44 protein-coding genes (1 of these 44 cut by a window edge) are annotated in these 47,226 nt (G+C 68.2%); 17 read left to right on the top strand and 27 right to left on the bottom strand.

Annotated features, from left to right (window positions below; all coding sequences use genetic code 11):
• Positions 1-67: 67 nt before the first annotated feature.
• From gltX to folC, 6 genes are all read right to left on the bottom strand, one after another.
• On the bottom strand, positions 68-1,474 hold the full coding sequence (gene gltX / locus ACF8O7_RS25710; RefSeq protein WP_126312109.1) for a glutamate--tRNA ligase: 1,407 nt from the start codon (positions 1,472-1,474) through the stop codon (positions 68-70).
• A complete protein-coding gene (locus tag ACF8O7_RS25705; RefSeq protein WP_016449260.1) occupies positions 1,471-2,685 on the bottom strand; it encodes an O-succinylhomoserine sulfhydrylase in 1,215 nt (404 codons plus the stop codon). The genes gltX and ACF8O7_RS25705 overlap by 4 nt, the downstream gene beginning before the upstream one ends.
• A 195-nt stretch (positions 2,686-2,880) precedes the next feature.
• Entirely contained in the window at positions 2,881-4,389 is a 1,509-nt protein-coding gene (purF, locus tag ACF8O7_RS25700) for an amidophosphoribosyltransferase (protein WP_016449259.1), read from the bottom strand.
• Positions 4,390-4,522: 133 nt separating this feature from the next.
• Positions 4,523-5,014 carry a CvpA family protein gene (locus ACF8O7_RS25695; protein WP_016451425.1) on the bottom strand — a complete coding sequence of 164 codons (492 nt, stop codon included), beginning with the start codon at positions 5,012-5,014 and terminating at the stop codon, positions 4,523-4,525.
• Positions 5,015-5,063: 49 nt separating this feature from the next.
• Entirely contained in the window at positions 5,064-5,996 is a 933-nt protein-coding gene (locus ACF8O7_RS25690) for an SPOR domain-containing protein (protein ID WP_016449257.1), read from the bottom strand.
• A 71-nt stretch (positions 5,997-6,067) separates the two neighbouring features.
• Entirely contained in the window at positions 6,068-7,390 is a 1,323-nt protein-coding gene (gene folC, locus ACF8O7_RS25685) for a bifunctional tetrahydrofolate synthase/dihydrofolate synthase (protein ID WP_126312110.1), read from the bottom strand.
• Positions 7,391-7,469: 79 nt separating this feature from the next.
• Here folC and ACF8O7_RS25680 point away from each other — a divergent pair, with 79 nt between their 5' ends.
• From ACF8O7_RS25680 to argG, 4 genes are all read left to right on the top strand, one after another.
• Positions 7,470-7,847, top strand: a complete 378-nt coding sequence (locus ACF8O7_RS25680) for an ArsC family reductase (protein ID WP_016449255.1) — start codon at positions 7,470-7,472, stop codon at positions 7,845-7,847.
• Positions 7,848-7,974: 127 nt separating this feature from the next.
• Positions 7,975-8,715: a glycine zipper 2TM domain-containing protein gene (locus ACF8O7_RS25675; RefSeq protein WP_016449254.1), complete on the top strand. Its 741-nt coding sequence runs from the start codon at positions 7,975-7,977 to the stop codon at positions 8,713-8,715.
• Positions 8,716-8,842: 127 nt separating this feature from the next.
• Positions 8,843-9,160: a pyrimidine/purine nucleoside phosphorylase gene (locus ACF8O7_RS25670; protein WP_012206574.1), complete on the top strand. Its 318-nt coding sequence runs from the start codon at positions 8,843-8,845 to the stop codon at positions 9,158-9,160.
• A 120-nt stretch (positions 9,161-9,280) separates the two neighbouring features.
• Positions 9,281-10,615, top strand: coding sequence for an argininosuccinate synthase (argG, locus tag ACF8O7_RS25665; protein ID WP_016449252.1), 1,335 nt, complete (start codon positions 9,281-9,283; stop codon positions 10,613-10,615).
• A 230-nt stretch (positions 10,616-10,845) separates the two neighbouring features.
• Here the strand turns inward: argG and ACF8O7_RS25660 are convergent, their stop codons facing one another.
• On the bottom strand, positions 10,846-11,745 hold the full coding sequence (locus tag ACF8O7_RS25660; protein ID WP_016449251.1) for a LysR family transcriptional regulator: 900 nt from the start codon (positions 11,743-11,745) through the stop codon (positions 10,846-10,848).
• A gap of 137 nt (positions 11,746-11,882) precedes the next feature.
• On the opposite strand from ACF8O7_RS25660, the gene ACF8O7_RS25655 reads away from it, so the two are divergent.
• Positions 11,883-12,752: an MBL fold metallo-hydrolase gene (locus tag ACF8O7_RS25655; RefSeq protein ID WP_017407584.1), complete on the top strand. Its 870-nt coding sequence runs from the start codon at positions 11,883-11,885 to the stop codon at positions 12,750-12,752.
• A gap of 98 nt (positions 12,753-12,850) precedes the next feature.
• Complete coding sequence (locus ACF8O7_RS25650) at positions 12,851-13,213, top strand: SPW repeat protein (RefSeq protein WP_016451422.1); 363 nt, start codon at positions 12,851-12,853, stop codon at positions 13,211-13,213.
• A gap of 101 nt (positions 13,214-13,314) precedes the next feature.
• On the opposite strand, the gene murB is transcribed toward ACF8O7_RS25650, so the two are convergent.
• A complete protein-coding gene (gene murB / locus ACF8O7_RS25645) occupies positions 13,315-14,415 on the bottom strand; it encodes a UDP-N-acetylmuramate dehydrogenase (protein ID WP_016449248.1) in 1,101 nt (366 codons plus the stop codon).
• 104 nt (positions 14,416-14,519) lie between these two features.
• On the opposite strand from murB, the gene ACF8O7_RS25640 reads away from it, so the two are divergent.
• Genes ACF8O7_RS25640 through ACF8O7_RS25630 form a run of 3 tightly spaced genes read left to right on the top strand, consistent with a single transcriptional unit; the run spans position 14,520 to position 16,737 of the window.
• On the top strand, positions 14,520-15,005 hold the full coding sequence (locus tag ACF8O7_RS25640) for a YajQ family cyclic di-GMP-binding protein (protein WP_012206580.1): 486 nt from the start codon (positions 14,520-14,522) through the stop codon (positions 15,003-15,005).
• A 36-nt stretch (positions 15,006-15,041) separates the two neighbouring features.
• Positions 15,042-15,707, top strand: coding sequence for a TIGR02281 family clan AA aspartic protease (locus ACF8O7_RS25635; RefSeq protein WP_016449247.1), 666 nt, complete (start codon positions 15,042-15,044; stop codon positions 15,705-15,707).
• A gap of 40 nt (positions 15,708-15,747) precedes the next feature.
• Positions 15,748-16,737, top strand: coding sequence for an HD-GYP domain-containing protein (locus tag ACF8O7_RS25630; protein WP_016451420.1), 990 nt, complete (start codon positions 15,748-15,750; stop codon positions 16,735-16,737).
• 45 nt (positions 16,738-16,782) lie between these two features.
• On the opposite strand, the gene ACF8O7_RS25625 is transcribed toward ACF8O7_RS25630, so the two are convergent.
• From ACF8O7_RS25625 to ybaK, 7 genes are all read right to left on the bottom strand, one after another.
• Positions 16,783-18,543, bottom strand: coding sequence for an FAD-dependent oxidoreductase (locus ACF8O7_RS25625; RefSeq protein WP_392444620.1), 1,761 nt, complete (start codon positions 18,541-18,543; stop codon positions 16,783-16,785).
• The gene (locus tag ACF8O7_RS25620; RefSeq protein ID WP_034363641.1) at positions 18,522-20,066 is read right to left on the bottom strand and encodes a polyamine aminopropyltransferase; all 1,545 of its coding nucleotides are present in this window, start codon (positions 20,064-20,066) and stop codon (positions 18,522-18,524) included. Before ACF8O7_RS25620 ends, ACF8O7_RS25625 begins: the two co-directional genes overlap by 22 nt.
• Positions 20,067-20,153: 87 nt before the next feature.
• The gene (locus ACF8O7_RS25615; protein WP_392444617.1) at positions 20,154-22,298 is read right to left on the bottom strand and encodes a TonB-dependent receptor; all 2,145 of its coding nucleotides are present in this window, start codon (positions 22,296-22,298) and stop codon (positions 20,154-20,156) included.
• Positions 22,299-22,485: 187 nt separating this feature from the next.
• Positions 22,486-22,704, bottom strand: coding sequence for a DUF350 domain-containing protein (locus tag ACF8O7_RS25610; protein WP_016449242.1), 219 nt, complete (start codon positions 22,702-22,704; stop codon positions 22,486-22,488).
• 18 nt (positions 22,705-22,722) lie between these two features.
• The gene (locus tag ACF8O7_RS25605) at positions 22,723-24,255 is read right to left on the bottom strand and encodes a DUF4178 domain-containing protein (RefSeq protein ID WP_016449241.1); all 1,533 of its coding nucleotides are present in this window, start codon (positions 24,253-24,255) and stop codon (positions 22,723-22,725) included.
• 98 nt (positions 24,256-24,353) lie between these two features.
• Positions 24,354-25,034, bottom strand: coding sequence for a glycerol-3-phosphate 1-O-acyltransferase PlsY (plsY, locus tag ACF8O7_RS25600; protein WP_016451416.1), 681 nt, complete (start codon positions 25,032-25,034; stop codon positions 24,354-24,356).
• 168 nt (positions 25,035-25,202) lie between these two features.
• Positions 25,203-25,697: a Cys-tRNA(Pro) deacylase gene (ybaK, locus tag ACF8O7_RS25595; RefSeq protein WP_017404114.1), complete on the bottom strand. Its 495-nt coding sequence runs from the start codon at positions 25,695-25,697 to the stop codon at positions 25,203-25,205.
• 57 nt (positions 25,698-25,754) lie between these two features.
• Between ybaK and ACF8O7_RS25590 the strand changes: the two genes are divergently transcribed.
• The 4 genes from ACF8O7_RS25590 to ACF8O7_RS25575 are packed head-to-tail and all read left to right on the top strand — an operon-like array spanning position 25,755 to position 27,300.
• Positions 25,755-26,303, top strand: coding sequence for a DUF2975 domain-containing protein (locus ACF8O7_RS25590; protein WP_016449239.1), 549 nt, complete (start codon positions 25,755-25,757; stop codon positions 26,301-26,303).
• Positions 26,300-26,458, top strand: a complete 159-nt coding sequence (locus ACF8O7_RS25585; protein ID WP_016449238.1) for a hypothetical protein — start codon at positions 26,300-26,302, stop codon at positions 26,456-26,458. Before ACF8O7_RS25590 ends, ACF8O7_RS25585 begins: the two co-directional genes overlap by 4 nt.
• Before the next feature lie 3 nt (positions 26,459-26,461).
• Positions 26,462-26,677 carry a helix-turn-helix transcriptional regulator gene (locus ACF8O7_RS25580; protein WP_013801570.1) on the top strand — a complete coding sequence of 72 codons (216 nt, stop codon included), beginning with the start codon at positions 26,462-26,464 and terminating at the stop codon, positions 26,675-26,677.
• On the top strand, positions 26,674-27,300 hold the full coding sequence (locus ACF8O7_RS25575) for a hypothetical protein (RefSeq protein ID WP_392444615.1): 627 nt from the start codon (positions 26,674-26,676) through the stop codon (positions 27,298-27,300). The genes ACF8O7_RS25580 and ACF8O7_RS25575 overlap by 4 nt, the downstream gene beginning before the upstream one ends.
• Before the next feature lie 37 nt (positions 27,301-27,337).
• On the opposite strand, the gene ACF8O7_RS25570 is transcribed toward ACF8O7_RS25575, so the two are convergent.
• From ACF8O7_RS25570 to ACF8O7_RS25560, 3 genes are all read right to left on the bottom strand, one after another.
• A complete protein-coding gene (locus tag ACF8O7_RS25570; protein ID WP_026062059.1) occupies positions 27,338-28,399 on the bottom strand; it encodes an aldo/keto reductase in 1,062 nt (353 codons plus the stop codon).
• Between the two features lie 104 nt (positions 28,400-28,503).
• Positions 28,504-29,598, bottom strand: a complete 1,095-nt coding sequence (gene hppD, locus ACF8O7_RS25565; RefSeq protein ID WP_016449235.1) for a 4-hydroxyphenylpyruvate dioxygenase — start codon at positions 29,596-29,598, stop codon at positions 28,504-28,506.
• A 21-nt stretch (positions 29,599-29,619) separates the two neighbouring features.
• Complete coding sequence (locus tag ACF8O7_RS25560) at positions 29,620-31,044, bottom strand: amino acid permease (protein ID WP_151019897.1); 1,425 nt, start codon at positions 31,042-31,044, stop codon at positions 29,620-29,622.
• A 320-nt stretch (positions 31,045-31,364) separates the two neighbouring features.
• On the opposite strand from ACF8O7_RS25560, the gene ACF8O7_RS25555 reads away from it, so the two are divergent.
• On the top strand, positions 31,365-32,012 hold the full coding sequence (locus ACF8O7_RS25555; RefSeq protein WP_016449233.1) for a TetR/AcrR family transcriptional regulator: 648 nt from the start codon (positions 31,365-31,367) through the stop codon (positions 32,010-32,012).
• Here the strand turns inward: ACF8O7_RS25555 and ACF8O7_RS25550 are convergent.
• The 4 genes from ACF8O7_RS25550 to ACF8O7_RS25535 form a co-directional block, all read right to left on the bottom strand.
• Positions 31,985-32,896 carry a LysR family transcriptional regulator gene (locus ACF8O7_RS25550; protein ID WP_016451411.1) on the bottom strand — a complete coding sequence of 304 codons (912 nt, stop codon included), beginning with the start codon at positions 32,894-32,896 and terminating at the stop codon, positions 31,985-31,987. The two genes, ACF8O7_RS25555 and ACF8O7_RS25550, sit on opposite strands and share 28 nt — an antisense overlap.
• An 83-nt stretch (positions 32,897-32,979) precedes the next feature.
• Positions 32,980-34,071: an ABC transporter ATP-binding protein gene (locus tag ACF8O7_RS25545; protein WP_012206598.1), complete on the bottom strand. Its 1,092-nt coding sequence runs from the start codon at positions 34,069-34,071 to the stop codon at positions 32,980-32,982.
• A 6-nt stretch (positions 34,072-34,077) separates the two neighbouring features.
• A complete protein-coding gene (locus ACF8O7_RS25540; RefSeq protein ID WP_392444612.1) occupies positions 34,078-35,817 on the bottom strand; it encodes an ABC transporter permease in 1,740 nt (579 codons plus the stop codon).
• Between the two features lie 77 nt (positions 35,818-35,894).
• Positions 35,895-37,223 carry an ABC transporter substrate-binding protein gene (locus tag ACF8O7_RS25535; protein ID WP_013801562.1) on the bottom strand — a complete coding sequence of 443 codons (1,329 nt, stop codon included), beginning with the start codon at positions 37,221-37,223 and terminating at the stop codon, positions 35,895-35,897.
• Between the two features lie 209 nt (positions 37,224-37,432).
• On the opposite strand from ACF8O7_RS25535, the gene ACF8O7_RS25530 reads away from it, so the two are divergent.
• On the top strand, positions 37,433-38,410 hold the full coding sequence (locus ACF8O7_RS25530) for an alpha/beta fold hydrolase (protein ID WP_392444609.1): 978 nt from the start codon (positions 37,433-37,435) through the stop codon (positions 38,408-38,410).
• A 45-nt stretch (positions 38,411-38,455) separates the two neighbouring features.
• Here the strand turns inward: ACF8O7_RS25530 and ACF8O7_RS25525 are convergent, their stop codons facing one another.
• Positions 38,456-40,990 (bottom strand): penicillin acylase family protein, encoded by a 2,535-nt coding sequence (locus ACF8O7_RS25525; protein WP_244387945.1) that lies wholly within the window; start codon positions 40,988-40,990, stop codon positions 38,456-38,458.
• Positions 40,991-41,175: 185 nt separating this feature from the next.
• On the opposite strand from ACF8O7_RS25525, the gene ACF8O7_RS25520 reads away from it, so the two are divergent.
• Positions 41,176-41,556, top strand: coding sequence for a hypothetical protein (locus ACF8O7_RS25520; RefSeq protein ID WP_016449227.1), 381 nt, complete (start codon positions 41,176-41,178; stop codon positions 41,554-41,556).
• A 148-nt stretch (positions 41,557-41,704) separates the two neighbouring features.
• Here the strand turns inward: ACF8O7_RS25520 and ACF8O7_RS25515 are convergent, their stop codons facing one another.
• The 4 genes from ACF8O7_RS25515 to ACF8O7_RS25500 form a co-directional block, all read right to left on the bottom strand.
• Complete coding sequence (locus tag ACF8O7_RS25515; protein WP_392444606.1) at positions 41,705-42,454, bottom strand: sterol desaturase family protein; 750 nt, start codon at positions 42,452-42,454, stop codon at positions 41,705-41,707.
• A gap of 19 nt (positions 42,455-42,473) precedes the next feature.
• A complete protein-coding gene (locus ACF8O7_RS25510) occupies positions 42,474-43,466 on the bottom strand; it encodes an LD-carboxypeptidase (protein ID WP_392444626.1) in 993 nt (330 codons plus the stop codon).
• Between the two features lie 316 nt (positions 43,467-43,782).
• A complete protein-coding gene (tadA, locus tag ACF8O7_RS25505) occupies positions 43,783-45,210 on the bottom strand; it encodes a tRNA adenosine(34) deaminase TadA (protein WP_392444603.1) in 1,428 nt (475 codons plus the stop codon).
• A complete protein-coding gene (locus ACF8O7_RS25500) occupies positions 45,179-46,438 on the bottom strand; it encodes a branched-chain amino acid ABC transporter substrate-binding protein (RefSeq protein WP_392444600.1) in 1,260 nt (419 codons plus the stop codon). Before ACF8O7_RS25500 ends, tadA begins: the two co-directional genes overlap by 32 nt.
• A gap of 470 nt (positions 46,439-46,908) precedes the next feature.
• Between ACF8O7_RS25500 and ACF8O7_RS25495 the strand changes: the two genes are divergently transcribed.
• Positions 46,909-47,226, top strand: the start of a protein-coding gene (locus tag ACF8O7_RS25495; RefSeq protein WP_016451402.1) for a U32 family peptidase. It continues 1,689 nt past the right edge of the window; only the first 318 of its 2,007 coding nucleotides appear in the window; the start codon lies at positions 46,909-46,911; its stop codon lies off the right edge, out of view.

Below are 47,226 nucleotides of genomic sequence, written 5' to 3'. Positions count from 1 at the left end.
ATGCTGCAATCGCTGCTTCTTGTTAGTTGCTGCGTTTGCATCAGAGACTCGAATTATAGACAGGTTTTCAGCGGTTTTTCAAACGCGCCAGAATTTTTTCACGACCCAGCAGCTGCAGCACCGCGTCCACCGAAGGCGTGTGCGCCGTGCCCAGCGTCAGCACGCGCACCGGCATGGCCAGTTGCGGCATCTTCAGGCCCTGGGCCTTGAGCACTTCCTTGATCAGGGCAGCAATGGCTTCCTTGCTCCACTCCACCGAGGCGATGCCTTCGGCGAAGGCGTCCAGGGCGGGCGCCACGGCGTCGGTCACGTGCTTTGCCAGGTCCTCGGCGTTGCGGTCGAAGGCGTCCACATAGAACAGGCGCACCCAGCCGGCCAGATCGACCAGGGTTTCGCAGCGGTCCTTGAACAGGGCGCAGATGCGCGGCAGGCGGTCGTCTGCGTCGAGCAGGGCCTGGTCCAGGCCGGTCTTGAGCACGAAGGGGCGCACCAGCTCTGCCAGGGCCGCGTCGTCCAGCGCCTTCAGGTGCTGGGCGTTGACCCAGCGCAGCTTGGCCTCGTCGAACTGGCCAGCGCTGCGGCCCAGGTGGTCCAGGTTGAACCACTCCAGGAACTGGGCGCGGCTGAAGATTTCGTCGTCGCCGTGGCTCCAGCCCAGGCGGGCCAGGTAGTTGACCATGGCGTCGGGCAGGTAGCCTTCGTCGCGGTACTGGGTGACGGCCTTGGCGCCGTTGCGCTTGCTCATCTTCTCGCCCTGCTCGTTGAGCACGGTGGGCAGATGGGCGAACACGGGCACGCTGGCGCCCAGGGCCTCGAAGATGTGGATCTGGCGCGGCGTGTTGTTGACGTGGTCATCGCCACGGATGACATGGGTGATGGCCATGTCCATGTCGTCCACGCAGACGCAGAAGTTATAGGTGGGCGTGCCATCGGGGCGCGCGATCACCAGGTCGTCCAGTTCGCTGTTCTGGAACTCGATGCGGCCCTTGCATTTGTCTTCCCAGGCCACGACGCCGCCCTTCGGCGTCTTGAAGCGCAGCACGGGACGCACGCCTTCGGGCACGGGCGGCAGCACCTTGCCTTCCTCAGGGCGCCAGGTGCCGTCGTAGCGCGGCTTTTCCTTGTTGGCCATCTGGCGCTCGCGCAGGGCGTCGAGTTCTTCCACGCTCATGTAGCAGGGGTAGACATGGCCCGAAGCCTGCAGGCCGGCCAGCACCTCCTTGTAGCGGTCCATGCGCTGCATTTGATAGAACGGACCTTCGTCATGGTCCAGCTGCAGCCAGGCCATGCCTTCGATGATCACGTCCACCGAGGCCTGGGTGGAGCGCTCCACGTCGGTGTCCTCGATGCGCAGGATGAAATCGCCGCCCGTGGCGCGCGCAAAGGCCCAGGGATACAGGGCCGAGCGGATGTTGCCCAGGTGGATGAAGCCCGTGGGAGACGGGGCAAAACGGGTACGTACTTTTTGTGTCATTGCAGGGTATCCAGTCCGCGGGAGAGATCGTTCTTGAGGTCGCCCAGGTATTCCAGTCCGACGGAGATGCGCAGCAGGCCCTGGCCGATGCCGGCGGCACGGCGCTGCTCTTCGCTCAGGCGGCCATGCGAGGTGCTGGCCGGATGGGTGATGGTGGTTTTGACGTCGCCCAGGTTGGCCGTGATCGAGCACACCCGGGTGCTGTCGGCCACATGGAAGGCGTTGGCGCGCAGCTGTTCGGCGCCCTCGCCCACCACGTCGAAGGACAGCACGCCGCCGCCCATGCCGTTTTGCTGGCGCATGGCCAGCTCGTGCTGCGGGTGGCTGGCCAGGCCCGGGTAGTAGACGCGGGCGACCTTGGGATGGGCTTCCAGCCAGGTGGCCAGCTCCAGCGCGGAGGCGCTTTGCGCCTTCACGCGCAGGGACAGCGTCTCCAGCCCCTTGAGCACCACCCAGGCGTTGAACGGCGCCAGGTTCAGGCCGCCGCTGCGCAGGAAGGTGCCCATGACCTTGTCCACCAGTGCCGTCGTGCCGCAGACGGCGCCCGACATGACGCGGCCCTGGCCGTCCAGCAGCTTGGTGCCGGAGTGCACGACCAGGTCGGCGCCGAACTTGGCAGGCTGCTGCAGCACGGGCGAGGCAAAGCTGTTGTCCACGGCCAGCAGCGCGCCATGGGCGTGCGCCAGCTCGGCCAGCGCGGCGATGTCGCACAGGTCGGTCAGCGGGTTGGTCGGCGTCTCGGCGAACAGAAGGCGCGTGTTGGGACGGATGGCCGCCTTCCAGGCCTGCACATCGGTCTGCGAGACAAAGCTGGTCTCCACGCCGAAGCGCGCCATCTCGCCGCCCAGCAGCTTGATGGTGGAGCCGAACATGGACTGCGAGCAGATCACATGGTCGCCGGCCTTGAGCGTGGTCAGCGCCACCAGCAAGATGGCCGACATGCCCGTGGACGTGGCCACCGCGCATTCCGTGCCCTCCATGGCGGCCAGGCGCTGCTCGAAGCTGGTGACCGTGGGGTTGGAGGTGCGGCTGTAGGTGTAGCCGGGCTCTTCATTGGCGAAGCGGCGCGCAGCCGTTGCACAGTCGGGCTGCACGAAGCTGCTGGTCATGTACAGGGCTTCGCTGTGCTCACCCCACTGGCTTCGCTCCACGCCCACGCGCAGGGCCAGCGTATCGGGATGCAGGCCTTCGGGAAGTGTCTTGTTGGTCACGTTGATGGTCCTTGGGGATCGGGCGCAGCCCGCCAGCGGTGGCGGTGCCCGGAAAAAAGGAGCTAGAAGCACTTGTCACCTGGCGGCTTCCAGGGCCTTGCGGCCCTGGACGCTCCAGCACCAGCGCTTTTAGCTCATTTGTCAAAAAAGGCGGGCCACAGGCCCGCCCGACATTGTCACTGAATGCCCTGGCGCTCAGGCTTCCTGGGCATTGGGCAGGGACAGGCGCGACGCATCGCTGGCCTCTTCCTCCCCGCCCCGGTTACGCCCCTCGTTGAGCGCCGTGACCTCGTCCTCGGAGATGTCGCCCGTGATGTAGACGCCGTCGAAGCACGAGGCCTCGAAGCCCTGCACCTGCGGGTTGATCTTGCCCACGGTCTGCTTCATGGCGGCCACGTCCTGGTAGATCAGCGCGTCGGCGCCGATGACCTGGCGGATTTCCTCGACCGTGCGGCCATGCGCCACCAGTTCGGCGCGCGTGGGCATGTCGATGCCGTAGACGTTGGGATGGCGCACCGGAGGAGCGGCCGAGGCCAGGTAGACCTTGACGGCGCCGGCGTCACGCGCCATCTGCACGATTTCCTTGGAGGTGGTGCCGCGCACGATGGAGTCGTCCACCAGCAGCACCTTGCGGCCCTTGAACTCGCTGCCGATGGCGTTGAGCTTCTGGCGCACGGATTTCTTGCGCGAGGCCTGGCCCGGCATGATGAAGGTGCGGCCCACGTAGCGATTCTTGACGAAGCCTTCGCGGTAGGGGATGCCCAGCAGCTGGGCCAGTTGCATGGCGCTGGGCCGGCTGGATTCCGGAATCGGGATGATGGCGTCGATCTCGTTGGGCGGCACGGTGGAGACCACGCGCTTGGCCAGCGTCTCGCCCATGTTCAGGCGCGCCTGGTAGACGGAGATGCCGTCGAGCACCGAGTCCGGACGGGCCAGGTACACGTACTCGAACACGCAGGGGTGCAGCTCGCTCTTTTCGGCGCACTGGCGGGTTTCGACCTGGCCGTCGCTGTGCACGAACACGGCTTCACCCGGAGCGACATCGCGCTCGAGCTGGTGCAGCGTGCCTTCCAGGGCCACGGATTCGCTGGCCAGCATCACCGTGCCGTCGGCGCTGCGGCCCATGCACAGGGGACGGATGCCGAAGGGGTCGCGGAAGGCCAGCAGGCCGTAGCCCGCAATCAGCGCGATCACGGCGTACGAGCCCTTGATGCGCTTGTGCACGGCGCTGACGGCCTGGAAGACGTCTTCGCTCTTGAGCGGTGCGCCGCTGCTGGCGCGGGCCAGCTCGTGGGCCAGCACGTTGAGCAGGACTTCGGAGTCGCTCTCGGTGTTGGTGTGGCGGTGGTCGGTGTCCGACAGTTCCTCGCGCAGCTGCTTGGCGTTGGTGAGGTTGCCGTTGTGCACCATGACGATGCCGAAGGGCGCGTTCACGTAGAAGGGCTGGGCCTCTTCCTCGCTGGTCGCGTTGCCGGCCGTCGGGTAGCGCACCTGGCCCAGGCCCACCGTGCCCGGCAGGGCGCGCATGTTGCGGGTGCGGAACACGTCGCGCACCATGCCCTTGGCCTTGTGCATGAAGAACTTGCGCTCCTGCTGGGTCACGATGCCGGCGGCATCCTGGCCACGGTGCTGCAGCAGCAGCAGGGCGTCATAGATCAGTTGATTCACGGGCGCGGTGCTGACTACACCAACGATTCCACACATAGTTGCGTTCCATCCGTTTGCGAAGGTCGCCCTTCGCTGTCTGGGCCGTAGCAGCCACCCATTGGCCACGCCTGCGCCCGATTTCTCTATCCAAACTGTTTCTGCCAGCCGACTCCTGCGCTGCAGCGCCTTGTCATGCAGCCGGCAGATAGCGTCCCCATTCCTGCGGCAGCTGCGGCAAAACCGCAGCCAGCGCCTGCATCAGCCACGGCGCCAGGGCTGAATCCTGCCACCACTGTCCCTGGTGCAGCGGCGTGTAGCTGATCACCATCGTTGCCACCAGGGCCAGCAGCGCCCCGCGCAGCACGCCGAACAGCGCGCCCAGCGTGCGGTCCACGGGCCTCAGGCCCACCGCCTCGATCAGCCGGCGCGACAGCCAGGACACCAGGCCCCAGCCGAACAGCGCCAGCACGAACAACAGCACAAAGCCTGCGGCATAGCGCAGCTGCATGTCCCAGTCCTGCATGGGCAGCCACAGCGCCACGTCGGCCGCCCAGATGCGGGCCACGACAAAGGCCACCAGCCAGCCGAGCAGCGACAGCACCTCATACACCAGCCCGCGCCAGGCGCCTAGCAGCATCGATGCCAGCACGCAGGCCAGCAAAACCCAGTCCACCGTGGACATACGCTATCTCTGTGCGCCTGTGCTGCTTTGCAAGATGTACGTCACCGCCTCAGAGCTTGAGCACCGACGCCGGCAGGCCCTGGCCCTTGACGCGCGCCGCCGCCTTGTCGGCTTCGGCACGGCCGTTGAACGGGCCCACACGCACACGCGTGCGCTTGCCGTCCTTGGTGTCCACCACCTGCGTGAAAGTCTTCAGGCCCGCCAGCTCCAGCTTGGCGCGGATTTCCTGGGCCTTGCCGGCATCGGAGAAGGCGCCGACCTGCACGATGAAGCGCTCGTCCGTCGCCGCAGCAGCCGCCGGCGCCGCCGGCGCGCTGCGACCTTCCAGCAGGGCCCGGGCACGCGCGGCGTCGTCGCTCCTGGACGGCTCGGGCTTGGGTTCGGGCTTTGGCTTCGGCTCGGGTTTGGGTTCGGGCTTGGGCTCCGGCTTGTGTTCGGGTTTGGCCGGCTCGGGCTTGGGCCTGGGTTCCGGCTTGGGCTCGGGTTTGGTCTCAGGCTTGGCGGCGGGCTTGGGCTCAGGCTTTGCCTCGGGCCGGGTTTCGGGCTTTGCTTCCGGCTTGACCGGAGCCACCTGCGAGACGGCCGGCGCCACGGGCACGGAAGGCCTGCCCATGGGAACCTCTTCCTCGTCGGCGCCCAGCGAGGCCTGGGCCGGCACGCGGCCTGCCGGGGAAGCGGCGCCCTGGTGCGGATGGGCGTCCACGGCATTGGCGCCGGGCACTACCAGAGGAGCGACCTTGTCGCGGTCGGGAATCTCGATGGGGATGTCCACGGGAATCGGACGCGGCTGCGTGTCGAACAGCAGGGGGAATCCCACCACGCCTGCCAGGACCAGCACGGCAGCGCCGATGAGGCGGTGGCGCGCCCGGCGGCGCATGACATCGACGCTTTCCGCCTGTCCCAGCCGTGTGGGCCGCCTCGATGCGGACGACGAATCACCGTCGTCTTTTTTGCCGGGCCAACGAAAATTGAAAAATGCCATGGAGTGCGGACTCGTTCAGATCGGCCACCACAGGCAGCCACGATGGCCGTTTGCGGTGCGGATCACTGGATTCAGGTGCCCAGATGCTTGGCGTTCAGCCGGGGCGGGCCGTCCTGCAGCACGCCGCCCACCGTGAAGAACGAGCCAAAGACCACGATTCTATCAGTGGGACCTGCTGCAAGAACCGCGGCATCCAGCGCCAGCTGCGGGTTTGCGAAGGCGGCCAGCGAGATCTCGCGCGGCACGCCCGGCGCGGGCGGCAGGGCTTCGATCTTCTGGCGCAGCACCTCGGCGCTCTCGGCGCGCGGCGTGGGCAGGTCGGTGAGATACCAGCGGTCGATCAGCGGGGCAATCCTGGCCAGCATGGGGGCCAGGTCCTTGTCGTGCATGGCGCCGAAGACCGCATGCGTGCAGGGGAAGTAGCCCATGGCATCGAGGTTGGCCGTCAGCGCCGCCACCGAATGCGGGTTGTGCGCAACATCCAGCACCAGCGTGGGCTGGCCCGGAATGATCTGGAAACGGCCCGGCAGCTCGACCATGGCCAGCCCCGTGCGCACGGCCTGGGCCGTGACCGGAAGGCGGCTGCGGATGGCCTCGAGCGCGGCCAGCGCACCCGATGCATTGACCAGCTGGTTGGCGCCGCGCAGCGCCGGATAGGCCAGGCCCGCATAGCGCCGCCCGCGTCCGGCCCAGCCCCACTGCTGCTTGTCGCCCGAGAAGTTGAAGTCCTGGCCCAGGCGCCAGAGATCGGCACCAATGGCCTGGGCATGGTCCAGCACGCTTTGCGGCGGCATGGGATCGCTGACCACCACAGGCCGGCCGGCGCGCATGATGCCGGCCTTCTCGCGGCCGATGCTCTCGCGGTCCGGGCCCAGGAACTCCACATGGTCGATATCGATGCTGGTGATGACGGCGCAATCGGCGTCGATCACGTTCGTGGCATCCAGCCTCCCGCCCAGGCCCACCTCGAGAATCGCCACATCCAGCCTGGACTGGCTCATCAGCCGCAGGATGGCCAGCGTGGTGAATTCGAAATAGGTGAGCGCCACTTCCGTGCCCTGCACGCGCGCCTGCTCCACGGCCTCGAACTGCGGCAGCAGCTCGGCGGCCTTCACGATCTCGCCGCCCACGCGGCAGCGTTCCTCGAAATGCACCAGATGCGGCGATGTGTAGACGCCGGGGCGAAAGCCCGATTGCAGCGCCACGGCCTCCAGCATGGCGCAGGTCGAGCCTTTGCCGTTGGTGCCCGCCACCGTGATCACGGGGCAGTCGAAACGCAGGTCCAGGCGCTGGGCAACTTCGCGCACGCGATCCAGGCCCAGCGCAATATTCTTGGGGTGCAGGCGCTCGCAATAGGCGAGCCATGCATCCAATGTGGGAAATGAGGTGTGCATACTGCGCGCTATTGTTACCCAGGGACAGTGTCCTTATGGGGTCCTCGCCATCCATTGACTGCGGCAACTGCAACCAATCATGACCACTGCAAACACTGTGACGCTCTACGGCATTCCCAACTGCGACACCGTCAAGAAGGCCCGCGCCTGGCTCACCGACCAGGGCATCGCCTACGAATTCCACGACTTCAAGAAACAGGGTGTTCCCGCCGAGCAGTTGCCCGCCTGGATGCAGGCTGTCGGCTGGGAAAAGCTGCTCAACCGCCAGGGCACGACGTGGCGCAAGCTCGATGCCGACACCCAGGCCGCCGCCCAGGATGCGGCCGGTGCCGCAGCCCTCATGCAGCAGCAGCCCAGCGTCATCAAGCGCCCGGTCGTCCAATGGCCGCAGGGACGCATCACCGTGGGTTTTGCGCCCGACGCCTGGGCAGAGATGGCCCACGGGGGCAAGCGCTGACTCTGCCATCAGGCCTGGAACAGCTTATTACGTGGATTTACGCGACCGCAAACTGCTTTCCAGGCCCGAGGAATACACTTGCATGGAGCCTGGCAGGAAATACCGCCAGCGCAACAGGAGTGCAATCATGAAATCCCTGGTTCTTTTGACGCTGGCGGCCACGACCGCCACCGTGGCCCTGGCCCAGGAGCAAGGCCGGGTGCTGTCGGTGACCCCGGTGACCCAGCAGGTGGCCGTGCCCCAGCAGGTCTGCCGCGATGAAAACGTCTATACCGGCCAGCGCACCTCGGGCGCGGGCGCCGTTCTGGGTGCCCTGGCGGGCGGCGTGGTCGGCAACGCCATCGGCCATGGCGGCGGACGCGCGGCCGCCACGGCGGCCGGCGTGATCGGCGGCGCCATGCTGGGCAACCAGGCCGAGGCCACGGGCCAGCCCCAGTACCAGACGGTGCGCAACTGCACCACCCAGACCTACTACCAGAACCGCGCCGTGGCCTATGACGTGGTCTACGAGTACGCAGGCCGCAACTACACGACGCGCACCACCACGCCGCCCGGGGACTGGATCGCGCTGAGCGTGCAGCCCGCCGCCAACAGCGCGGCCTATGGCAGCAACGGCTACTACGGCACCAACCAGCCGCCCCAGGCCGCGTACTCCACCGCACCCGTGCCGCCGCCCGTGGTCTACCAGAACAACTACTACGACGGCGGTGGCTACTACGCCCCCCAGCCTGTGCAGCCCGTGTATTCGGCCGGTGACTATGTGGCCCCCGTGGTGATTGGAGCAGCCCTTGCTGCCGGCGTGTACTACGCCTCGCGCCCCAGCTATCACGGCTGGCGCGGCGGCTACCGCCACGGCTGGCGCCGCTGAGGCCGCCATGCGCTCGCCCCGCAAGCCCCGACAAGGGGCTTTTTGCATGGCGGCGGCCAGCACGTACGGGCAGCGGCCGGGTGCTGGCCTAAAATGGGCGGTTTAGTCCACCCTCTGCCCAGCTTCCATGACCACCGAAACCATCTCTGGCATCACCCTGACCACCAAGGCCAATGTCTATTTCGACGGCAAATGCATCAGCCACGGCTTCACGCTGGCCGATGGCACGAAGAAGTCTGCCGGCGTGGTGCTGCCCAGCCAGCTGACCTTCGGCACGGCCGCCGCCGAGATCATGGAATGCGTGGCCGGTTCCTGCGAGTACAAGCTCGACGGCTCGGACCAGTGGCTGACCTCCAAGGCCGGCGAGTCCTTCCAGGTGCCTGCGAACTCCAAGTTCGACATCCGCGTGACCGAGGCCTACCACTACATCTGCCACTACGCCTAAGAGCGCCTGAGCGCCTGGGCAGACCGACGCATTCGACCTGACGGCGCCCAGACGCCTTCCGTGTTTTCCGGCAGCCGCGTCCCGCACGCCAGCCGCCATCGTTATTGAGAGAAGCATCGTATGGAAACCATCCTGCAAAACGTCCCCGTCGGCCAGAAGGTCGGCATCGCCTTCTCGGGCGGCCTGGACACCAGCGCCGCCCTGCGCTGGATGAAGAACAAGGGCGCCCTGCCCTACGCCTACACGGCCAACCTGGGCCAGCCCGACGAGGCCGACTACGACGAAATCCCCCGCAAGGCCATGGAGTACGGCGCCGAGCAGGCCCGCCTGATCGACTGCCGCGCGCAGCTGGCCGGCGAAGGCATTGCCGCCATCCAGGCCGGCGCCTTCCACATCTCCACGGGCGGCATCACCTATTTCAACACCACGCCCCTGGGCCGTGCCGTGACCGGCACCATGCTGGTGGCCGCCATGAAGGAAGACGACGTCAACATCTGGGGTGACGGCTCGACCTTCAAGGGCAACGACATCGAGCGCTTCTACCGCTACGGCCTGCTGACCAACCCCGCGCTGAAGATCTACAAGCCCTGGCTGGATCAGACCTTCATCGACGAGCTGGGCGGCCGCGCCGAGATGTCGGCCTTCATGACCAAGGAAGGCTTCGGCTACAAGATGAGCGCCGAGAAGGCCTACTCGACCGACAGCAACATGCTGGGCGCCACGCACGAGGCCAAGGACCTGGAGTTCCTGAACAGCGGCATCCGCATCGTCAACCCCATCATGGGCGTGGCGTTCTGGAAGCCCGAGGTCGAGGTCAAGGCTGAGGAAGTGTCGGTGACCTTCGAAGAAGGCCGCCCCGTGGCCCTCAATGGCAAGGAAATCGCCGATCCCGTGGAGCTGTTCCTGGAAGCCAACCGCATCGGTGGCCGCCACGGCCTGGGCATGAGCGACCAGATCGAGAACCGCATCATCGAAGCCAAGAGCCGCGGCATCTACGAGGCCCCCGGCATGGCCCTGCTGCACATCGCCTACGAGCGCCTGGTGACCGGCATCCACAACGAGGACACCATCGAGCAGTACCGCATCAACGGCCTGCGCCTGGGCCGCCTGCTGTACCAGGGCCGCTGGTTCGACCCGCAGGCCATCATGCTGCGCGAAACCGCCCAGCGCTGGGTGGCCCGCGCCGTGACCGGCACCGTGACGCTGGAGCTGCGCCGCGGCAATGACTACTCCATCCTGAACACCGAATCGCCCAACCTGACCTACGCGCCCGAGCGCCTGTCGATGGAAAAGGTCGAGGACGCGCCCTTCAGCCCCGCCGACCGCATCGGCCAGCTGACCATGCGCAACCTGGACCTGATGGACACCCGCGACAAGCTGGCCATCTACGCCAAGGCCGGCCTGCTGTCCCTGGGCACCAGCACCGCCCTGCCCCAATTGGGCGGCAAGGAATGACCTACACCCCCTGAGCGGCTGACGCCGCTTCCCCCCGTTGCACGGCGCCTCTCTACTCGCTTCGCGAGGGAGGGGGACGACGCCCTCGCTGCGGGGCGGCGCGGCCGGCGTAGGCCCTTGCTCGGCGTCCCTGGCATGGGACGCGCCCGCCAAGCACGCGACGCCATGGGCCAGAAAATCGCACACTTGCATCCCACAAGCCGCCGCAAGGCGGCTTTTTTACGCCCCGGCTACCAGTGCGCGCCCTCGAAACGCTGCACGAGAAAATCCAGCAGCGCACGCACGGCCACCGGCAGATGGCGGCGCGAGCTGTACAGCGCATGCACGGTCAGCGGCTGCGGGCGCCAGTCGGGCAGCACCAGCTCCAGCTGGCCGTTTTGCAGCATGGGCTGGACCAGGTAGGTTGGCTGCAAGGCAATGCCGGCGCCTTCGACGGCAGCGGCGGCCAGCACGGTGGCTTCGTTGGCATTGAACCAGGTGGTGACGGCGATCTGCTGCTCATCGCTTTCATCGTCACGGCGAGTCAATTGCCAGACATTGCGCCCCACGCGCATGTGTCCCAGGCAGCGGTGCGCCTGCAGCTGGGCCGGTGCCTGCGGCCGGCCAGCCGCATCCAGATAGGCGGTCGAGGCCACCAGCACCGATTCGCAGACGGCCAGCGGCCGGCCGATGAGTGCGGCGCCCGGATCGGCGCTGATGCGTATGGCCAGGTCGATGCGCTGCTGCACCAGGTCCAGCGCGCCGTCGTCCACCAGCAGGTCGATCTTGAGGTGCGGGTGCAGCCGCATGAACTGCGCAATGGCCGGCGCCATCTGCGCATGGCCGAAGGACATGCTGCAGGTCACGCGCAGCAGGCCGCGCAACTGGCTGTCGCCGGCGCGCATCTCGCCTTGCACCTCATCGGCCAGGGCCAGCATCTGCTGGCTGTAGCGCAGGCACTGCGCACCGGCATCGGTGAGCGAGACACGGCGCGTGGTGCGGTGCAGCAGGCGCGCGCCCAGCCACTGCTCCAGCGACTCCACATGGCGCGTGGCCATGGCGCGCGACAGGTCCAGCCGCTCGGCCGCCGCCGTGAAGCTGCCGCATTCGGCCACCGTGGCAAACACCTGCATCGCCAGCAATCGGTCCATGGATATGCTCGATTTCTGCAACAAACAAGCGCATATTCTGCCGTTTATCTGCTCTATTTCAAAAACTAAAGTACCACCCATGGCAGCACGGCGCTGCCACCCGTTTCTGTCTTGTGCTTTTTTCAAAGGAAATCGACATGCTTCGCACCACCTTGCTTTCGCTCACCCTGGCCCTGTCGGCCGGCCTGTCCCACGCCCAGGCGCCCGCCCCGCTGCAGATGAAGGTCTACCAGGCCGACGAACACAGCTTTGCCGTGACCTCCACCCTGATCACCGGCGCCAAGGAGGCCGTGGTCGTGGACAGCGGCTTCACCCGCGCCGACGGCCTGCGCATTGCCGCCAATGTGCTGGACAGCGGCAAGCAGCTGACCACCATCCTCATCAGCAATGCCGACCCCGACTACTACTTCGGCGCCGAGGTGCTCAAGAGCCTGTTCCCGCAGGCCAAGGTGGTGGCCACGCCGGCCGTGCGCGAGAAGATCGAGTCCAAGCTGCAGGGCAAGCTGGCCTTCTGGGGCCCCAAGATGGGCGCCAACGCCCCCAGCCATCCCGTGCTGCCCGAGGCCCTGCAAGGCAATACGGTGATGGTGGACGGCCAGGCGCTGGAGCTGCGCGGCACCACCGGCCCGCTGGCCCACCGCCCCTATGTCTGGGTGCCTGCGCTGCAGGCCATCGTCGGCAACGTGGGCGTGTTCGGCAACCTGCATGTCTGGACGGCGGACACGCAAAAGAGCGCCGAGCGCAAGGCCTGGCTGGCGCAGCTGGACGAGATGCAGGCCCTCAAGCCCGCTGTCGTCGTGCCCGGCCACATGCAGGCCGGCACGGCCATGGACGCCAGCGCCATCGCCTATACACGCGACTATCTCCAGCGTTTCGAGGCCGCCGCCGCCAAGGCGGGCAACAGCGCCGAGCTGATCGGTGCCATGAAGCAGGCCTACCCGCAGGCCGGCATGGCGCTGTCGCTGGACATCGGCGCCAAGGTGAACAAGGGCGAGATGCCATGGTAAGCATGCACTTTCGCAAAAATCCTCATGGAACCTGCATGCTGCGCCCTTGATCCAACCAGCTGCCGCCCTCATTCGTCGTGGCGGCAGGAGGTGCAGCCATGAAATACATGAAGCATTGGCAGGACCCGCTCAACGTCCTGCTGGGAGTCTGGTTGGCAGTCTCGCCCTGGGTGCTGGGGTTCCAGGACCAGATGGCGCCCACGGCCAACGGCGTGGTCATCGGACTGGCGCTGATTGCCGCTGCGCTGGGAGCCATCTTCATGCCCCGCGCGTGGGAGGAATGGACCGAAGGCCTGCTGGGACTGTGGATGGTGATCTCGCCCTGGGTGCTGGGCTTTGCCGGCCAGATGGACGCCATGCGCAATGCCGTGGTGTCGGGCATCGTGGTGCTGGTGCTCGCGCTGTGGGTGCTGATGACCGACAAGGACTATATGGACTGGCGCAGTCACTCCGCCCACTGAGGCGCTGATGCGCAGCGGCCCGCAGGCGGCAATGCCCTGCGGGCCGCTGTTTTTTTGCCGCCGTGCCCCTCAAGAACCGCCCAAGGACCGCCCAAGGCCGCTCAGACCACGACGGGCTCGGGCTCCAGGCGGATGCCGAATCGCTCGTAGACGCTGGTCTGTATCGCTCCGGCCAGCGTCATGACCTCGCCGCCCGTGACGCTGCTGTCCACGCTGTGCCGGTCGCCCCGGTTGACCAGCACCAGGGCCTGCTTGTCATACACCCCGGCGCGGCCCATGGACTTGCCCTTCCAGCCGCAGGCATCGATCAGCCAGCCGGCGGCCAGCTTGATGGAGCCGTCGTCCATGGGGTAGTGCACGATGCGGGGCTCGCGCGCAATGATGTCGGCGCACTGCTCGGGCGTCACCGTCGGGTTCTTGAAGAAGCTGCCCGCGTTGCCGATGTGCTCCGGATCGGGCAGCTTGGCGCGGCGGATCTCGCACACCCAGTCGAAGATCTGGCGGGCCGTGGGCTCGGCCACGCCCGCCTCGGCCTGGCGGCGCTGCAGGTCCAGGTAGCCCAGGCCGGGCTTCCAGTCCTTGGGCAGGGCCAGGCGCACGCGCGTGATCACGGCGCGGCCCTTGAGGCCCATGCCGCGCGGCGGCACGCCGCTCATGCGCGCACGCGCCACGGGCGTGGGCTCGGCCGGCGCATGCTTGAACACCGAGTCGCGGTAGCCGAAGGCGCATTGCGCGGCATCCAGCGTGAAGGACTCCCCCGTGGCCAGGTCGATGGCATCCAGCGACTCGAACCGGTCCTGCAGCTCCAATCCGTAGGCGCCGATGTTCTGCACCGGCGACGCGCCCACGGTGCCGGGAATCAGCGCCATGTTCTCCAGGCCGCCGTAGCCCTGCGACAGGGTCCAGGCCACCAGGTCGTGCCAGCGCTCGCCGGCACCGGCCTCGACGATCCAGTGGCGATCGGTCTCGCGCAGCAGGCGCATGCCCGCTATCTCCATCTTGAGGACCACGGGATCGACGTCGCCCGTGATCACCACATTGCTGCCGCCGCCCAGCACGAACACGGGCTGGCGGCCCCACAGCGGATCGGCCAGGAAATGGCGCACGTCCTCGTCGCTGCGCACGCGCACCAGGGTGTGGGCACGGGCGGCGATGCCGAAGCTGTTGCAATGCTGCAGCGGAACATTTTTCTCGACTAACATCGACCGGATTGTCGCACCGCCTCCCTGCGCCGCCGGCCCCGCGCCCGCATCGCCCGGCCGCGCGCTGCGGTACTTTTTCAGAACATTTACAGGAAATATTTGCCATGCCTTCTTTTGACACCGTGTGCGAAGCCGACTTCGTCGAAGTGAAGAACGCCGTGGAGAACACCGCCAAGGAAATCGGCACACGCTTCGACTTCAAGGGCACCTCGGCCGCCATCGAGCTCAAGGACAAGGAAATCACGCTGTTCGGCGATGCCGACTTCCAGCTGCAGCAGGTCGAGGACATCCTGCGCAACAAGCTGACCAAGCGCAGCGTGGACGTGCGCTTCCTGGACATCCAGAAGGCCCAGAAGATCGGCGGCGACAAGCTCAAGCAGACCATCAAGGTCAAGAACGGCATCGAGGCCGAGCTGGGCAAGAAGCTGCAAAAGCTGATCAAGGACAGCAAGCTCAAGGTGCAGGCCGCCATCCAGGGCGACGCCGTGCGCGTCACCGGCGCCAAGCGCGACGACCTGCAGGCCGCCATGGCCCTGATCCGCAAGGACCTGGCCGACCATCCCCTGTCCTTCAACAACTTCCGCGACTGATCGCCTGGCACCCGCCTCTGCGCCACAAGCCACCCCATGCGCCACCTACGTGCCGTACTTCTGAGCCTGGCCGCAGCGGCCGCGCTGGCTCCACCATCGGCGACGGCGCAGTCCGTGGCGCTCAGCGGCGTGCTGGGCAGCAAGGCCTTGCTGGTCATAGACGGCGGCACGCCGCGCGCGCTGGCGGCGGGCGACAGCCTGCAGGACGTACGCGTGCTGCAGGTATCGGGCGACACGGCCGAGGTGGAAATCAAGGGCCGCCGCCAGACATTGCGCCTGGGCGAGGCGCCCATCAGCCTGGGCGGCCGGGGCGCGGCGGCGGGCGATCCCGCGCTCGGCCGGCGCGTGGTGCTCAAGGCCGACAACCGGGGGCACTTCATCGAACGCGGCCAGATCAATGGCAAGACCATGGTCTACATGGTGGACACGGGCGCCAGCTCGGTCGCCATCGGCCGGTCCGACGCCGAACGCATGGGCCTGCCCTTTCTCAAGGGCCAGCCGGTGATGATGCGCACCGCCAACGGCGATGCCCAGGGCTGGCGCCTGCGGCTGGATTCGGTGCGCGTGGGCGATGTCGAGGTCTTCGGTGTGGACGCCGTGGTCGCCCCTCTTCCCATGCCCTATGTGCTGCTGGGCAACAGCTTTCTTGCCCACGTCCAGATGACCCGCCAGGGCAGCGAGATGGTGCTGGAGCGGCGCTGATGCGGCCTGCATGCGCCCCGCTTCCCGCACCCCGCCAACGATGAGCCGACGCCCCGACGATTCCTACGAAGACCTGCTGGGCCTGTGGTCCGACCTGGAGGCCGCACTGTCCGTGCTGCTGTCCGCGCCGCTGCAGGTGCAGGGCTTCCTGGTCAAGCTGCAGCAGATCGACCTGTGGCTGCAGGAGCTGATCGCCCACGACAGCGATGCCGCGCTGTACCTGATGTTCCAGCGCGCCTGCTCGTCCACCGTGGGCTACAGCGCCTCCCATGCCCTGGTCTGCGCCTGCCTGTGCCATGTGCTGGCGCGCGAGCTGCGCCTGGACGAGTCCGAACACCGCACCCTGGTGTATGGCGCACTGACCATGAACATCGGCATGAACGCGCTGCAGGACGAACTGGCGCTGCAGCGCGAGCCGCTGACCCCCGCCCAGCAGCAGGCCGTACAGCGCCACCCGCTGCACAGCCAGGCCCTGCTGGCGCGGCTGTTCGTCAACGATGCGCTGTGGCTGGAGCTGGTGGGCCACCACCACGAGGCCGTGCCGCAGCAGCCGCTGTCCACGCTGGCGCCCGTGCAGCGGCTGGTCCGCATCCTGGGCACGGTGGACCGCTACGCCGCCCTGATCAGCCCGCGCAAGTCACGCGAAGGCCGCAGCGCCGCCGAGTCGCTGCGCGCGCTCACCCAGCAGCAGCGCTACTCCGACGAGGTGGGCTTCGCGCTGGTGCGCGCCGTGGGCCTGTGCCCGCCGGGCACCTATGTGCGGCTGGACAACGGTGACATCGCCGTGGTGCTGCGCCGTGGCGAGCCGCCGCAGCCGCCGCTGGTGGCCAGCGTGATCGGCGCCGACGGCGCGAGCCTGTATCCGCCCGTCATCCATGAAGGCGAGGACGGCCCCCGCATCCGCTCGGCACTGGCGCGCGCCGCCATCACGCTGGAGCTGGACCCGCGCACGCTGGCCCAGCTGGGCGTGCTGGCCGCACGCGGCAGCCAGTCGCTGTACCGCATGGTGCAGATGCCCGGGCCTGTCTGACCGATCTGGCGCCTGAAGCGCGCGACACCGGCGCCGCGGCCCGTGTCAGGTCCGCGCGCCAGCCCACAGGCCCGCATGGTGGCCACGCGTGAAGGCCTCCTCCAGTACCGAGTAGCCGGCCCAGTCGGAATGCGCGAACCACAGGCGGCGCGTGCCCGGCGTGGGCAGCAGGGCCACGCGCTCGCCGGCGCACAGCGCGCTGCGCCCCCGGTGCAGCGACTGCAGCGCCACCTGGCTGAGCAGCTGCTGGTCACCGGGCCGGGGTATGGCCATGGCGTGGCCGTAGCGCGTGATCTCCATGCGCGTGGCCTTGTGCAGCAGGTCGGGATGGGGGACGAGCAGGCTGCCGACGATGCGGTCCCGCCAGAAGCCGAAGGGCTGGCCCAGCAGTTGCGTACGCCCGTCAGGCCAGTCGCCCAGCGCCTGGTAGTAGCTGAGCACCGTGGGCCGGGGCGTGAGCCGGTCCAGGCCCTGGTGGCCCGCGTCCACATAGCCCAGGCCGCCCGCATTCGGATCGGCAAACAGCACGTTGTCCCAGGCCGGATCGGCGCCGGGCCGGTCGGCCAGCGGCCGCTGCAGATGGATGTTGGCCACCAGCCAGGGCGCCCAGTCCAGCCGGCCCGCCACCGCGCGCAGGAAGTCCGGCGCATCGCGCACCACGCGTGCCGCGATGAAGCTGGGCAGGGCCACGACGCAGCGCGCGGCCAGCCAGCGCTCGTGCTGCTGGCGACCGTGGTGGTAGACGTCGATCTCCACACCGTCGGCACCTTCGGCAATGGATAGCACGCTGCAATCGGTCTGCAGGTCGGTGGAGCCCAGCCCGGCCACCAGTTGCTGCGACAGCCAGCCATTGCCCTGGGGCCAGGTCAGCACGGCATCACCCGCGTCTTCGGGCGTGCGCTCATCCTGGCGGCGCGGGGCCGAGAAGCCGTGGCGGCTGGCGAAATAGTGAATGCCTGCCCAGGCCGACACCCGCGCCAGGCCCGCGCCGAAATCGTCGCGGCAGCAGTACTCCAGATACCAGATCAGCTGCGCATCATCGATGCCCTGGCTGGCCAGCCAGGCCTGCATGGTCTGGCCGTCCAGCGCGGCATGGGCGGCGGGCAGCCGGCCCTGGCGCTGCCAGACACGGATGGACGGCATGGCAAAGGGCGCCCTGTCCATCTCCTGGGCCACGCTGCGCGCAAAGAGTTCGGACTGCTCCAGCGTGCGCGGCGCCACGCCATCGACGGGCAGCAGGCCCTCATGCCAGGCGCCCTGCCAGAACAGGCGCTCCTGCGGGCTGTGGCACAGATGGCGCTCGTCGTACTGCCAGCGGCCTGCGCGGCGCTGGCGCAGGCCCAGGGCCTCCAGCCAGTCCTGCACCTCGGCCGCATCGTCGCCGGGCAGGGGCAGATAGTGGGCACCCAGCGGACAGGGCAGGCCCGCAATGCTGCCGCCCTGGCTGTTGCCGCCCATGGCCTGCTGCGTGTCCAGCAGGGCCACGCCCTGCAATCCCGCCAGCTCCAGTGCGCGCGCGGCGGCCAGGCCTGCCATGCCGCCACCGGCAATCACCACGTTGGCGCGGTGCACCACGGCCGGCGCCGGCAGCGCCAGGCCCTGGCCCAATCGCTGCCAGAACGCGCGCAAGGCATGGCCGCGCTCCAGCGCCACGCCGATGAAGCCACCAGGCAGGTCTTCCAGACGAGGCGGCGTTGGCGTGCAGCCGACCAGGCCTGCGGCCGCACCGCCGGCCAGGCCCTGCAGCCATTGGCGCCGGCTCCACAAAGACGGGCGGTCGGGGCTCAACGCTCCACCCTGCCCCATTCGCGTTCGTAGGTATTGACCAGCACCTGGTTGGACAGGCGGTTGACCTCGGCCGGCACACGCGCCATGTCCAGCGGAAAGTCGAACATCAGCGCCATGGTCTGCGCGCTCAGAAAACGCAGGCCCGCAGGCAGTGCATCGGGCTCGCGCCAGGGCCGGTGGCTGGCGATGACGAAGCCCCACTCGCCAAAGCTGGGCACATGGGCGTGGTAGGGCGTGGCCTGCAGGCCGATGGATTCGATGGTCTGCACCACGGTCCAGTAGCTCTTGCGCGCGATCAGGGGCGACGTGGTCTGCACCACGGCGTAGCCGCTGGCGGCCAGGCGCTTGTCCAGCAAGGCATAGAAGCTGTTGGTGAACAGCTTGCCGATGGCGAAATTGGTCGGGTCGGGGAAATCGACGATGACCACGTCGAAGGTGTCTCCGCCCTGCTGCAGCCAGTGGAAGGCATCGGTGTTGACGATGCGCACGCGCGCATCGCTGAGCGCATCGCCGTTGAGCCGGCGCAGCATGGCGTTGTCCTTGAACAGGTCGGTCATGGCCGGGTCCAGCTCCACCAGGGTGACCGACTCCACCGAGGGGTACTTGAGCACCTCGCGCACGGCCATGCCGTCGCCGCCGCCCAGCACGGCCACGCGCTTGGGCGCGCCATGCGCGGCCATCACGGGGTGGACCAGGGCCTCGTGGTAGCGGTACTCGTCGCCTTGCGCGAACTGCAGGTTGCCATTGAGGTACAGCCGCGCGCCCTGGCGTCCCTGCGTCACCACGATGCGCTGGTAGGGCGAGCTGCTGGAGAGCACGATGCGGTCCTGGTAGAAATGGTCGTCGGCCAGGCGCGTCAGATGGTCGGCGCCCCAGATGCCCGTGCCCAGCAGGGCCAGCACGGCCGCGCAGGCCAGGGCATGGGCGCGCGGGCGCCGCAGTTCATGGCGAAACAGCAGCAGTGCCCAGACCGCCACCGCCGCGTTCATGAAGCCGAACAGCAGCCCCGTGCGCACCAGGCCCAGCTTGGGCACCAGCAGCAGCGGAAATGCCAGCGACACGGCCAGCGCCCCCAGGTAGTCGAAGGTCAGCACCTGGGACACCAGGTCCTTGAGCGTCACATTGCGCTTGAGGATGCGCATCACCAGCGGAATCTCCAGCCCCACCAGCGTGCCCACCACCAGCACCATGCCGTACAGCAGGAACCGGAACGCGCCGGGCGCGTAGGCATTGGCAATGAACAGCGTGGCCGGCAACGCACCGCCGATCAGGGCCACCATCAGCTCGATGCGCAGAAAGTGCGCAGGCAGGTGGTCCTCGAAATAGCGCGACAGCCAGGAGCCTATGCCCATGGCGAACAGGTAGCTGCCGATGATGGTGGAGAACTGCAGGACGGAATCGCCCAGCAGATAGGAAGCCAGCGCGCCCGCAGCCAACTCATAGAGCAGGCCGCAGGCCGCGATCACGAAGACGCTGACCAGCAGGGCGATGTCGATGGGGCGCGCCGGCTGCGCGCCGGCAAGAGAGGCTGAGGTTTGCACGGCCGGTATTGTGCGCGATGCGCCCCCCGTGTGCGCGAGAGGCGCCGTGCAACGGGAGAAGGCGCCGCGCGCCTCCTGGGGGTTCCGTCAGAACTGGTAGTTGGCGCTGACCAGCACGCTGCGCGGTGCGCCCGGCATGGAGCTGGAGCGCCAGTACTGCTTGTCGAACAGGTTGGACAGGGCCACGGTCACGGTCCAGGCGTCCTGGCGCCAGCCCACCAGCGCATCCCAGCGCGAGTAGCCGGGCAGGAGGGCCGTGTTGGCGGCGTTGGTGAAGCGGCTGCCCGTGTAGGTCACGCCGACTTCGCCATACCAGGGTCCCTTGGGCGCATAGCGCAGGAACAGGTTGCCGTTGCGCTTGGCCGTGTCACGCAGGTACAGGCCCACGTTGGCGGGATTTTGCGCGTCTTCAGCCACCTTGGCCTGCATGAAGGCCACGCCGCCGCGCACATACCAGGAACCGGCCACACGGCCGGCCGCGCTGAACTCGATGCCGCGCGAACGGTCCTTGCCCCGGATGGCCCAGGTGTAGGGATCATTCTCGGGATCGGGGCGATAGCGGATGTTGTACTTCTCCAGCTGGTAGACGGAGACCTGGGTGGACAGCGCACCGCCCAGCCAGTCGCTCTTGACGCCGACCTCGGACTGGCGCGAGTACTGGGGCTCGTCGTCCGGCACCGCGCCCACGGCGGTTTCCACGGTCAGGATGCCGCGCCCGCCATAGGGCGAATAGCTCTTGTTCCAGGACGCATAGAAGCTGTGCTCGCGCACCGGCTGCCACACCACGCCCACGCGCGGGCTGAAGCCGTTGCCGTCGGTCTTGCGCGTGAGGTTGGCGATCTTGTTGGTGCTCTGGAAGTCATAGCTGTCGTAGCGCAGGCCCAGCAGCAGCTTCCACTGCTCGGTCAGGCTGACCAGGTCCTGCATGTACAGCGCCTGGCCCTTGCCCTTGTGATAGTTGTCCTGGGTCGGCTTGCCCTGCGCCGGACGGCTGGGCCAGACGATGGGCTGCAACGGGTCATAGGCGAAGGTGCTGCCGGGCTGGCCGACGCGCGGCGCGCGCTCTTCCTCGCTGGCCTCCAGGCCCACCAGCAGGTCGTGCTTGATGCTGCCCGTGCTGAACTTGCCCGTCAGGTCCAGCGTGTTGGACAGCGTGGTGTTGCGGGTCTGCTGCCAGGCGTAGTTGGGCGTGATCTTGCCGGTGGCGGCACGATAGGTGCCGGCGAAGTAGTGGTCGAAATCCTGGCTGGCCTCGCGCTTGCTGGCCACCCAGCGCAGACTCCAGCGGTTGTTGAAGTCGTAGGACAGGTCGGAGCGCAGCACGCGCAGGCGGTCTTCCACATAGTCGCCCGGCGCCGCAAAGCCCTTGCGGATGGAGACACCGGCCGGCAGCTGGTCGTAGACCGGGCCGCGATCGGGCACGCGCCAGACGTTGTCATAGGTGTACTGGCCGGTCCAGCGCCAGCCCGTGCGCGAGTCCACCAGGATGCTGGGCGAGACCATCTCGTTGCGGTTGCGTATGCCTTCGCGGAAGCTGTGGGCCTGCTCGCGGTCGGCCGTCAGTCGCACGGCCACGTTCTCGTTGAGCACGCGGTTGATGTCGATGGTGCCGCCCACGTTGTCCCAGGAGCCGCCGCGCAGCGTGATGCTGCTCTTGGCGTCGAAGCGCGCCTGCTTGCTCACCATGTTGACCACGCCGCCGCCCGCGCTGCGGCCATAGAGCACCGAGGCCGGGCCCTTGAGGATCTCGATGCGCTCCACATTGGCGGTGCTGCGGCGTACCTGGCCGCTCTCGCGCACGCCGTCGCGGTAGATGTCGCTCTCGTCGGCCTTGAAGCCTCGGATGTACACGCCTTCGCCGCGCATGTCATAGCTGGTGTTCACGCCGGGAACGCCGTCCAGCATGGTGGCCAGGTCGTTGATGCCGTAGCTCTTGTACTTGTTGACCTCCAGCGTGTCGATGGTCTGCGGGATGTCCTTGGGCGCCAGGTAGGTCTTGGTCGCCGTGGTCACGCCTTCGGGCCGCACGTCGTCAGGGTCGTACTGGGAGGCGTTGACCTGCAGCGTGGGCAGGGTGTGGGCCTGTTGAGGATGCGTCTGCGTCTGTGCCAGGGCCGGATCGGCTGGAGCGGCCTCCTGGGCATGGACCCCGCCCGCCAGCGCGGTGGTGATGATGCCAGCGGTCACACCCACTGAAAGCCTTGCCATGCGGGCAGCTTGATGGTCTGTCATGGAAACCCTCTCTTCGAATGAAGGGGGCGATTTTATTTAGAATGCAAACGAATATCATTTGCAAACTCACTATCAACAAGGAATTTGTTGCAACGCAGCAACGCCGCCATGCGCAGCGCAGCCGCACCTTTTCAGGCGGGCTGCGTGTCGGCAGGAGATGGGGAATGCGGGGGCCAGGCGGCCCCGTTCAGTGGATGGCGGCAGCGACGATGATGCTGATGCCCAGGCACATGGCGGCCACCACCATGGCCAGCGCCTTGTTGTGCTTCTCGACGATCTCGGCCCACATGTCCACGGGTGTGATCTTGTCGATGATGAAGAAGCACAGCCAGAACACCACCACGCCCACCAGCGCATAGAGGATCGAGCCGAAGAAGGCGGCGGGGTTGAGCCAGTCGAAGTTCATGATCAGTTTCTCCGTTGTTTACTTGTGGCTGCCGCCCGAGGTGTAGCCACCCCAGGAGCCGCCGCTGCTGCGGGTGTAGCTGTTGCAGTTGGCGTCGGTATTGGGGTCGCAGTTGGGGCGCGATGCGCAGCCGCGCAAGGTGACGAACACCAGCCAGAGGATGAGCAGCCCGATGATGATGGTCCACAGCCCGAAGCGGCTGCCCGACATCACACCGACCTGCGAGCGGTCACGCAACTGCTTGAGGCCGAAGGCCATTGCCAGCGTGGTGGCCGAGACGGCGCTGCCATGCGACCAGGTGGTCTCGCCGCTCTCGGTCTCGCTGGCCAGGAAGGCCTTGTTCTGCGCGCCTGCGCTCACATAGTCCACATTGCGCGTGGTCTGGCCGCGCTGCACGGGCCAGTAGAACTCGCCCAGGGCGTAGGTGGTCTCGGCCGTGTAGCGCGATTCAAGCTGGTACTGCCGGCCCATGTACTTGGCCGTGCTGCGGTTCTTGGAGAGCTTGGGCACGCCCGTGGTCACGCGGGCCATGCTCCAGCCATCGGAGGAATCGACCAGGAATGCGAAGCCGGCCTTCTGGTTGAACAGCAGGTACTCCTCCCAGCCAAAGCTCTCGTCGTCGCCAGGCTCCTGGCCCATGCGGTGCTGAAAGCCCACCACCTGCCATTGCTGGCCTTCCAGCACACCCTTGCTGCCCAGCGGGATGGCCGGGCGCACGGGCTCGTTCTGTTCCGCATAGGCCAATTCCTTGCCAATGCCCTGGCTCAGGTCCACCAGCGACCCGCAGCTGGGGCAGCTCAGGCTCTTGGTGGTGGAAAAGCGCACGGGCACCACAGCGCCGCACTTGGGGCAGTTGAAGTGCCGGCCCTGCTCACCCTTGAGCGAGGCGCCGTCGCGCAGCCCCTGCATCCTGAGGTCGTCCAGCACCACGCGCTCGCCCAGGCTCAGCGCGGGCGGCTGGACGGAGAAGTCCACGGACAGCACCTGGCCCTGCTCGCTGCGCAGCTCCACCAGCCGGTACGGTGTGCCGGGCTCGGGCAGCTGCGCCAGCTCGCCCTGGGCCGATACCAGCCGCGCGTTCTGCACGCTGCTGACCGTGAAGCTCTTGCCGCCCAGCACACGCTGCGAACCCAGCAGCCAGTCGGAGGCCTTGAACGGCCCGTTGCGCAGGGCCTCGGCCTCCCAGGGCCAGGACCAGACGAACTGGCCGTTGTCCTCGCTCAGGAAGCCCAGCGCGCCATCGCTGAACGCGGCCACCCATTCGCTCCAGGCGCCCGCCTCGCTCTTGAGCTGCAGCCGCCCGACCAGGGTGAAGTGCTCGGGCTTGCCGTTGCGCAGCATCTGGCCCGTGGCGCCGATGCGCAGGGGGCTGTAGTCCTCGAAGACCTCGGCCATGGAGCCACGGCGCTGCAGCACATCGCCCTGGCGCACCACGGTGCTGCGGCAGAACTCGCAGACGGCATAGCTGGCCTGGGCGCTGGCAAATTCCACGGGCGCGCCGCAGCCGGGGCATGGTGCGCGGTACACGCGCTGCGATGGACTGGATGCCATGTGAGAGAGTCGTCAGTGAAGAGAGGGCCTGGAGCGTGACCGGCCGGCCACGCCCCGCACGCAAGCTGCGCCCGTGGTGCGCAGCGCGGCGGCGACGGTCAATGCGGCTTGCCTTTGGCCGTGCCGGGCTTGGCCGCGGCGGCTGCCGGGTCGGCCTTCTTGCTGCCCAGCCTGGATTCCTTGCCGGCCATCAGGCGCTGGATGTTCTCGCGGTGGCGCCAGATCAGCAGGGCCGCCATGGCGACGATGGCGGCGGCAATCGGTGTCTCGGCATACCAGACCACGCCACTGCACAGCAGGTAGTAGACGGGGGCGAACACGGAGGCCACCAGGGCCGCCAGCGAGGAATAGCGGAAGAACACGGCAATGATCAGCCAGGTCAGCGCCACCGCCAGGCCCAGCCAGACGCTGATGCCCAGCAGCACGCCCAGGGCAGTGGCCACGCCCTTGCCGCCCTTGAAGCGGAAGAACACCGGGTACAGGTGGCCCAGGAAGGCAGCCAGCGCCACCATGGCCACCGTGCCGTCGCCCATGCCGAAGCGGCTGCCGAACCATTGCACCAGGGCCACGGGCAGCCAGCCCTTGGCGGCGTCCAGCAGCAGGGTGACGGCCGCTGCCGCCTTGCTGCCGGAGCGCAGCACATTGGTGGCGCCGGGGTTGCCGCTGCCATAGGTACGCGGATCATTCAGGCCCATGGCCCGGCTGACGATGACGGCGAACGACAGCGAGCCGATCAGGTAGGCCGCCACGGTGGCGAGAAGGGGGTAGAGCGCGTTCAATTGAAGTCCTTGGCCGGTCTGTGGAGCGCCGGCGCGCGATCCGGCCGGCCCTGATGGCCCGCCCTCCCTGATCGCCGACACATGTTTTTCATCAGGACCTGCGCGAACCCGGTGGAGGCGGCGGCCGCCTTCCCGTGTGCGCAAGTCGTGTTCATTTCTTCAGGGCATCTATTCTGCCAGCGCGCAGTGCACGGGCCGTGCATCCAGCAGCCGCACGCAGACCTGCGGGTCCAGCTGCACCAGAAAGCCCCGGCGCCCGCCGTTGATGGCGATGCGCGGCAGCGCCAGGATGCTCTCTTCGATATAGACCGGCATGTCGCGGCGCGTGCCGAAGGGCGAGGTGCCGCCGACCAGGTAGCCGCTGTGGCGGTTGGCGACTTCGGGCTTGCAGGGCTCCACGCTCTTGGCCCCGATCTGCCGCGCCAGGTTCTTGGTGGAGACCTTGCAGTCGCCATGCATGAGCACGATCAGCGGCCTGGCGTCCTGGTCCTGCATCACCAGGGTCTTGACCACCATGTGCTCGTCCAGGCCCAGGCTGGCCGCGCTGTGCTCGGTGCCGCCGTGTTCCAGGTACTCATAGGGATGCTCGGTGAACTCCACCTTGTGGGCGCGCAGCAGCTGCGTGGCCGGTGTCTCGCTGACATGAGAGTTTTTCTTGGACATGAATTTTTTATCGTTTTACAATAATTTTTTATCGATTCATCAATACAAGGCTGTGCCATGAACTATACGCCCCACGCCGCGGGCAACGCCCTCAGGCGCCACTCCCAGGCGGCGCGCATCCTGATTGCCCTCGGTGCCGTCGCGCTGCTGGCCCTGCCGGCAGCCGCCCTGCTGTCGCCGCAAGATCTTTCGGGCCAGGCGCAAGGCCTGCTGGGCATGCCGCCCGGCCAGCCGCTGGACATGGCTGCGCGCTGGCGCACCGCACTGGTCAGCCTGCTGCCCGTGGGCTGCGGGCTGTATGCGCTGCGCCAGCTGTGGACACTGTTCGGCGAGTACCTGCAGGGCCGTGTCTTCGGCCAGCAGGCGCAGCACGCCCTGATGCGCTTTGCCTGGACGGTGCTGGCGGGCGCGCTGGCCCTGCCCTTCACGCGCGCGCTGATGTCGGTGGCGGCCAGCATGGGCAATCCGCCAGGGCAGCGCTTCGTCACGCTGGGCCTGTACTGGCACGATGGCCTGCTGGTCCTGCTCGGCGTGGTGCTGGTCTCCATCGCCCATGTGATGCTGCAGGCGCGGCGCATCGCCGACGAGAACGCGGGATTCGTATGAGCGGCGTTCCCATCACGATCCACCTCATGGTGCTCCCCGGCCAGCGCCCGCTCTCGCTGCACCTGTACGAGGCCGCATTGGTGCTGCTGGGCCTATTCCTGCTGACCCTGGTGATCTTCCTTCGCGACGCCAACCGATTCCGGGATGGCGACTGAACCATGCCCATCATCGTCCACCTCGATGTGATGCTGGCGCGCCGCAAGATGCGCTCGCGCGAACTGGCCGAGATGGTCGGCATCACCGAACAGAATATTTCCCTGCTCAAGAGCGGCAAGGTGCGCGGCGTGCGCTTCGACACGCTGGAGCGCATCTGCGAGGCACTGCAGTGCCAGCCCGGCGACCTGCTGGAATGGGTGGCAGGGCCCGAGGCTTGAGCAGCGGACGGCTGCGGCTGATCGCGGGCCTGCTGCTGTCGCTGCTGCTTCATGGGGCGCTGCTGTGGCAGGGTCTGGCCCCGGACAATGCGCGGCCCGGCAGCGGGCAGGCCGAGGCGCACCGCCTTCAGGTGGTCTGGGTCGAGACGCCGACGCCGATGCCGATGCCGACGCCCACGCCGGCCCCCTCTCCTGCTCCTGCTCCAGTGGCTGCCCGGCCCGGACCGGCGCCCGCGCCTACGCGACGGCCGGACACCGCCGCCGTCGCACCGCCATCAAGGCAAAGCGCAGGGGCTGCAAAGGCCACGGAGCAGGCCGCGACAGCCGCCGCGCAAGCGCCTGTGCTCGCCGACACCGAGGCCGCTCCGGACGCCGCGCGCAGCGCCAGGGCCATGGGCCGCCTGCTGGACTCGGCCGCAGGCCGCGAGGCCGTGCAGTCGGCGGCCCGGCAGGGCCTGGTCAGGCCCCAGATCCCTGCGCAGCGCGAGGACCCGCTGGCCAGCGGCATGCGCGAGGCCGCCCAGGGCGACTGCATGAAGGGCGAGTTCAAGGGCGGCGGCATGGGCCTGCTGAGCCTGCCCATGCTGGCGGCCGCTGCGCTCAAGGGCGAGTGCAGCCGCTGAAGGCGCAGAGCCTAGGCCTATTGCGCAGGGCCGAGGCCTATTGCGCAGGGTCGCGCACTTCCCAGCGGATGGCGTCGATGGCCGACAGCAGTTCGGGCGACAGTTGCGTGCCCCAGGCGTTCAGGTCCTCATCGAGCTGGGCCACCGAGGTCACGCCGATGATGGTGCTGGCCACCTGCCACTTGGTGTAGCAAAACGCCAGCGCCAGCTGCGTGGGCGTCATGCCGTGCTCGCGCGCCAGCGCGTTGTAGCGGCGCGCGGCGGCCAGGGCTTCGGGCCGGCCCCAGCGCTGCTTGCGCACGGACTCGTAGCGCGCAATGCGTGCGGCCTGCGGCGCAGCGGGATCGGTGGGCGCATGCACGTCGAACTTGCCCGTGAGCAGGCCGAAGGCCAGCGGCGAATAGGCCAGCAGCGAGACACCCAGGCGGTGGCAGCTTTCGTCCATGCCATTTTCCCAGCTGCGGTTGAGCAGGCAGTAGGCGTTCTGCACCGAGGCCACGCGCGGCAGGCCGTGCTGCTCGGCCAGGCGCACGAATTCGTGCACGCCCCAGGGCGTTTCGTTGGACAGGCCGATGTGGCGCACCTTGCCTTCACGGACCAGGCGGCCCAGCGCCTCGAGCTGCTCATGGATGCCGGTCTGCGAGCTTTCCTTGGACGGGTCGTAGTACAGCTGGCCGAAGGCCGGCACATTGCGCTCGGGCCAGTGGATCTGGTAGAGGTCGATCACGTCCGTGCCCAGGCGGCGCAGGCTGCCTTCGCAGGAGGCGGCGATGTCGGCCGCCGTCATGCCCTTGCCCTCGCGCACCCAGGGCATGCCCCGCGAAGGACCGGCCACCTTGGTGGCCAGCACGACCTTGGCGCGCGCGCCAGGGCGCTGGGCGAACCAGCGGCCGATGATGGTTTCGGTGGCGCCGCAGGTTTCGGCGCGTGCGGGCACGGCATACATCTCGGCCGTGTCGAAGAAGTCCACGCCGCGTTCCAGCGCGCGGTCCATGATGGCAAAGGCCTCGGCCTCGCCGACCTGCTCGCCGAACGTCATGGTGCCCAGGCAGATGGGGCTGACTTGCAATGCGCTTTGACCGAGCGCCACCGGTTGCATCGAGGGGGAATTCATGGGCACCGAGTGTAGGGCCGCCCGTGTTTACCCTGACGACAGCGCGCCCACCCGGCCAGGGCCGGGCGGGCGCGCTGCGTCCGTCGGTATCAGGCGCCCTGCGGTGCCTCGGCCTGCAGCACGCCGCGGTTGATCTGGTCGCGCTCCATGGACTCGAACAGGGCCTTGAAATTGCCTTCGCCGAAGCCCTCGCGGTAGTTGCCCTTGCGCTCGATGAACTCGAAGAACACGGGCCCCAGCATGGGCTGGGAGAAGATCTGCAGCAGCAGGCGCGGCTGGCCGCCCTCGGTCGTGCCGTCCAGCAGGATGCCGCGTGCCTGCAGCTCGCCCACGGGCTGGCCGTGGCCGGGCAGGCGGCCTTCCAGGTTCTGGTAGTAGATGTCGTTGGGCGCGGTCAGCAGCGGAATGCCGGCCATCTGCAGCTGGTCGATGGAGTCCAGCAGGTTGTCCGTCAGCAGCGCGATGTGCTGGATGCCCTCGCCGTTGAACTGCATGAGGAACTCCTCGATCTGGCCGCCGCCCTGGCGCGATTCCTCGTTCAGCGGGATGCGGATCAGGCCGTCGGGCGCCGTCATGGCCTTGGAGGCCAGGCCGGTGTACTCGCCCGAGATGTCGAAGTAGCGGATCTCACGGAAATTGAACAGCTTGCTGTAGAAGTCCGCCCAGTAGGTCATGCGGCCGCGGTAGACGTTGTGCGTCAGGTGGTCCACCACCTGGAAGCCGTGGCCCTTGGGGTTGCGGTCCACGCCGGGCAGGAACTCGAAGTCGATGTCATAGATGGACTTGCCTTCGTCGAAGCGGTCGATCAGGTACAGCGGCGCGCCGCCGATGCCCTTGATGGCCGGCAGGCGCAGCTCCATGGGACCCGTGGGGATCTCCACCGGCTGCGCGCCCAGCTCCAGCGCGCGCTTGTAGGCCTGGTGCGCATCCTTGACGCGGAAGGCCAGGCCGCAGGCCGAGGCGCCGTGCTCGGCAGCGAAATAGGCGGCCTGCCCCGGCTCATTGTTGATGATGAAGTTGATGCCTCCCTGGCGGTACAGCAGCACGTTCTTGGAACGGTGCCTGGCCACCAGCGTGAAGCCCAGCTTCTCGAACAGCGGCTCCAGCACGCCGGGCGTGGGCGATGCGAATTCCACGAATTCGAAGCCCATCAGGCCCATCGGGTTGTCGAACAGGTCTGCCATGGTTGGTTCTCCTTGAAGGTTTCAACGGGGGATGTGCGCGGGTTCCAGTACGGATTCCAGCACAGGCGTGGGACGTTGGCGGAACACGAGGCGATAGGCCCCGTAGACCACCAGGACCCAGATCGGAATGGCCAGCGCGGAGGACCGCACCGACGGTGTCAGCAGCATCACGCCCACCACCAGGGCCATGGCGGCCAGGCAGATGGCATTGGTCAGCGGCGCGGCCGGTGCGGGAAAGCCCAGCACGGTCCCGCGTGCCGCATGGGCCCGGCGAAAGCGCCAGTGCGCCACGATGATGATGGTCCAGGTAATCACCAGCGCCGCCACGATCAGCGACATCAGCAACTCCAGCACGCCGGCCGGCGCCACATAGTTCAGCACGATGGCCAGCGCCGTGAAGATGGCCGGATAGACGATGGCCCGCACCGGCACGCCGCGGCGGTTGACCTGCATCAGCGAACGCGGCGCATTGCCTTCGTTGGCCATGCCGTACAGCAGGCGGCTGTTGCTGTAGACCATGCTGTTGTAGACCGACAGCGTGGCCGTGAGGATCACGAAGTTCAGCAGGTGGGCGGCCACGTTCTCGCCCAGGCCCGAGAACACCAGCACGAAGGGACTGCTGCTGTAGGTGTCGCCGCCGGCCTTGAGCTGGCCCAGCAGGTCGGTCCAGGGCATCAGCGACATCAGCACGGCCATGGAGCCGATGTAGAACACCAGCACGCGGTAGATCAGCTGGTTCACGGCCTTGGGGATGACGGTGCGCGGCTGGTCGGTCTCGGCCGCCGCGAAGCCCAGCATCTCCACGCCACCGAAGGCGAACATGATGAAGGCGAAGGCCATCACCAGGCCTGAGAAGCCGTTGGGAAAGAAGCCGCCGTGCGTCCACAGGTTGCGCACGGTCTGCTCGGGCCGGTCGGCGCTGAACAGCAAATACAGGCCTGCGCCGATCATGGCCATCACGGCCACGATCTTGATCAGCGCGAACCAGAACTCGAACTCGCCATAGGCCTTGACGTTGATGAAGTTCACGCCGTTGATCAGCACGAAGAACACCGCCGCCGTCACCCAGGTGGGTATGCCGGGCCACCAGAACTGGATGAACTTGCCTGCGGCCGTCAGCTCCAGCATGCCCACCAGCACATACAGCGCCACACAGTTCCAGCCCGCCAGAAAGCCCGCGAAGCGGCCCAGGTAGCGGTTGGCGAAATAGCTGAACGAGCCCGCGTTGGGCTCCTCGACCAGCATCTCGCCCAGGAAACGCATGATGAAAAAGATGATCAGCCCGCCAATGGCGTAGCCGAGCAGCACGGACGGGCCGGCCAGCTCGATGATGCCGGCCGAGCCCAGGAACAGGCCCGTGCCGATGGTGCCGCCCAGCGCGATGAGCTGGATATGGCGGTTCTTGAGCCTGCGCTCCAGATGGCCCTGCGAAGAAGAACTGTGCATCAAGGGGGTGCTCCGGCTCTCAGCAAGGCGCGCGGCGGCGCAGGGGTTGGAACACTTCGGTGGTCTTCACGGCAATGTCTCCTCGTGGGGTGCCTGTTGGAATGCGGGGCCTTGTGCGCCCCTTGTTGATGGGTATCAACTATAAAAAACAATAAATTATTATTTCTTGTAATTTATCCCTATGGACAAGCCCAAAAAGAAGGAGTAGCGAAGGCGATCGACGCATTGCCGCCCGCCATGCCGCACTCCGGCAACGGTTGAACGCCCGCAACAAACAAAAACAATCTACTATTATTTTTTTGCCCTCTGGAGCCCAGAACATGACGACGTCCGCCACGCAGCGGCGCGCACGCACGCCGCAGACCGAGCGTGTGGAGACAACGCAACGCAAGATCATCGACTCCGCCCTGGCGCTGCTGCGCGAGGGCGGCTTCAAGAGCGCCACGCTGCAGGCCATCGCGCGCGGCGCCGATGTGTCGCTGGGCGCGCTGCAGCACCACTTCGAGAGCCGCGATGCGCTGATGGAGCGGCTGGTCATCGAGGTCATGGAGCCGCTGAGCGACCAGGGCACGGTCTGGCCCGACAAGGCCCTGCCCCTGCGCGAGCGTGCCGAGGCCTTCGTCACCCTGGCCTGGGACAACATCTTCGGCGCGGCCAACTACCAGGCGGCCTGGAGCATGTTCTTCGGCTGCAAGGCCTCCCCCTCGCTGTTCGACCGCGTGGACGCGCGCCGGGTACATGTGGACAGCGTGTTCTACACCCGCTTCCTGGACGTCTTCCCCGAGATCGCGGCCCACCATCCCCGCCCCCAGGGCTTTGCGGCCATGGCCTTCGCCATCCTGCGCGGCACCGGCGTGCTGGAGCTGTTCGAGGTGGGCGAGCAGGAACGCCAGGGCAGCCTCGATGCGCTGGTCGAGGCCATCGTCCAGGCAGGCACCCCTCAGGCCGGCGGCGGCGCCGCCGCCTGAACCTCGGTCAGCCCCCAGACCCTGCGCAGCTGCGACAGCGTGGCCACCAGGGCCGGGTCGTGCTCGGCCTCGCGCGGGTGGATGAAGCCCAGCTGCGCCGACACGCGCGCATGCGGCCAGATGGCCACGCAGCCATGCTCGGCCGCGGCCAGGGCGCGGTCCTCGCGCAGCAGCGCCAGGCCCAGGCCGGCGCGCACCAGGCTCTCGGGCGCGGCGGCGGCATCGCTTTCCACGATCTGATTGGGGCTCAGCCCCTGGCGGGCGAACAGCGCCAGCAGCAGGGCCTGCTCATGGTGCTGCGCGGGCGCACCGATCCAGGGCAGTTGCGCCAGGTCCTTCCAGCCCGATTGCAGGACGCGCTCGCGCAGCGCGGGCGGCGCCGCCACGCGGTAGTGCAGTGTCTGCAGCACCAGCGCGCCCAGGTCGCGCGGCATGTGGGCGCCGATGTAGAACGCGCCCTGCAGGCCGCCGGCCGCGACCTGCGCGCGCAGCTCCTCGGCCCAGCCCTGGCGTGTCTTGATGTCCAGCAGCGGCAGCGCCTCCACCAGGCCATGCAGCAGCGAGCCCAGGCGCAGCGCCTCGGGGTCGGCCACCGTGCCCAGCAGCAGCTGGCCGGTGACCTCGCCCTGCAGCTCGCGGGCCTGGCCCTGCAGCCGTCCTGCCGCATCCAGCACCTGCCGGGCGGGCTCCATCAGGGCCTCGCCGGCCCGCGTGAGGCTGATGCGGCCCGGGCGCCGGTCGAACAGCGCCACGCCCAGCTCTTCCTCCAGCGCCTTGATCTGGGCCGTGATGGCGGGCTGGGTCAGGTGCAGGGCCTCGGCCGTGCGCGTGACGCTGCCCAGCGTGGCCGCCGTGACGTAGGCGCGCAGCTGATACATCTCCATGGGCGGCCAGCCTAGCGCAGGCGCCAGGGCCTGCGGCCCGGGCAGGCCCGGGTTTCAGGGAACATCCCTAGCCGTCTCATCGTTCACTCATCGAGGTAGCGCAGCTGCGTGGGCTCGATGCCCAGGCGCACCGGCATGCCCATGGGGAACATGGCAATGCCCGCGTAGTGCGCCTGGTCGGCGACCACGGCCACCTCGCCCACGCGCACGCGGTAGCGCGAGAACTCGCCCAGGAATTCGGCGCTCTCGATCTGCCCTTCCACCCACACACGCGAGGCATCGCCCGCATCGTCGCGCACCGCAATCTGCACCTGGTGCGGCCGGAAGGCCAGCGCCGCACGCCCCGGCACGGGCGGCTGGGCCGGGCGCGGCAGGGTCAGCGTGCCCAGGCCCGGCACCTTGAAGACCAGCGACTCGCCTATCGTCGGCAGCACCTCGCCCTCCAGCACATTGGCCGTGCCGACAAAGCCCGCCACGAAGCGGTTGGCCGGATAGTCGTACAGCCCCGCCGCCGAGCCTACCTGCTGCAGCACGCCCTTGTCGAGCACGGCCATGCGGTCGGCCGTGGTCATGGCCTCTTCCTGGTCGTGGGTGACGAAGATGGTGGTCAGGCCCAGCTTGCGCTGCAGGCTGCGCAGTTCCTCGCGCATCTGCACGCGCAGCTGCTTGTCGAGGTTGGACAGCGGCTCGTCCAGCAGCAGCAGCTTGGGCGCGATCACCACGGTGCGCGCCAGCGCCACGCGCTGCTGCTGCCCGCCCGACAGCTGGCCCGGGCGGCGCTGCGCGTACTGCGACAGGCCCACCAGCTCCAGCACTTCGCCCACCTTGCGGCGGATGGTGTCGCGGCTTTCGCGGCGCTCGACCAGGCCGAAGGCCACGTTGTCGTACACCGTCATGTGCGGCCACAGCGCGTAGTTCTGGAACACCATGCCGATGTTGCGCGCATGCGGCGGCACGCCCGTGATGTCCTGCCCGCCCACCAGCAGCTCGCCGCGCTGGTGCCGGTTGAAGCCCGCGATCAGCCGCAGCAGCGTGGACTTGCCCGAGCCCGAAGGCCCCAGCAGCGCGAAGAACTCACCGGGCTCGATCTTGAGGTTGACGTCGCGCAGCACTTCGTTGCTGCCGTAGCTCAGGCTGATGTGCCTGCATTCGAGGGAGACAGGGTCCAGGTGCATGGCGGTTCACTCCGAAGTCGATTGCACGGTGGCGCGCGAGCGCTCCACGAAGCGGTGCGAGAAATACGTGCCCAGGCCGACCACGACCACGGCCAGCACGCCCAATGCCGCACCGGGCCCGCGCCCCGAGATGCTTTGCATGTACAGGTAGATGCCGTAGCTCATGGGCGCCTGGCTCTGGGCCGAGGCCAGCATGATGGTGGCCGACAGCTCCACCGCCGCCGTGATGAAGCTGGTGACGAAGCCGGCCAGGATGCCGCCGGCCATCAGCGGCACCATCACGCGCCGTATCACGCTGGTGCGGCCCGCGCCCAGGCTTTGCGCGGCCTCCTCCAGCGAGATGTGCACCTGCTGCAGCGCCGCCATGCACGAGCGCAGCGCATACGGCAGCCGCCGCACCGCATAGGCCAGCATGATCAGCACCCAGGTGGTGACGATGGGTGTGTCGGTGAAGGGCAGGTTCACGCCCTTGAACAGCCGCAGGTAGCCGATGGCCAGCACCAGCCCCGGAATCGCCAGCGCCACCGAGGCCAGGTAGTCCAGCCACTGCCGGGCAGGCAGCCGGGTGCGCAGGATCAGGTAGGCGATGGCGGTGCCGATCACCACGTCGATGCCCGCTGCCATCAGGCAGTACAGCAGCGTGTTGCCGATCATGTAGCCCGAGTCGGTGAACACCGTGGCGTAGTGCTCCAGCGTATAGCTGTCGGGCAGCACCGAGAAGCTCCAGACCTTGGAGAAGGACATCAGCAAGATGCCGATGTGCGGCGCCAGCACCACCAGCAGCACCAGGGCGATCCAGCCATAGGCCAGCAGCGCCTCCCAGGCCGACAGCCGGCGCTTTTGCAGCGCGCTGCCGCCCTTTTGCAGCGTGGCGTAGTCCTTGCCCTTCATCACCCGCGCGGCCAGCCACAGGGCAACGATGGAGAACGCGATCATGATCACGCTGATCACATAGCCCAGCGGATCATCGAGCCCCACCGAGGTGATGCGCAGATAGGCCTGGGGCGCCAGCATATTGGTCACGCCCATCACCAGCGGCGTGCCCAGGTCGTCGAACACCTTGACGAACACCAGGGCCGCGCCCGCCAGGTAGCCGGGCATGGCCAGCGGAAAGATCACGCGCCGGAACAGCCGGAATCCACGCGAGCCCAGGTTCAGCGCCGACTCCTCCATGGCCCCGTCGATATTGCGCATGGCCGCCACGAGGTTGAGCAGGATGAACGGGAAGTAGTGGATGCTCTCCACGAAGATCACGCCCGTCAGCCCCTCCATGATGGGCACGGTGAAGCCGAACCAGTCGTCCAGCAGCAGGTTGACCGAGCCGCTGCGCCCGAAGATCAGCTGCAGCGCCACCGCCCCCACGAAGGGCGGCATGATCAGCGGCAGCACGCCCAGCGTCTGTATCAGCAGCGCGCCCCGGAACTCGAAGCGCACCGTCAGGTAGGCCAGCGGCACGGCGATCAGGCTGGAGAAGAACACGCTGGCCAGGGACACGCCCAGGCTGTTGAAGAACGACTCGCGGAAGACGGTCTGGCCGAAGAAATTGCCGAAGTGCCCCAGCGTGAGCCCGCCGCCTTCATTGACGAAGGCGGTGTAGACCACCATGCCCACGGGCACGATGAGAAAGGCCAGCAAAAAGGCCAGGATCAGCGCGAAGGCCAGCCACGGCCCCCAGCCCGACGGAATGCGCCGTGCGCGCGCAGCAAGGGGGGCGGCGCCGGGCGCCGCCATGGAATCGATGCTCATGCGAATGCTCCGCAGCGAAAGAGACTGCCAAGGGGAGTGCATGCAGGCGCCCGGTGCCGGGCCCCTGCGCCCGCCACTTACCGGGCCAGGCCGCGCGCCTCGGCGGCCAGCTTGCCTGCGCGCTCGTAGTTGGCACGCGCCTTGTCGGCCCACATCTGCTCCAGGCCCGTCAGCTCCTTGGACACGGCCACATCGCGCCGGCTCTTGCGGAACAGCTCCAGGAACTGCTCGTCCTTCACATTGGCTTCGCCCACCAGCGGCGAGTAGGCGATATCGCGCGCCTGGGCCAGCAGCTCCTGCCCCTTGGCATTGGGCTTGGCCTGCAGGGCCTTGTGCGCCTCCTGGATGGCGCGCGTGGCCGCCTGCAGCTCCTTGAGGCGGAAGGTCACCATCTGGTCGAACAGGCTGATCACCACGGCATAGCGCGACTCGGACAGATTGGCATCGAACTGCACCTTGGCGCGCTGCGCCACCTCCTGCGGCACGGGGTAGCCGGCCGGCGCCTTGAGCTGGCTGTAGGGCAGGATGGGCAGGCGGCTGATCTTGGGGTCGAACAGCAGCTGCTGGCCCGGCACCGACATGGTGAAGGCCATGAACTTGCGCGCCTCATCGGCATTCTTGGCGCCCGCGATCAGCGCGATGTTGGCCGGCACCACAGCCGTCATCGCCGGGTAGGCGAAGTCCACCGGGAAGCCCGAATACTTGCCCGCCAGCCCGAAGAAATCGATCACGATGCCTATGCCGTACTGGCCGTTGTTCACGCCATCGGGCACGGCAAAGCTGCGGTCGGTCACGGCGGCGGCGTTGCCCATCATGGACAGCAGCTGGCGCCAGCCCTTGTCCCAGCCCTCGCCCTGCAGGATGGTCTCCACCGTCAGCTGCGTGGTGCCCGAGCGCGAGGGCGAGGAGATGGCGATGTGGCCGAAGTACTCGGGCCGCGTCAGGTCGCTCCACTCCTTGGGCGCCGCCAGCTTGTGCGCCTTCAGGTAGCGCGTGTTCCACATGATTCCGTAGCCGGCCAGCGCCTGGCCGTAGTACAGGCCCTGCGGGTCGTTGAGTGGGTAGTTGCCGATCTTGGCGGGCGCGGCCGGATTGCGCGTCTCGGGCGCGGCGGTCAGCAGCTTGTTGCGCGCCAGCACCTCGAAGGCATCAGGGGCGCTGGCCCACATGATGTCGGGCCGCTGGCCCTCGGGCAGCTCGCGCACATAGGCCACGGCGGCCGTGGTGTTCTTGTTCAGGATCTCGATCTTGATCCCCGGATTGGCCGCCTCGAAGGCCTTCTGGTAGGCCGTGGTCAGCTCCTTGGGAAACGAGGTCAGCACCGTCACCGTGCCGGCCTGCGCCGCCATGGCGGCGCCCCACAATCCTGCGGCCATGGCGGCCGTCAGCCATCTGCGTTGCTGCATTGCTGTCTCCTTCGGGTTGTTGTGCGGTCGATCTGCAACCCACTGTAGGCAGCGCCGGCCCGGCCGGCCAATCATTGTTTCTGATGCCGTGCATCAGCGGCGGCGGCGCTCGGGTTACTACCTGCGGGTCTGCCGCCACAGGGAAATCCCGCGCAACCGCTGTCCCGCCCCTGACTGCTGCACAGCAGCAAACCGGAATAATCGGCGGGATGCTGCAAGCCCCCTCTTCCCTCCCCGCCACGGCCGCTGAAGAAGCGCCCATCTACGCTCCCACACGCCCCTGGCGCTCGCGCATGGTGCCGGTGCGCACCATGGAGTACCACGTGCGCGAGTGGGGGCCCGTGGATGGCGATCCCGCGCTGGCGCCGCTGGTGCTGGTGCACGGCTGGATGGATGTGGCGGCCTCCTACCAGTTCGTGGTCGATGCCTTTGGCGAGGCCTTCATGGCGGGGCGCCGCATCATCGCGCCGGACTGGCGCGGCTTCGGCCTGAGCCGGCCGGCATGGCCTGCCGACCGGCATGACTTTGCCGACTACCTGGGCGACCTGGACCATCTGCTGGACACCCTGGTGGGCGATATGCCCGTGGACCTGGTGGGCCACAGCATGGGCGGCAACGTGTCCATGATGTATGCGGGCGCGCGGCCTGCGCGCATACGCCGGCTGGTCAACCTCGAAGGCTTCGGCATGCCGGCCACCCGGCCAGACCAGGCGCCTGCGCGCTATGCGCAGTGGATGGACGAGCTGCGCCAGCTGCGCAGCGGCGGCATGGAACTCAAGAGCTATGACAGCGTGCAGGACGTGGCGCGCCGGCTGATGAAGACCAACCGCCGCCTGCCCGAGGACAAGGCGCTGTGGCTGGCCCACCACTGGGCGGCGCCCGATGCGCAGGGCCGCTGGGAAATCCTGGGCGACACGGCGCACAAGCTCATCAGCGCGCAGCTGTTCCGCGTGGAAGAAATCCTGGCCCTGTACCGTGCCATCACCGCACCCGTTCTGGCCATCGAGGCCAGCGACGACAGCCTGGGCATGTGGTGGAAGGACCGCTACACGCTGGCCGAGTACCACGAGCGCATCGGGCAGATTGCCGACTGCCGCACGGCCGTGGTCCAGGACGCCGGCCACATGCTGCACCACGACCAGCCGGCGGCCGTGGCCGGGCTGATCGAGCAATTCCTCGGCACCTGAGGCCTGCGCGCGCCGCTACTGCAGCCTAATGCAACCTACTGCAACCTACTGCGGCCGCAGCATCATGGAATGGCGCCAGCGCGCGGGCGCCATCTGCAGCGGCCGGTAGCGGCCGTCGGCCCATTCGGCAGACATGTCCGCATAGCGGCTGGACAGGGCCACGCCGCTTTGGCCGGTCTGGTAGATGAACAGCGAGCGCTCGGGCTCGGCCAGGTCGTAGATGGCGCGCAGCGATGCCGCATGGCGGTTGGCGAACGGCGCCCTGGCATCGCCGGGCAGGTACTGGCCCACGTTGACGGTGTAGCTGTCACCGCCCGAAGGCACGCTGACATTGAAGATGCCCGCCAGCAGCCCCACGCTGCCCAGCGGCCGGTGGCTGCTCAGGGCCGCATGCACCGCGCCCCAGCGCCAGCGGCCCAGGTCGCTGCCCTGCGTGGCCTGCAGGCGCGCCAGCGCCCGGTCCAGCGCCTGGCTGACCTGGGCGCTGCAGCCCGCCGCTGCGCACCACCAGCCATCGCGGCGCTCCAGCATGCCTTCGATGCCCGCGCGGTAATCGCGCTTGCCATAGGTGGCCGCAAAGGTCTGGGCGCCAATGCGCGGGATCACCAGGCCGCGCGTGAGTTCGTCCACCCAGGCGGCAAAGATCAGGGGCGCGGCCTGCGCGGCATCCATGCGGCCGTCGAACTGCGCCATCACCCGGCGCGCCTGCCCGGCCAGCGGATGTGTGGCCGGCGCTTCGTCCAGGGCCTTGAGCATTTGCGGCAGCAGGGCGCGGGCGGCCAGCGAGGTCTGGTCGTTCTGGATGGAGGCCATGCTGACCACGTCGTGCCTGTCCTTCGCATCGATGAGTTCGGTGATGCGCTGGTGCCGGTACGGCAGGCTCCAGTCCTGGGTGAGGAAGTGGGCATAGCCCTCGCGCGTGATGCGCTGGTTGGCGGTGGCCAGATAGCCCTGCGCCGTTCCATCGTCCTGCGGGGCCTGGTCGTAGGGCAGCCAGCCCTGCCAGTCGTAGCGTGCCTCCCAGCCCGGCGCGGGCGCCACGCCGCGCAGGTCGTTGTCGGCCGCGCGCAGCGGCACCCGGCCTGCGGCCTTGAAGCCGATGTCGCCATGGACATCGGCCGCGACGATGCTCTGCATGGGCGAGTGGTAGTCGGCAAAGGCCTCGAACAGCTGGGCCACGCTGCGCGCCTCGTTGGCGCGCAGGCCGGCCTGCACGGTGAGGTTGTCGGTGTCCAGCGCGGCCCAGCGCAGGGCCACGGCGTAGCGGCGCTTGTCGAGCACGGCCTCGTACTGGGGCTGCACATCGCTGATCACGGGGCCGTGGCGCGTGCTGCGCAGCGTGAGCTGCACATCGGCCCGGCCCTTGACCCTGATGCGCTCGCTGCGCTCGGTGAAAGGCGCCCAGCCGTCGGGCGTGCGGTAGCGGCCCGGGTTGCCTGGATCGATCTGCTCCAGGTACAGATCCTGCACATCGGGATTGGTGTTGGTAAAGCCCCAGGCCACCTCGCGCGTGCGCCCCAGCACCACGAAGGGCAGGCCCGGCAGGGTGGCCCCCACCACATCGATGGGCGCCAGCGGCGTGCCGTCCTGCGCATGGCCGGCGGGCGACTGCAGGCGCGCGTAGTACCAGATGGCGGGCGCGCTCAGGCCCAGATGGGGATCGTTGGCCAGCAGGGGCTTGCCGCTGACCGTGCGGCTGCCCGAGAGCACCCAGTTGTTGCTGCCCTTGCCGTCGTTGGTGCCCGCATCGCGCACCATGTCGCGGGACCAGCGGGCCCAGGCATCGCTCGCCTCGCCGGCGGCAGCCACCTTGGGCGCAGACGCCGCCTGTGCCTCCTGGCGGTACACGCCCAGGCCCCGGTAGAGGGCCGCAAGGTCGGTGGCGGTGGCCGGCGCCTCGCCCGGATAGGGCGGCATCAGCTGCCACAGCTGCTGTGTGTCCAGTTGCGAGAGCGCGGCCAGCCGCGCGAACTCGTTGCCCCAGTTGCCGCCCAGGTCCAGCGCCATCATCAGCGCCCAGCCCACGCTGTCCTCGGGCGCCCAGGCCGAGCTGTCGCCTCCGCCCGGCGTGGTGCCCAGCAGCATGAATTCGGGCACCTGCGGATGCTGGCGCATGGGCAGGGCCGCATAGAAGGCCGCGATGCCCTCGCTGTAGGCCTGCAGCGCCTCGCGCGCGTTGGCGGGCAGGGATGCGTACTGGCGCCGCGCCGCGCCGCGTATGTCCAGCGCACGCATGAGCTTGTCGGTATCCAGCGTGGCCGGCCCGAGGATCTCGGACAGCGTGCCGTGCATCAGGCGGCGGTTGAACTCCAGCTGCCAGCCGCGCTCCTGCGCATGCACATGGCCCAGCGCGCGCCACAGGTCCTGCGGCGTGAAGGCGCTGATGTGGGTGATGTCGGCCTCGTCGCGCCGCACACGCACGGGCTGCTCCAGGCCGGCCAGCGTGAGCTGTCCGTCGAGCACCGGCTGCACGCGCACGGCATAGATGGCCACCGCGCTACCGGCCAGCAAGGCCGAGCCGACCAACGCCACGGCGCCCACGCTCCACCATCGCGAGTTCAGGATTCGCATGATTCCCATTCTTCTCCCTTCCCCCTGCCTTTTTTCATATCGTAGTGTTGCAGTTTGTAGCATATGAACTGGTCCATTGCTCACATTGCTCACGACGAATCGTCAGCAAGTCTGGCCCCGCCTTCAGGCGACAATCAGCGCCCGCCCTGCGCAAATGGATGCAGGGCGCCAGACAGAAACAGGAAGTACCAGGAATGTGGCCTTTCAGCCTCTTGAAGAAGCTCAGCCAGGACCCGCCCGTGGGCCAGCCCCGTGGTGACTACATAGGCTGCTACCTGCTGGGAACCGAGGCGCCGGGCCAGGCCGGCGTCAGCTACGTCTCGCTGGCCACCACGCGCGAGCAGCTGCAGGCCGATGCCCGCGCCTACCTTGAAGGCTTCGTGCGCGACCACCCCGAAGCGGCCGACACCGACCTGTCCGCCATCCGCTCCCTGCTGGAGAACCTGCCCCAGCGCCTGGACGCCCACCTGTGCGGCGACACGCGCGCGCCGCTGGCCGAGCAAGGCGGCACCGTGCTCTTCCTGCGCACCGGCATGCGCGCCCGCCGCAAGGAAAACGGCCGCTACCTCGAATAGCAGTCAGCCCCCCCGCCACCGTACAGAGCCTCAAAAACTGGTGCGGCCAAGGACAAGGGACAGCGAGCAAGGGCCTACGCCGGCCGCGCCGCCCCGCAGCGAGGCTGTCGTCCCCCCGCGAAGCGAGAGGGGGAAGGCGCGCAGCGTCTCAGGGGGAGTTCTGCTTGTGCACGTCTTGCCAGCGCAGCATGTCGGTCACGCGCTCGGCCTTGTCGGCATCGAAGCCCAGGCGCTCCGCCCGCTCGGCCGGATTGGCCCAGGTGCCGAACAGCAGGTCCCAGACGGGCAGGCCGTAGTTCTGCGCATGGTGGCCGTACTGGTGGTGCACGGTGTGCATCTCGGGCCGCTGCACGATGTATCCCAGCCAGCGCGGCGTGCGGATGTCGGCATGCAGGAACAGGTCGAACGCCCCCGTGAGGCCGATGGCGAAGGCGGCAGCCAGCGGGCTGGCCCCCAGCACCCAGTAGCTGGACAGCGCGCTCAGCAGCACGGCGGCGGCCGTGTCCATGGGATGGGCGAAAAACGCCGTGAGCGCCTCCACGCGCGGCGCGCTGTGGTGCAGCTGGTGGAACAGGCGCCACAGCGTGTCCGACCGGTGCGTGGCGCGGTGCCACCAGTAAAAGACAAAGCTGGTGAGCACAAAGCTCAGTGCGCCCACGGCCCAGGCCGGCCATTGCCGGCCCACGTCCAGCAACGCATGGCGGCGGATGCTGTCCGAGAACAGATGGCCTACCGCCAAGGTGGTGGCCAGCGTGCCCAGGCCCAGCAGCGTGGACAGGATCAGCCAGCGCCGGTCGCAATGGTTGCGCGAGGCCGGCGCGATCACCTCGCGCGTGAAGATGCCGACGAACATCAGCGCCAGCAGCGGGTAGGCCGCGAACTCCCACATCTGCAGCATGCCGTCTGCTCCTTGCCGCTCAGTGTACGTGGCCCCAGTAGATCAGCGCATCGCGCCCTTCGACCGACAGCGACACGGGCGCGCCCACGGGCAGCATCACCTTGGTCGGCACATGGCCGTAGGGCAGGCCCTGCAGCACGGGGCACTTGACCTGGCTGCGCAGCCAGTCGATCACGGTCTGCAGCTTGAAGCCCTTGTCATGCGAGCTGAGCTTGAACTCGCTGAACTGGCCGAACACGATGGCCTTTTGCTGGGCCAGCACGCCGGCATGCAGCAGCTGGGTCAGCATGCGTTCCACGCGGTAGGGATGCTCGCCCACGTCTTCCAGGAACAGGATGCCGCCCTTGATCTGCGGGAAGTAAGGCGTGCCCAGCAGGGAGACCAGCACGGCCAGGTTGCCGCCCCACAGCGTGGCGCCGCCGCTGATGTAGAAATCCTTGACGACGGGCTTGCCGTCTTCGCGCAGGCCGATCTTCGGCATCTGCCAGCCCGCGCCCTCGCCCTGGCCGCTGAGCAGGTCGTTGAAGCAGTCCAGCATGATGTCGTCCACGCCGCCCTCGTCGTCGGGGCGGCCGAAGTCGTGCACCAGCAGCGGGCCGGCCCAGGTGGTGGCGCCGGTCTTGGCCAGCAGGGCCAGCGACAGCGCCGTGAAGTCGCTCAGGCCCACGAAGCGCGTGCCGCCTGCGATGGCCTTGGCCACGGCCTTGTACTTGATGCCCGGCAGGATGCGCGTGAGGCCGTAGCCGCCGCGCGTGGGCAGCGCCAGGTCGGCACCGCTGGCCGCTGCGCGCTCGATGGCCGCCAGGCGCGTGGCGTCGTCGCCTGCAAAGCGCTGGTGGCTGCTCAGTGCATCGGCATCGATCTCCACCTGATGGCCCATGGCCTCCAGGCGGCGCACGCCGCGCTTGAAGCCGGCCTTGTCGCGCACGGCACCGGCGGGCGAGTAGATGTAGATATGGCGCGGACCCTGGTCATGCGCATGGCCGCAGCAGCTGCCGTCGGCGGCATACACATGGCCATGATCGTGGTCGTGGCTGTGGGCAGCGCCATCGTCATGTGGATGCTCGTGCCCGTGGGCACAGCAGGTGCCGTCGGCGGAATGCACATGTTCGTGCGCGTGATCAACGGGTGCAGGCGCGGCAGCGGCTGCCTTTTTGCGGGGCGTGCCGGATGTGCTGGGTGTGCCGGGCGTGCTGGAAGAGCGGGAACTGCGCGAAGTGGCCAAGGTGGTTCCATGCCGGCCCTGGCCGGCATGCTCCATATTGCAAGGGGAGTGAAGACGGGGACCTGCCGCTGCGCAGCCCCGGCAAGGGGCCGGCGGCGCAGGCCTACGGGCGGAAGTATTCCACAGCGTCGGCCACCATGCCGGCAGCGCACAGGGGAACCCAATGGCCGCACGGGGATAGGCGCAGCTGCGCTGGCGGCAGCTGTGGCAGCGCCTGCAGCCAGGCCTGGCGCCATGCGGGCGCGGGCAGCAGCGCATCGTGCTCGCCGCCCTGCACCCACAGGCGCTGCTGTTGGCTCCACTGCACCAGCAACTCCATCGGCAGGGCCGGCATTTCGGCCTGCACCCGGGGCCAGGCCTGCAGCGCGGCGCGGTGGCCGGGTTGGGAAAACGGCAGGTTCCAGGCCTGCGGCTGTGCGCCGGCCTCCTCACCCGCCTCGTGCATGGCGCGGCCCACGGGCCATGACGGCTTGCGCGCCGCCTGCGCAAACCATTGCACGCAGGCATCGGGCGCCGGGCCTGCGGGCCAGGCATTCATGAGCCAGGCGCCGCAAAAACGGGCGGGCTCGGCCTGCGCTACGGCCAGGCCCAGGCGCGCGCCATCGTCATGGCCGACCAGCACGATGCTTCGCAGGTCCAGCGCCAGCACCAGCTCGCGCAGCACTTGCACATGCCAGGCCGCGCTGTGCGCCTTCTCCTTCTTGGGCTGGTCGCTGCGGCCAAAGCCCGGCAGGTCGGGGACCACCACGCGATGGCCGGCCTGGAGCCAGCCGGGCAGCATGGGCTGGAACAGCTGGCCCCATGCCGGGCTGCCGTGCAGGCACAGCCAGGTCAGCGGCGCATCGCGCGGTCCTTCATCGACCACGGCCAGGCGCAGGCCTGCCAGCGCCGGCAGATCGCTGCGCCACTGCGGCTGGGCAAAGTCGCCAAAGGTGGAATCCGCATGGCGCAGCGCCGTGTCCTTGAGCGGATGCGGCTGGGCCGCGCGCTGCTCGGCGCGGCGCGTGCGAAAGAAGTCCGACATCAGGGCCGCGCATTCGCCAGCCAGCACGCCGCGCGTCACCTGCGTGTGGTGGTTGATCTGCGGCAGCGCAAACACGTCCAGCACCGATCCGGCCGCGCCCGTGCGCGGCTCGGCCGCGCCATAGACCACGCGGCCCAGCCGCGCATGCAGCATGGCGCCGCTGCACATGGTGCAAGGCTCCAGGGTCACATAGAGCGTGCAATCGTCCAGCCGGTAGTTGCCCAGGCGCGCGGCCGCGTCGCGCAGCGCCAGCACCTCGGCATGGGCCGTGGGGTCGCCCTGGGCCACGGGCGCGTTGCGGCCCCGCCCGACGATGGCGCCGTCCTTGACGATGATGGCGCCCACGGGCACCTCGCCCGCCTGGGCGGCGGCACGCGCCAGCTCCAGGGCGGCGCGCATCCAGGCCTCGTCGTCGGCCTGCGGCAGTGGACGGTGCTCTGCAGTCAAGGTGTCACAGTGTCCGGGCGACAGGGGGTCAGGGCAGCGGCTTGCGCACGCCCTGCGCATATTGATAGAGCGTGACGACCGGCGCCTGCAGCTCGCCCTGGGGCGTGAAGGCAATCGGCGCCGTCACGCCGTCATGCCGGGTCTGGCGCAGATAGGGGATAAAGGCGTCGGGCCGGATGGAGTCGGCCCGCACCATGGCCTGGGCCAGCACCATGGTGGCGTCGTAGGCGTAGGGGCTGAAGACCTGGTACTGGTCGGCAAAGCGCTGGTCGTAGCGCTGCTTCCAGGCAGCGCCGCCTGGCATGCGCTCCAGCGGGCTGCCGCCCACGGCGCAGGTCACATTGCGCAGCGGGGACGTGTTGCCCGCCAGCTCGGGCAGGCGCAGCGTGCACAGGCCGTCGCCGCCCAGCAGGCGCACCTTGTCCATGGCCAGTTGGGCCATCTGCCTGAGCATGGGGCCGGCCTGGGCGTCCAGGCCGCCGAAGAAGATGGCGTCCGGCTTCTTGCCCTTGATGGCTGTGAGGATGGGGACGAAGTCCGTGGACTTGTCGCCGGTGTACTGCTTGTCCACGATCTCGATGCCCTGCTCGCGCGCCTGGGCCTCGAACAGCGCCACGATGCCCTGGCCGTAGGCCGAGCGGTCATCGATGATGGCCACGCGCTTGACGCCCAGCTTGCCCACGGCGTGGGACACCAGCGCATCGACCATGGCGCGGTCGTCGGCGATCACGCGGTACGTGGTGTCATAGCCCGACTGGGTGATGGCCGGGTTGCTGGCCGCAGGCGTGACCATGACGATGCCGCAGTCGTGGTAGATGGATGTGGCAGGCAGCGTGGTGCCCGACTGCAGGTGGCCGACCACGGCCGCCACCTTCTTGTCGCACAGGCGCCGGGCCAGGGCCACGGCCTGGCCGGGGTCGCCGCCATCGTCGCCGGCCTCCAGCTTCCAGCGCAGCTTGCGCCCGCCGATCTCCAGCCCCTTGGCGTTGAGATCGTCCAGGGCCATGCGCACGCCGTTTTCCTCATCCTTGCCCAGGCTGGCGATGGGGCCGGACACCGGCCCCGCATGGGCAATGCGCACCACCAGGGGCGCATCGGCTGAACTGGGCGCAGCAGTTGCAGCAGGTGCAGCGGCCGTACCGGGTGCAGCCGCCGCAGCGGAAGCCCCTGCCGACTGCCCGTTGGCCGGGCCGCTTCCCGGCAGCGCCCAGGCCAGGCCGCCGCTGCCCAGCAGGGTGCACAGCAGGGCCGGGCCGGCCCACGGGAAATGGCGAATCGAGGCGTGCATGGCAACTCCTGGAAATAACGGTCAATGTGTGAAACAGGCGCCCTGGCAAACGAAATCCGCTGCGGCGTGGCCCACTCGGGCGCTGCCCGGCCGGGCAAGGCCTGGCGCAGAAAGCGCGCATCAGGCCCGGGGCGGAGCAGGCACGGGCCGGGGTATCCGGCATGGCGGCCCGGCCCGTGCAGTGCGCATCCTAAAGGATAGGCAAAAACCGGCGCTGCGCGTCCGGGCATCGGGCGCATACCCCCTGGCGCGCGTTTTTTCGGGGCTGCGGCGATAATGCTGCGCCTCACCGCAAGCGGGCTGCGAGGTTTTCGTCGCCGGACCGCCCCAAGACAAAAAGCGGCCCCCTTGGGGGGCAGCGGACCTTGCGCAGCAAGGGTAGCGTGGGGGCCAGTTTTCCCCCGCATTGCGCCCGACGCCCGGCCCCCCCACGCCGGTGCGGGTACGAACACAGAACACCACAAAGCCCCATGTCCCTCCTGCCCCACCAGCTCGAACTCCTGTCTCCCGCGCGCGATGCCGACATCGGCATCGAGGCCGTGAACCATGGCGCCGACGCCGTCTACATCGGCGGCCCGGCCTTCGGCGCGCGCGCCACGGCGGGCAACGACATCCGCGACCTGCAGCGCCTGATCAACCACGCGCACCGCTTCGGCAGCCGCATCTTCATCACGCTCAACACCATCCTGCGCGACGATGAACTCGAGGCTGCGCGCAAGATGGCCTGGCAGATCTACGAGGCCGGTGCCGACGCGCTGATCATCCAGGACATGGGCCTGCTGGAGTTG

It is taken from the genome of Delftia sp. WSY_16 (assembly GCF_043104415.1).
GTDB lineage: Bacteria > Pseudomonadota > Gammaproteobacteria > Burkholderiales > Burkholderiaceae_C > Comamonas > Comamonas tsuruhatensis.
The sequence above is the reverse complement of the archived record's forward strand: the minus strand, read 5'-3'. Positions and strand labels throughout refer to the sequence as shown.

What these genes read in the sequence shown, in the direction of transcription:
- gltX (WP_126312109.1), bottom strand. Translation starts at nt 1,474, where the DNA reads ATGACACAAAAAGTACGTACCCGTTTTGCCCCGTCTCCCACGGGCTTC.
- purF (WP_016449259.1), bottom strand. Translation starts at nt 4,389, where the DNA reads ATGTGTGGAATCGTTGGTGTAGTCAGCACCGCGCCCGTGAATCAACTG.
- ACF8O7_RS25695 (WP_016451425.1), bottom strand. Translation starts at nt 5,014, where the DNA reads ATGTCCACGGTGGACTGGGTTTTGCTGGCCTGCGTGCTGGCATCGATG.
- ACF8O7_RS25690 (WP_016449257.1), bottom strand. Translation starts at nt 5,996, where the DNA reads ATGGCATTTTTCAATTTTCGTTGGCCCGGCAAAAAAGACGACGGTGAT.
- folC (WP_126312110.1), bottom strand. Translation starts at nt 7,390, where the DNA reads ATGCACACCTCATTTCCCACATTGGATGCATGGCTCGCCTATTGCGAG.
- ACF8O7_RS25680 (WP_016449255.1), top strand. Translation starts at nt 7,470, where the DNA reads ATGACCACTGCAAACACTGTGACGCTCTACGGCATTCCCAACTGCGAC.
- ACF8O7_RS25675 (WP_016449254.1), top strand. Translation starts at nt 7,975, where the DNA reads ATGAAATCCCTGGTTCTTTTGACGCTGGCGGCCACGACCGCCACCGTG.
- ACF8O7_RS25670 (WP_012206574.1), top strand. Translation starts at nt 8,843, where the DNA reads ATGACCACCGAAACCATCTCTGGCATCACCCTGACCACCAAGGCCAAT.
- argG (WP_016449252.1), top strand. Translation starts at nt 9,281, where the DNA reads ATGGAAACCATCCTGCAAAACGTCCCCGTCGGCCAGAAGGTCGGCATC.
- ACF8O7_RS25660 (WP_016449251.1), bottom strand. Translation starts at nt 11,745, where the DNA reads ATGGACCGATTGCTGGCGATGCAGGTGTTTGCCACGGTGGCCGAATGC.
- ACF8O7_RS25655 (WP_017407584.1), top strand. Translation starts at nt 11,883, where the DNA reads ATGCTTCGCACCACCTTGCTTTCGCTCACCCTGGCCCTGTCGGCCGGC.
- ACF8O7_RS25650 (WP_016451422.1), top strand. Translation starts at nt 12,851, where the DNA reads ATGAAATACATGAAGCATTGGCAGGACCCGCTCAACGTCCTGCTGGGA.
- murB (WP_016449248.1), bottom strand. Translation starts at nt 14,415, where the DNA reads ATGTTAGTCGAGAAAAATGTTCCGCTGCAGCATTGCAACAGCTTCGGC.
- ACF8O7_RS25640 (WP_012206580.1), top strand. Translation starts at nt 14,520, where the DNA reads ATGCCTTCTTTTGACACCGTGTGCGAAGCCGACTTCGTCGAAGTGAAG.
- ACF8O7_RS25635 (WP_016449247.1), top strand. Translation starts at nt 15,042, where the DNA reads ATGCGCCACCTACGTGCCGTACTTCTGAGCCTGGCCGCAGCGGCCGCG.
- ACF8O7_RS25630 (WP_016451420.1), top strand. Translation starts at nt 15,748, where the DNA reads ATGAGCCGACGCCCCGACGATTCCTACGAAGACCTGCTGGGCCTGTGG.
- ACF8O7_RS25625 (WP_392444620.1), bottom strand. Translation starts at nt 18,543, where the DNA reads ATGGGGCAGGGTGGAGCGTTGAGCCCCGACCGCCCGTCTTTGTGGAGC.
- ACF8O7_RS25615 (WP_392444617.1), bottom strand. Translation starts at nt 22,298, where the DNA reads ATGACAGACCATCAAGCTGCCCGCATGGCAAGGCTTTCAGTGGGTGTG.
- ACF8O7_RS25610 (WP_016449242.1), bottom strand. Translation starts at nt 22,704, where the DNA reads ATGAACTTCGACTGGCTCAACCCCGCCGCCTTCTTCGGCTCGATCCTC.
- ACF8O7_RS25605 (WP_016449241.1), bottom strand. Translation starts at nt 24,255, where the DNA reads ATGGCATCCAGTCCATCGCAGCGCGTGTACCGCGCACCATGCCCCGGC.
- ybaK (WP_017404114.1), bottom strand. Translation starts at nt 25,697, where the DNA reads ATGTCCAAGAAAAACTCTCATGTCAGCGAGACACCGGCCACGCAGCTG.
- ACF8O7_RS25590 (WP_016449239.1), top strand. Translation starts at nt 25,755, where the DNA reads ATGAACTATACGCCCCACGCCGCGGGCAACGCCCTCAGGCGCCACTCC.
- ACF8O7_RS25585 (WP_016449238.1), top strand. Translation starts at nt 26,300, where the DNA reads ATGAGCGGCGTTCCCATCACGATCCACCTCATGGTGCTCCCCGGCCAG.
- ACF8O7_RS25580 (WP_013801570.1), top strand. Translation starts at nt 26,462, where the DNA reads ATGCCCATCATCGTCCACCTCGATGTGATGCTGGCGCGCCGCAAGATG.
- ACF8O7_RS25570 (WP_026062059.1), bottom strand. Translation starts at nt 28,399, where the DNA reads ATGCAACCGGTGGCGCTCGGTCAAAGCGCATTGCAAGTCAGCCCCATC.
- hppD (WP_016449235.1), bottom strand. Translation starts at nt 29,598, where the DNA reads ATGGCAGACCTGTTCGACAACCCGATGGGCCTGATGGGCTTCGAATTC.
- ACF8O7_RS25560 (WP_151019897.1), bottom strand. Translation starts at nt 31,044, where the DNA reads ATGCACAGTTCTTCTTCGCAGGGCCATCTGGAGCGCAGGCTCAAGAAC.
- ACF8O7_RS25555 (WP_016449233.1), top strand. Translation starts at nt 31,365, where the DNA reads ATGACGACGTCCGCCACGCAGCGGCGCGCACGCACGCCGCAGACCGAG.
- ACF8O7_RS25550 (WP_016451411.1), bottom strand. Translation starts at nt 32,896, where the DNA reads ATGGAGATGTATCAGCTGCGCGCCTACGTCACGGCGGCCACGCTGGGC.
- ACF8O7_RS25545 (WP_012206598.1), bottom strand. Translation starts at nt 34,071, where the DNA reads ATGCACCTGGACCCTGTCTCCCTCGAATGCAGGCACATCAGCCTGAGC.
- ACF8O7_RS25540 (WP_392444612.1), bottom strand. Translation starts at nt 35,817, where the DNA reads ATGAGCATCGATTCCATGGCGGCGCCCGGCGCCGCCCCCCTTGCTGCG.
- ACF8O7_RS25535 (WP_013801562.1), bottom strand. Translation starts at nt 37,223, where the DNA reads ATGCAGCAACGCAGATGGCTGACGGCCGCCATGGCCGCAGGATTGTGG.
- ACF8O7_RS25530 (WP_392444609.1), top strand. Translation starts at nt 37,433, where the DNA reads ATGCTGCAAGCCCCCTCTTCCCTCCCCGCCACGGCCGCTGAAGAAGCG.
- ACF8O7_RS25525 (WP_244387945.1), bottom strand. Translation starts at nt 40,990, where the DNA reads ATGGGAATCATGCGAATCCTGAACTCGCGATGGTGGAGCGTGGGCGCC.
- ACF8O7_RS25520 (WP_016449227.1), top strand. Translation starts at nt 41,176, where the DNA reads ATGTGGCCTTTCAGCCTCTTGAAGAAGCTCAGCCAGGACCCGCCCGTG.
- ACF8O7_RS25515 (WP_392444606.1), bottom strand. Translation starts at nt 42,454, where the DNA reads ATGCTGCAGATGTGGGAGTTCGCGGCCTACCCGCTGCTGGCGCTGATG.
- tadA (WP_392444603.1), bottom strand. Translation starts at nt 45,210, where the DNA reads ATGCGCAGGGCGTGCGCAAGCCGCTGCCCTGACCCCCTGTCGCCCGGA.
- ACF8O7_RS25500 (WP_392444600.1), bottom strand. Translation starts at nt 46,438, where the DNA reads ATGCACGCCTCGATTCGCCATTTCCCGTGGGCCGGCCCGGCCCTGCTG.